This is a genomic window from Fodinibius saliphilus, from assembly GCF_005869845.1.
Classification (GTDB): Bacteria; Bacteroidota; Rhodothermia; order Balneolales; family Balneolaceae; genus Fodinibius; species Fodinibius saliphilus.
The window spans coordinates 1-57,671 of record NZ_VAWF01000005.1; the positions used below are offsets into that span (position 1 = coordinate 1).

Annotated in this window: 52 protein-coding genes and 1 tRNA gene (1 of these 53 running past the window's edge); 22 read left to right on the forward strand and 31 right to left on the reverse strand. The window is 39.9% G+C overall.

All coding sequences use genetic code 11. The features are described from left to right. From FCN14_RS14835 to rpsL, 4 genes are all read right to left on the reverse strand, one after another. A partial coding sequence (locus tag FCN14_RS14835; protein WP_246043186.1) for a GTP-binding protein occupies positions 1 to 151 on the reverse strand: 151 nt, incomplete at its 3' end. A 22-nt stretch (positions 152 to 173) separates the two neighbouring features. Next, on the reverse strand, positions 174 to 2,318 hold the full coding sequence (gene fusA, locus FCN14_RS14840; RefSeq protein WP_138432089.1) for an elongation factor G: 2,145 nt from the start codon (positions 2,316 to 2,318) through the stop codon (positions 174 to 176). Positions 2,319 to 2,342: 24 nt separating this feature from the next. After that, entirely contained in the window at positions 2,343 to 2,810 is a 468-nt protein-coding gene (rpsG, locus tag FCN14_RS14845) for a 30S ribosomal protein S7 (RefSeq protein WP_138432090.1), read from the reverse strand. Positions 2,811 to 2,843: 33 nt separating this feature from the next. Continuing rightward, positions 2,844 to 3,215, reverse strand: a complete 372-nt coding sequence (rpsL, locus tag FCN14_RS14850) for a 30S ribosomal protein S12 (RefSeq protein ID WP_138432091.1) — start codon at positions 3,213 to 3,215, stop codon at positions 2,844 to 2,846. 196 nt (positions 3,216 to 3,411) lie between these two features. On the opposite strand from rpsL, the gene recG reads away from it, so the two are divergent. After that, complete coding sequence (gene recG, locus FCN14_RS14855; protein ID WP_138432092.1) at positions 3,412 to 5,481, forward strand: ATP-dependent DNA helicase RecG; 2,070 nt, start codon at positions 3,412 to 3,414, stop codon at positions 5,479 to 5,481. A gap of 52 nt (positions 5,482 to 5,533) precedes the next feature. Next, complete coding sequence (locus tag FCN14_RS14860) at positions 5,534 to 6,013, forward strand: DUF2306 domain-containing protein (protein ID WP_138432093.1); 480 nt, start codon at positions 5,534 to 5,536, stop codon at positions 6,011 to 6,013. 54 nt (positions 6,014 to 6,067) lie between these two features. Here the strand turns inward: FCN14_RS14860 and FCN14_RS14865 are convergent, their stop codons facing one another. Then, complete coding sequence (locus tag FCN14_RS14865; RefSeq protein WP_138432094.1) at positions 6,068 to 6,541, reverse strand: DUF4112 domain-containing protein; 474 nt, start codon at positions 6,539 to 6,541, stop codon at positions 6,068 to 6,070. A gap of 122 nt (positions 6,542 to 6,663) precedes the next feature. On the opposite strand from FCN14_RS14865, the gene FCN14_RS14870 reads away from it, so the two are divergent. The 3 genes from FCN14_RS14870 to FCN14_RS14880 all read left to right on the forward strand — a co-directional run bounded on the left by FCN14_RS14870 (position 6,664) and on the right by FCN14_RS14880 (position 10,175). After that, a complete protein-coding gene (locus FCN14_RS14870) occupies positions 6,664 to 8,559 on the forward strand; it encodes a M61 family metallopeptidase (RefSeq protein ID WP_138432095.1) in 1,896 nt (631 codons plus the stop codon). Between the two features lie 272 nt (positions 8,560 to 8,831). Continuing rightward, a complete protein-coding gene (locus FCN14_RS14875) occupies positions 8,832 to 9,704 on the forward strand; it encodes a hypothetical protein (RefSeq protein WP_138432096.1) in 873 nt (290 codons plus the stop codon). Between the two features lie 54 nt (positions 9,705 to 9,758). Continuing rightward, positions 9,759 to 10,175, forward strand: a complete 417-nt coding sequence (locus FCN14_RS14880; protein WP_138432097.1) for a hypothetical protein — start codon at positions 9,759 to 9,761, stop codon at positions 10,173 to 10,175. A gap of 217 nt (positions 10,176 to 10,392) precedes the next feature. Here the strand turns inward: FCN14_RS14880 and typA are convergent, their stop codons facing one another. Next, complete coding sequence (typA, locus tag FCN14_RS14885) at positions 10,393 to 12,210, reverse strand: translational GTPase TypA (RefSeq protein ID WP_138432098.1); 1,818 nt, start codon at positions 12,208 to 12,210, stop codon at positions 10,393 to 10,395. Between the two features lie 373 nt (positions 12,211 to 12,583). On the opposite strand from typA, the gene FCN14_RS14890 reads away from it, so the two are divergent. From FCN14_RS14890 to FCN14_RS14915, 7 genes are all read left to right on the forward strand, one after another. Continuing rightward, the gene (locus FCN14_RS14890; RefSeq protein ID WP_138432099.1) at positions 12,584 to 13,360 is read left to right on the forward strand and encodes an SDR family oxidoreductase; all 777 of its coding nucleotides are present in this window, start codon (positions 12,584 to 12,586) and stop codon (positions 13,358 to 13,360) included. Between the two features lie 87 nt (positions 13,361 to 13,447). Then, entirely contained in the window at positions 13,448 to 13,621 is a 174-nt protein-coding gene (locus FCN14_RS15830; RefSeq protein WP_171032960.1) for a hypothetical protein, read from the forward strand. 51 nt (positions 13,622 to 13,672) lie between these two features. Next, positions 13,673 to 14,092, forward strand: coding sequence for a secondary thiamine-phosphate synthase enzyme YjbQ (locus FCN14_RS14895; RefSeq protein ID WP_138432100.1), 420 nt, complete (start codon positions 13,673 to 13,675; stop codon positions 14,090 to 14,092). Positions 14,093 to 14,106: 14 nt separating this feature from the next. Continuing rightward, positions 14,107 to 14,793, forward strand: a complete 687-nt coding sequence (locus tag FCN14_RS14900) for a class I SAM-dependent methyltransferase (RefSeq protein WP_138432101.1) — start codon at positions 14,107 to 14,109, stop codon at positions 14,791 to 14,793. A 222-nt stretch (positions 14,794 to 15,015) separates the two neighbouring features. After that, entirely contained in the window at positions 15,016 to 15,516 is a 501-nt protein-coding gene (locus FCN14_RS14905; RefSeq protein WP_138432102.1) for a GyrI-like domain-containing protein, read from the forward strand. A 242-nt stretch (positions 15,517 to 15,758) separates the two neighbouring features. After that, complete coding sequence (locus tag FCN14_RS14910; RefSeq protein ID WP_138432103.1) at positions 15,759 to 18,107, forward strand: FUSC family protein; 2,349 nt, start codon at positions 15,759 to 15,761, stop codon at positions 18,105 to 18,107. A gap of 187 nt (positions 18,108 to 18,294) precedes the next feature. Further along, positions 18,295 to 18,711, forward strand: a complete 417-nt coding sequence (locus FCN14_RS14915) for a hypothetical protein (RefSeq protein ID WP_138432104.1) — start codon at positions 18,295 to 18,297, stop codon at positions 18,709 to 18,711. Between the two features lie 225 nt (positions 18,712 to 18,936). Here FCN14_RS14915 and FCN14_RS14920 read toward each other — a convergent pair. The 7 genes from FCN14_RS14920 to FCN14_RS14950 all read right to left on the reverse strand — a co-directional run bounded on the left by FCN14_RS14920 (position 18,937) and on the right by FCN14_RS14950 (position 24,867). Beyond that, positions 18,937 to 19,025, reverse strand: a tRNA-Ser gene (locus tag FCN14_RS14920). Positions 19,026 to 19,094: 69 nt separating this feature from the next. Continuing rightward, positions 19,095 to 19,655 carry a hypoxanthine phosphoribosyltransferase gene (hpt, locus tag FCN14_RS14925; protein ID WP_138432105.1) on the reverse strand — a complete coding sequence of 187 codons (561 nt, stop codon included), beginning with the start codon at positions 19,653 to 19,655 and terminating at the stop codon, positions 19,095 to 19,097. Between the two features lie 5 nt (positions 19,656 to 19,660). Further along, positions 19,661 to 21,022, reverse strand: a complete 1,362-nt coding sequence (gene tilS, locus FCN14_RS14930; RefSeq protein WP_171032961.1) for a tRNA lysidine(34) synthetase TilS — start codon at positions 21,020 to 21,022, stop codon at positions 19,661 to 19,663. Continuing rightward, on the reverse strand, positions 20,994 to 21,785 hold the full coding sequence (locus tag FCN14_RS14935; protein WP_138432107.1) for a biotin--[acetyl-CoA-carboxylase] ligase: 792 nt from the start codon (positions 21,783 to 21,785) through the stop codon (positions 20,994 to 20,996). The genes tilS and FCN14_RS14935 overlap by 29 nt, the downstream gene beginning before the upstream one ends. A 29-nt stretch (positions 21,786 to 21,814) precedes the next feature. Beyond that, entirely contained in the window at positions 21,815 to 22,858 is a 1,044-nt protein-coding gene (locus FCN14_RS14940; protein WP_138432108.1) for a bifunctional phosphoglucose/phosphomannose isomerase, read from the reverse strand. 19 nt (positions 22,859 to 22,877) lie between these two features. Then, positions 22,878 to 24,602 (reverse strand): phosphoenolpyruvate--protein phosphotransferase, encoded by a 1,725-nt coding sequence (ptsP, locus tag FCN14_RS14945; protein ID WP_138432109.1) that lies wholly within the window; start codon positions 24,600 to 24,602, stop codon positions 22,878 to 22,880. Continuing rightward, positions 24,583 to 24,867, reverse strand: coding sequence for an HPr family phosphocarrier protein (locus FCN14_RS14950; protein WP_138432110.1), 285 nt, complete (start codon positions 24,865 to 24,867; stop codon positions 24,583 to 24,585). Before FCN14_RS14950 ends, ptsP begins: the two co-directional genes overlap by 20 nt. A 202-nt stretch (positions 24,868 to 25,069) precedes the next feature. Here FCN14_RS14950 and gatC point away from each other — a divergent pair, with 202 nt between their 5' ends. Continuing rightward, positions 25,070 to 25,357, forward strand: coding sequence for an Asp-tRNA(Asn)/Glu-tRNA(Gln) amidotransferase subunit GatC (gene gatC / locus FCN14_RS14955; protein WP_138432111.1), 288 nt, complete (start codon positions 25,070 to 25,072; stop codon positions 25,355 to 25,357). Between the two features lie 101 nt (positions 25,358 to 25,458). Then, positions 25,459 to 27,975, forward strand: coding sequence for a YfhO family protein (locus FCN14_RS14960; protein WP_138432112.1), 2,517 nt, complete (start codon positions 25,459 to 25,461; stop codon positions 27,973 to 27,975). Between the two features lie 4 nt (positions 27,976 to 27,979). Here the strand turns inward: FCN14_RS14960 and FCN14_RS14965 are convergent, their stop codons facing one another. Next, positions 27,980 to 28,756, reverse strand: coding sequence for a sulfotransferase family 2 domain-containing protein (locus FCN14_RS14965; RefSeq protein WP_138432113.1), 777 nt, complete (start codon positions 28,754 to 28,756; stop codon positions 27,980 to 27,982). Positions 28,757 to 29,003: 247 nt separating this feature from the next. Between FCN14_RS14965 and FCN14_RS14970 the strand changes: the two genes are divergently transcribed. Both FCN14_RS14970 and FCN14_RS14975 read left to right on the forward strand, forming a co-directional pair. Beyond that, positions 29,004 to 29,372 carry a hypothetical protein gene (locus tag FCN14_RS14970; RefSeq protein ID WP_138432114.1) on the forward strand — a complete coding sequence of 123 codons (369 nt, stop codon included), beginning with the start codon at positions 29,004 to 29,006 and terminating at the stop codon, positions 29,370 to 29,372. A gap of 1 nt (position 29,373) precedes the next feature. Next, positions 29,374 to 30,516 carry a hypothetical protein gene (locus tag FCN14_RS14975; RefSeq protein ID WP_138432115.1) on the forward strand — a complete coding sequence of 381 codons (1,143 nt, stop codon included), beginning with the start codon at positions 29,374 to 29,376 and terminating at the stop codon, positions 30,514 to 30,516. 61 nt (positions 30,517 to 30,577) lie between these two features. Here the strand turns inward: FCN14_RS14975 and FCN14_RS14980 are convergent, their stop codons facing one another. Further along, entirely contained in the window at positions 30,578 to 31,414 is an 837-nt protein-coding gene (locus FCN14_RS14980) for a glycosyltransferase (protein WP_138432116.1), read from the reverse strand. A gap of 94 nt (positions 31,415 to 31,508) precedes the next feature. Between FCN14_RS14980 and FCN14_RS14985 the strand changes: the two genes are divergently transcribed. After that, a complete protein-coding gene (locus tag FCN14_RS14985) occupies positions 31,509 to 32,432 on the forward strand; it encodes a glycosyltransferase (RefSeq protein WP_138432117.1) in 924 nt (307 codons plus the stop codon). A gap of 116 nt (positions 32,433 to 32,548) precedes the next feature. Here FCN14_RS14985 and FCN14_RS14990 read toward each other — a convergent pair whose 3' ends face one another. From FCN14_RS14990 to rffA, 6 genes are all read right to left on the reverse strand, one after another. Beyond that, positions 32,549 to 33,718 carry a glycosyltransferase gene (locus FCN14_RS14990; protein WP_138432118.1) on the reverse strand — a complete coding sequence of 390 codons (1,170 nt, stop codon included), beginning with the start codon at positions 33,716 to 33,718 and terminating at the stop codon, positions 32,549 to 32,551. Positions 33,719 to 33,726: 8 nt separating this feature from the next. Next, positions 33,727 to 35,190, reverse strand: coding sequence for an MOP flippase family protein (locus tag FCN14_RS14995; protein WP_138432119.1), 1,464 nt, complete (start codon positions 35,188 to 35,190; stop codon positions 33,727 to 33,729). 39 nt (positions 35,191 to 35,229) lie between these two features. Beyond that, positions 35,230 to 36,267: a sulfotransferase family protein gene (locus FCN14_RS15000; protein WP_138432120.1), complete on the reverse strand. Its 1,038-nt coding sequence runs from the start codon at positions 36,265 to 36,267 to the stop codon at positions 35,230 to 35,232. 1 nt (position 36,268) lies between these two features. Then, positions 36,269 to 37,162, reverse strand: coding sequence for a sulfotransferase family protein (locus FCN14_RS15005; RefSeq protein WP_138432121.1), 894 nt, complete (start codon positions 37,160 to 37,162; stop codon positions 36,269 to 36,271). Between the two features lie 22 nt (positions 37,163 to 37,184). Next, positions 37,185 to 38,168, reverse strand: coding sequence for a lipid II:glycine glycyltransferase FemX (locus FCN14_RS15010; protein ID WP_138432122.1), 984 nt, complete (start codon positions 38,166 to 38,168; stop codon positions 37,185 to 37,187). A gap of 88 nt (positions 38,169 to 38,256) precedes the next feature. Further along, positions 38,257 to 39,384 (reverse strand): dTDP-4-amino-4,6-dideoxygalactose transaminase, encoded by a 1,128-nt coding sequence (rffA, locus tag FCN14_RS15015; RefSeq protein ID WP_138432123.1) that lies wholly within the window; start codon positions 39,382 to 39,384, stop codon positions 38,257 to 38,259. Positions 39,385 to 39,610: 226 nt separating this feature from the next. Here rffA and FCN14_RS15020 point away from each other — a divergent pair, with 226 nt between their 5' ends. Then, the gene (locus tag FCN14_RS15020) at positions 39,611 to 40,597 is read left to right on the forward strand and encodes an NAD(P)H-quinone oxidoreductase (protein ID WP_138432124.1); all 987 of its coding nucleotides are present in this window, start codon (positions 39,611 to 39,613) and stop codon (positions 40,595 to 40,597) included. 52 nt (positions 40,598 to 40,649) lie between these two features. Here FCN14_RS15020 and FCN14_RS15920 read toward each other — a convergent pair whose 3' ends face one another. Further along, positions 40,650 to 40,880, reverse strand: a complete 231-nt coding sequence (locus FCN14_RS15920) for a hypothetical protein (RefSeq protein WP_138432125.1) — start codon at positions 40,878 to 40,880, stop codon at positions 40,650 to 40,652. Between the two features lie 145 nt (positions 40,881 to 41,025). On the opposite strand from FCN14_RS15920, the gene hisS reads away from it, so the two are divergent. Beyond that, positions 41,026 to 42,285 (forward strand): histidine--tRNA ligase, encoded by a 1,260-nt coding sequence (gene hisS / locus FCN14_RS15030; protein ID WP_138432126.1) that lies wholly within the window; start codon positions 41,026 to 41,028, stop codon positions 42,283 to 42,285. Between the two features lie 62 nt (positions 42,286 to 42,347). Beyond that, positions 42,348 to 43,355: a hypothetical protein gene (locus FCN14_RS15035; RefSeq protein ID WP_138432127.1), complete on the forward strand. Its 1,008-nt coding sequence runs from the start codon at positions 42,348 to 42,350 to the stop codon at positions 43,353 to 43,355. 106 nt (positions 43,356 to 43,461) lie between these two features. Here the strand turns inward: FCN14_RS15035 and nhaA are convergent, their stop codons facing one another. From nhaA to FCN14_RS15050, 3 genes are all read right to left on the reverse strand, one after another. After that, positions 43,462 to 44,823, reverse strand: a complete 1,362-nt coding sequence (gene nhaA / locus FCN14_RS15040; RefSeq protein ID WP_138432128.1) for a Na+/H+ antiporter NhaA — start codon at positions 44,821 to 44,823, stop codon at positions 43,462 to 43,464. 204 nt (positions 44,824 to 45,027) lie between these two features. Further along, positions 45,028 to 47,151: an amino acid permease gene (locus FCN14_RS15045; protein WP_138432129.1), complete on the reverse strand. Its 2,124-nt coding sequence runs from the start codon at positions 47,149 to 47,151 to the stop codon at positions 45,028 to 45,030. A 108-nt stretch (positions 47,152 to 47,259) separates the two neighbouring features. After that, positions 47,260 to 47,508, reverse strand: a complete 249-nt coding sequence (locus FCN14_RS15050; RefSeq protein WP_138432130.1) for a hypothetical protein — start codon at positions 47,506 to 47,508, stop codon at positions 47,260 to 47,262. A 233-nt stretch (positions 47,509 to 47,741) separates the two neighbouring features. Between FCN14_RS15050 and FCN14_RS15055 the strand changes: the two genes are divergently transcribed. Further along, positions 47,742 to 49,550, forward strand: coding sequence for a cation:proton antiporter (locus FCN14_RS15055; RefSeq protein WP_138432131.1), 1,809 nt, complete (start codon positions 47,742 to 47,744; stop codon positions 49,548 to 49,550). A gap of 148 nt (positions 49,551 to 49,698) precedes the next feature. After that, complete coding sequence (locus FCN14_RS15060) at positions 49,699 to 50,745, forward strand: S1 family peptidase (protein ID WP_138432132.1); 1,047 nt, start codon at positions 49,699 to 49,701, stop codon at positions 50,743 to 50,745. Positions 50,746 to 50,764: 19 nt separating this feature from the next. Here the strand turns inward: FCN14_RS15060 and FCN14_RS15065 are convergent, their stop codons facing one another. The 6 genes from FCN14_RS15065 to FCN14_RS15090 form a co-directional block, all read right to left on the reverse strand. Further along, a complete protein-coding gene (locus FCN14_RS15065; protein ID WP_138432133.1) occupies positions 50,765 to 52,144 on the reverse strand; it encodes a D-alanyl-D-alanine carboxypeptidase/D-alanyl-D-alanine-endopeptidase in 1,380 nt (459 codons plus the stop codon). Positions 52,145 to 52,320: 176 nt separating this feature from the next. Further along, complete coding sequence (locus FCN14_RS15070) at positions 52,321 to 53,310, reverse strand: NAD(P)H-dependent amine dehydrogenase family protein (protein WP_138432134.1); 990 nt, start codon at positions 53,308 to 53,310, stop codon at positions 52,321 to 52,323. 22 nt (positions 53,311 to 53,332) lie between these two features. After that, a complete protein-coding gene (locus FCN14_RS15075; protein ID WP_138432135.1) occupies positions 53,333 to 54,238 on the reverse strand; it encodes a serine hydrolase in 906 nt (301 codons plus the stop codon). Between the two features lie 103 nt (positions 54,239 to 54,341). Further along, positions 54,342 to 54,824: a hypothetical protein gene (locus FCN14_RS15080; protein WP_138432136.1), complete on the reverse strand. Its 483-nt coding sequence runs from the start codon at positions 54,822 to 54,824 to the stop codon at positions 54,342 to 54,344. A 20-nt stretch (positions 54,825 to 54,844) separates the two neighbouring features. Next, positions 54,845 to 56,332 (reverse strand): SusD/RagB family nutrient-binding outer membrane lipoprotein, encoded by a 1,488-nt coding sequence (locus tag FCN14_RS15085; protein ID WP_171032962.1) that lies wholly within the window; start codon positions 56,330 to 56,332, stop codon positions 54,845 to 54,847. 17 nt (positions 56,333 to 56,349) lie between these two features. Next, on the reverse strand, positions 56,350 to 57,671 hold the 3' portion of the coding sequence (locus FCN14_RS15090) for a SusC/RagA family TonB-linked outer membrane protein (RefSeq protein ID WP_138432138.1). Its footprint extends 2,149 nt past the window's final position; 1,322 of the gene's 3,471 nt are visible here — the last part of the coding sequence; its start codon lies beyond the right edge, outside the window; it ends in the stop codon at positions 56,350 to 56,352.

Below are 57,671 nucleotides of genomic sequence, written 5' to 3' on the forward strand. Positions count from 1 at the left end.
CAATATCGACAAACTGCTTGGCAACTCCGCCGTGATGCTTAGCCATTACCGTTGTAATAGCAGCTGTCAAGGTTGTTTTCCCGTGGTCAACGTGACCAATCGTTCCTATATTTACGTGCGGCTTATCCCGCTGAAATGTTTCTTTTGCCATAATACTATTAATTAATGATGTTTTAAGATCTTTCTTCTAAAATTTCTTTCTCAACATTATCAGGCACCTGCTCATAATCACTAAATTCCATAGAATATGAAGCACGTCCCTGTGTTACTGAACGAAGATCAGTAGAATAACCAAACATCTCTGATAATGGCACACGAGCGTGAACCACTGAACCCTGCTTGTCGTTATCCATTTTTCCAATTAAACCACGTCGTCCATTCAAGTCGCCAATTACATCTCCCATGTATTCTTCAGGAGTTATAATTTCGACATCCATGATGGGCTCCAATATTTTAGGATCAGCTTTTTTCGCAGAATTTCTAAATGCCATCTTAGCACAAAGCTCAAAGCTAAACTGATCGGAATCAACATCGTGGTAAGAACCATCATAAAGACGAACACCGACGTTTTGCACCGGATAATCCGCCTGAATTCCTGAAGTCATAGCTTCCTTAAATCCTTTTTCAACAGAAGGGATGAACTCAGTTGGAATATTACCACCCTTTATTTCATTGACGAACTTAAAGCCTTCATCAACAGAAACATTGTTGTCTTCCTCATCAAATTCTTCAAAATCGCTCAGAGGACCAATCTCAAACTCCATATCAGCAAACTTCCCGCGACCACCAGACTGCTTTTTATACACTTCGCGGTGCTCAATGCTTCTATTAATTGTTTCACGGTAGGAAACCTGTGGAGCTCCAACATTAGCCTCGACCTTAAACTCACGCTTTAGTCGATCAACAATAATTTCAAGGTGGAGCTCACCCATTCCTGCAATAGTAGTCTGACCTGTCTCCTCATCAGTTTCAACCTGGAATGTAGGATCCTCTTCAGCTAATTTAATAAGTCCCGTTGTAAGCTTTTCAGCATCTGCCTTAGATTTAGGTTCAACAGCAAGCTTAATAACCGGCTCAGGGAATGTAATTTCCTCAAGAATAATAGGATCTTCCATACTACAGAAAGAATCACCAGTACGAACCTCCTTAACACCTACAGCAGCTGCAATGTCACCAGCCCGTACAATGTCTAGATCCTTCTTCTCATTGGCATGCATCTCAAGGATACGACCAATTCGTTCTTTCTTACCCGTAGTTGCATTATATATATAAGAACCTTTTTCCAATTCACCGGAATACACGCGGAAAAACGTTAACTTACCAACATAAGGATCAGTCATGATTTTAAAAGCTAATGCGGAAAACGGCTCCTGAACACTAGGCTTACGCTTAATCTCTTCTCCATCATTCTCAGGATCCTTTCCTGTAATAGGAGGAATGTCATAAGGACTAGGCATATACTTAATAACCTTATCAAGCACAGTCTGCACACCCTTATTCTTCAAAGCAGAACCACACATTACTGTAGTTATATCACGGTTCAGGGTAGCCTCACGGATCGCATCTTCAATCTCTTCTTCGCTAATCTCCTCATCCATGAGATACTTCTCCATTAGAGCATCATCATGATCAGCAATAGCTTCGATCATAATCTTACGATACTCCTTAGCCTTCTCCTGGAGATTCTCGGGAATCTCAACCTCATCATACTCCATTCCCAAAGTCTCATCGTCCCAGATAATACCTGTCATCTTAATAAGATCAACAACACCACGGAAATCTTCCTCCGCACCGATGGGGATCTGAATTGGAATAGCGTTAGCTTTCAGCTTCTCCCGCATTTCTTCAACAACATTGAAGAAATCAGCACCAACACGATCCATCTTATTGACGAATGCCATTCGTGGCACTTCGTATTTATTAGCTTGTCGCCATACCGTCTCGGACTGTGGCTGAACAGCTCCTACAGAATCAAAAACCCCAATAACTCCGTCAAGTACACGCAATGAACGCTCTACCTCAACAGTAAAGTCAACGTGACCAGGAGTATCAATAATATTAATTCGATGGTCTTTCCAAATACAGTGTGTAGCGGCAGAAGTAATAGTAATACCCCGCTCCTTCTCCTGATCCATCCAATCCATCTGAGATGCACCGTCATGAGTCTCACCAATACGGTGAGTGATACCAGTATAATAAAGGATACGCTCGGTCATTGTTGTCTTACCCGCATCAACGTGGGCAGCAATACCGATATTCCGCGTACGCTTTATCTGGTCTACAATTTTAGGATCTGTTTTTGTCTTTGTCTCAGCCATTACTATAAATTGATCTTAAATCTTTTAGAATCTAAAGTGGGCAAACGCCTTGTTTGCTTCTGCCATACGGTGAACTTCGTCTTTCTTCCTCACCGCACCACCTTCGTTATTGGCAGCATCCAAAAGCTCTCGCGACAATCTGCGGGCCATGGACTTGTCATTTCTCGTTTGACATGCACTGATCAACCAACGCATTCCAAGCGCTGTGCCACGATCAGGCCGAACTTCAACCGGCACCTGGTAAGTCGAACCACCTACACGGCGAGAACGAACCTCAACTACAGGCGAAACATTACTAAGGGCTTCCTTAAATACTTCCATACCCTCATCACCGGTTTCCTCTTCAACAATTTCAAATGCTTGATAGAGAATCTTTCGAGCGACATTCTTTTTGCCGTCCCGCATCAGATTGTTTACGAAGCGCGTAACCAGCTTATCTCCAAATACCGGATCAGGTTGTATCTCGCGCTTATCTGCTGTCTTTCTTCTCATATTCTTCTCAGTTTAATTCCTACTCAACTATTACTAATTAGGCTTTTTTGTTCCGTATAAACTTCTACCCTGCTTGCGATCTTCCACGCCAGCAGTATCGAGCGTTCCACGCACGATATGATAACGAACACCAGGCAAGTCCTTAACACGACCGCCTCGAACAAGAACAATACTGTGCTCCTGTAGGTTGTGTCCCTCACCGGGAATATATGCAGTTACTTCATAACCATTAGTTAGACGCACACGAGCAACCTTACGCAGAGCCGAGTTCGGCTTTTTAGGCGTTGTGGTATAAACTCGTACGCAAACCCCGCGCTTCTGCGGGCAGCTTTCCAAAGCAGGAGCCGTTGTCTTACTAGACTTGCTTTTTCTACCTTTGCGAATAAGTTGTTGTATTGTAGGCACGATTAAATACGCTTAATTGATTTTTCGGTCGAACAAGAGTTGCCAATGATAAGGAATTATTAGGTACCAATGCAAGAAAAAAAGCAGTATTTCTTTACCTTTTTTTCTTTGGTGTCCATTTTACCCTATAATTGTAGGAAAAGCCGTCAGAAGGCCTCAAACAACTAGTATATAATTATATATCAGTATTACTATTTTGAAATTAATAGACTTACCCAAGCTTAGTACAAAACGCATAAAAGCGCTATCTGAGAGTGGAATAGATAGTATCCTAGACCTGCTAAACTTCTTCCCAAGAAGGTATCTCGACCGCACAACAGTGACAAAGATCCAACAATTGCACGGAAATGGTGAGCAAGTCACTGTCGTAGGTAGAATTGAGAAAATACAACAACAGGGCCGGGGGCGAAAAAAAAGACTGGAAATCATTATTCGTGACGATACCGCTTCTCTCAAAGGCGTTTGGTTCAAGGGAGGGCACTATATTAAGAAGCAATTCTCGGAGGGAGAGTTAGTCGCCTTCTTTGGCAAGGTAAAAAAGTATGGCAGACAATTTAGCATTGCCCATCCCGAGTACGACAAAATTAGTGACAACTCTGATATACAAGACCTGAAAAAGATTGTACCTATATACCCCAGTAATAAATTACTTTCTAAAACGCGTACAACGAGCAAGCTGATACATAAATGGCAAAAAGTAATTCTCAAACATGAATCTCCCCCTGAATTTATACCCAAAAATGTTCGGCAGAAACATAAGTTACCCAAGCGCCATGAGGCTTATCGTATGATTCATTTCCCGGAATCAACATCAGAATACAAGCAAGCTTTTAAACGCTTTAAATTTGAGGAACTATTCCTGTTTGAACTCAGTGTTGCGAAAACGAAACATGAAGTAATCGAAAAGCATCAGGGAAAAATTTTTGACAACTTAGAAAACTACACTTCCAAATTCTTTAATGAGCATCTCCCCTTTGAGCTAACAAAAGGTCAGAAATCAGCCCTTTCTGATATTAAGAACGATGTACGGTCGGGTATCCAGATGAACCGGCTAATACAAGGGGATGTAGGATCAGGCAAGACCGTTGTTGCTATTGGGGCTATCTTAATGGCAGTCGACAACAATTGTCAAGCAGCTTTTATGGCACCTACAGAAATCTTAGCCGAACAGCATTTCCGTACCCTCTCAAACTTTTTAAAGCCCCTTGGTATCAATATCAGATTGTTGGTTGGCAATCAAAAAATGAGCCTTCGCACTGACATTCTCACTGATATTGAGGGCGGGAACTGTGATATCGTGGTAGGAACCCATGCCGTTATACAGAAAGAAGTAAATTTCCATGATCTTGGCTTAGCTGTTATTGATGAACAACACCGCTTTGGAGTCAAGCAACGAGCAGAAATACTAAAAAAGGGATCCCACCCTCATGTTTTAGTGATGTCTGCTACTCCTATCCCCCGCTCGCTGGCTATGACCTTATACAGCGATCTTGACATCTCTATCATTAAAGGACTACCGGGAGGACGGAAACCGGTAAAAACAGCAGTTCGCCCTCAACAAAAACATAACGATATCTATAATTTTGTAGAAGATGAACTCAACAAAGGCGGCCAGGCCTATGTGGTATATCCACTTGTCGAGGAATCCGAAAAAATGGATTTAAAGGATGCAACGGCTGGCTATGAGAAACTACAAAAACGCTTTCCTAATTTCGAAGTTGGACTTTTACATGGACAAATGAAATCTGACAATAAAGATACTGTTATGCAGCAGTTCATCAATAATGAAATCCAGGTACTAGTTTCAACTACCGTAATAGAGGTTGGGGTTGATGTACCCAATGCCAGTATCATGCTGGTAGAACATGCCGAGCGGTTTGGCCTTTCTCAACTTCATCAGCTGAGGGGACGCATTGGCCGTGGAAACCGCCAGAGCTACTGTATACTCATCCATGGTCATAAAGTGAGCAAAGAGGGGCAATTCAGATTAGGCAAGATGGCTCAAACCAACGATGGTTTTGAAATTGCCGAAGCTGACCTTGAACTGCGGGGACCAGGAGATTTCTTAGGAACGAAACAAAGTGGACTGCCAGAATTTCGGGTAGCTGATATTGTGGAAGATCAATTTATTTTAGAACAAGCTAAAACAGCTGCATGGAAGATGATGGAAGATGATCCTTCATTGACTCAACCAGAATACCAAGAATTACGCAAAGTCTTCATCCCTTATTATAAAGAGCGCAGCAAATTTTACGGAACAGGCTAAGCCACCAGCTTAATTTTATCATTATTTATTAAACTTAAATTAGATATCAACTATGAATTATTTAGTCCAAGATTGGATAGGTAGCATTCATCTTATTACCGCAATACTATCATTGATTACCGGCACCGCAATTCTGGGTCTTAAAAAGGGGACATCACTACATATCAAGATAGGCTACCTGTATGTTGGGAGTATGCTTGGAGTAAATATCACAGCCTTTATGATTTACCGTCTGTTTGGGGGATTTGGAATTTTCCACTACGCCGCATTAATCAGCCTATTAACTGTTGTTTTAGGATTTATACCAGCTCTACTCAAAAAACCAAAAGAAGGATGGCTAGAACTTCATTTTAGTTTTATGTACTGGTCTGTGATTGGGTTGTATGCTGCTTTTGTTTCTGAAATGTTAACCCGTATTCCTGATACCCCCTTCTTTGGTATGCTGGGAATTGCAACCTTTACTATTATGGCTTTAGGCGGCGGTTACTTTTACTGGAAGAAAAATCAATGGTCAGAGACTTTTCTAAATTAGTTCTCTTACAATATCTACAGTTACTTGATGCACAGCAAGTATTCACGAGCCAATTCAGCCAAGCAGATCAGAAAGTATCACCCAAGAAGCAATTAATATCCAGCTAGTTATAAATAAAACAGCAATGATAATAAGTGTGAAGACAACTAGTAATATCCAGTTGAACCATCGGCTTCGTCTTGTGGTTCGGTTGGGATTATCTGCAAGTTCTTGTAAAAGCTCGGCATTACGAAGATTAGCTTTCCAATAAACATCAAAAAGCTCACCTATCCCTGGAATGGCTCCAATCATAATATCCAGCAGGATATTAATCAGCATATGCAATAACACCGACCATCGAGCCTGCTCTTTTAGCGCATTAAAAAGATAATAACATGAAATAATGCCTCCTATCCAGTCGCCCACTCCTGGCAGTAATCCCAAAAGTGGATCCAAGCCAAATTTAATCGGGATACCAGGAATCTGAAATTTATTATCCAGTAATTCAGCTAATTTTGTATTCTTTTGCTTGTCCTTTTCAGTATCCAAGTTTTATTAATATTTCTTAAGAATATATTTATAGTGTAACCCTAATATTCAAAATTCGTTATACGCAAAACTACCTAATAACTAGAACTATATCTCATAACATAAATCAATATTTCTTGCACATGCGAAGACTTCTTTATCTATTTACAATATTTGTCATTGTCGTTGGTTGCTCTCCCAAAATGGGCAACAATATAGAGACTAAAAATCAAGAACCCGCTGCTGATAAAAAACCTATTGCTTCTTCCATTGACCTTACCGAAGTAAACAATGATCGCGTTTGGGTACAAATCGATCCCGGTAAGTTTAATGCTGATACTGTCACCTTTCGCCTGCCACGCGTTGTACAGGGCACCTATTCGGTAAGTGATTTTGGAAGCTTTACCGACAGCCTGATAGCTTATGATTATGACGGTGAAACACTGAATGTAAAAAAGGACGGTCCTAATACTTGGATCATTCCAAATGCGGGTAGTTTTGACAAGTTGGGCTATTATGTAAATGATACCTTTGACATTGAAAATACCGATAAAAAAACGCCCTTCTCTCCCTCTGGGACCAATATTAAAGAAGATAATTTTGTGCTAAACCTCCACGGATTTGTGGGATATTTTGAAACCCTACAAGATCAAGAATATCGGTTGGATTTAACCGCACCCACTGATTTCAAACGCACTGCCGCTCTACCCGTTGTCAGTACCACCTACAACACAGACAGTACGGAAGTTACCAACACCTATGCCGCTGATCGATATTTCCAGATTACGGATAATCCCATGATGTATGGTGAACTGGATGTTGCAGAGTTCAAGGTTGATGATATGCAGATTGTACTTAGTGTATATTCTCCTAATGAAAAACATTCCGCATCTGCTATCAAAGAGACTATTAAGAGTATGATGGATGCTCAAAAAGATTACCTGGGGGAGCTTAACACAACAGACCGTTACGATATCTATCTTTACCTGGCTCCGCGCGCTAAAACAGCCCCAACCGGTTTTGGAGCTCTTGAACACCACACTTCTACGGTTGTTGTATTGCCTGAGGCAATGCCTACTCCGAATCTCAATCAAACAATGACGGACGTTGTTTCTCACGAGTTCTTTCATATTGTAACACCACTCAATGTACACTCCGAGGATGTACATTACTTCGACTACAATGCCCCTACCTTTTCCAAGCATCTTTGGATGTACGAAGGGGTAACGGAGTATTTTGCCAGTCACTTCCAGGTGTATGAAGGCTTGCAGTCAAAGCAGAAGTTTTATGACAAGATAAATGGTAAAATTGAGTCTTCACATACAATGAATGACTCCATGAGCTTCACTAAGATGAGTGAAAATGTTTTAGAAGAGCCCTATGCTTCTAACTATTACAATGTATACCAAAAGGGTGCTCTTATTGGTATGTGCATTGATATTTTAATGCGTGAAGAGAGTAATGGGCAGCGAAGCATGATCTCATTGATGACTGAACTTTCACAAAAGTATGGGACCGAGAAACCATTTACGGATGACAAACTGATTAGCGAGATCACCGAAATGACCTACCCCTCAGTTGGTGAATTCTTGACAACACACGTAGTCGGTAAAACTCCAATAGATTATAACGATTTCTTTAACAAGGTGGGGTTGAAACGAGTCAAAGATTCTACCAAAACTAGCCTATTCTTAAATGGCCGCACTCCCTTTGTAAAGGCAAATCAGGAAGCAGGAAGGGTGGAATTCCGTGATATAGAGCTCAACAGTTCACTAAAGGCACTTGGTGCTCAAGCCGGCGATATTATCAAGTCAGTAAACGGTACTGACTATACCCTACAAAATATAAGGCAACTTATTCCACAGTCTATGCAATGGGCGCCCGACACTGAAATTGAGATGGTGGTAATACGCGGAGAGGAAGAAGTAACCTTATCCGGGAAAGTAGGTACCCCGATGGTTGAAACGCTTAAACTCACAGAAACTGAAGATGCTACTGAACAACAACGCACCTTGCGAAAGCAGTGGCTTGGACAGTAAGACTTAAACCTCTTAATAACAAAAAAGCCCTTCCTTTTTACGGGAAGGGCTTTTTTTATATGGGAACTTTGGTAAAACTTAGTAAAGATGGGTTTGCAGATCCATTTAACTATATTAATAGCAAGTGACTCAACAATGATTTTTATCCACTCTCGAATGACTGACTAACAAAAAATCTCCACCGGACAAAAGAATTTACTATCCCGGATATTTTTTTTAGGTAACAACCGCATTAGCACAGAATATATAATTCTTTACCACATATTAGTACAATGACTAAATCATCAATAGAAGTTATTAAAACATTCATAGTCACAATAATAGCAATATCAACGCTAGTTTCCTGCGAAACGGTTGATCAAAAAAATGAAATCTCTTTAAAAGGCGAAAATATTACAAGCCGTTATATGCAGAATAATAATAACTCTTCTGAGAGTTGTTGTATGGGAGAAGAGAATAAAAATAAATCAAATTCTAAAGAACAATATCAAATATATAGGGTGAATACAAGATCTCCTCAAACTGAGGTAGTGAAAAAGAAGATTAAATCCACCTTAAATACTATTAAAAAGAACTCAACCGGAAGCAGTAAAAGTAAATTTGCAAATTTACGTAGTGAACCAAATCTAGAAAGAAGTACTATTGTTGAAAGAAGTAATAAGATAGCGAACAACCAAACACAAGAGAATATAATGGTAACACCAATTGACAATAATAATCAAAAATTGAGGCAAGTTACCTACGCAAAATATGATGAAGCTGCCAACTCAATCAATGACATGGTTATAGTTACCATGGAAACAAATCATACAAAAACTGAATTAGATGCTAATCCAAAACTCTACGATGAAACTTTCATACATTTAAAAGTTAAATCACAGACAGGCCGAACCCTTCACAGCTATACACTAGGTAACTCAAATCACTTTAAAGGTAGTACGAAAACTAATTATTCTTCAAATAAGGTTACTAGTAATATTAATCCTTTCGGTTGTTTTGGCAACTGTATTAAAGATAATTATAATGCGATTGATCAGTGGTATGAAATATTATGGTGTGAAGCACCAGTGGTCGGAGTTACATGTTATTATGGCATTGTTCAAGGCTGCTGGTCTGGTTGCTTCTGGGCTTGGGTTTTCGTATAAGTTTAAGATCACTCGTAATATTATATATAAATTAAAGTAACATTTAGTATGTCTTTGAATAAAGATACCAAAACGACCTTACATATATTAGTTCTTTTAACAATATTTGGGCCGGTCTTAAAAGCTATAGTTGCTATTATAGCCGGTGATTATTGGGGAATGGGTATTTCTTTAGCACTCTTTGTCTTATTTGGAGTATTGTACTGGTTTATTGGTATCGATTACTTTGAGGTAGATCAATGGGTTAATATAGAAACAAGAAGGAAAGGCAATCAGAAAAATATCTCCAAAATAATTTTACACCTATTAGTACTTTTAGGAATAATTGGTTCATTTCTGCTAGCTCTAATGATGTTCATAAATGAAGAATATTTAAAGATGGGTATACTATTAGGCCTTTTTATCATATTTGGGGCCCTATATTGGTTCTTTGGTATCAATTATTTAAAGGAAGCAAAGAACCAACATTGAAAAAGGAAAGATAATCAACCATAAGTTGATTAGTTTACATTACAGTTAATACTTTTTTCCGTAAACATTACTTCAATGTAGAGTTATAGCTTGCCGAATAGATAATGTAAATAAGCTAAAGTATTTTGAGACCAGCTTTCCCAACGAACTAAATACCAAACAAAAAAGCCCTTCCTTTTACGGGAAGGGCTTTTTTTATACCTAGTAAATATATGAACTAAGCTTCTGCTTTTTTCTGAGCTCTTTTACGCTCATTAAAATCAAGATATTTCTTCCGGATACGCAAGCTCTTGGGGGTTACTTCCAAAAGCTCATCGTCATCAATAAACTCGATACATTGTTCAAGACTCATCTTCTTGGCCGGTGCAATCTTCACCTCATCCGCACTTTGCGTAGCACGGTGGTTGGTAAGGTTTTTCTTTTTCACCACATTAACAACCAAGTCATCAGAACGGTTATTAATACCTACCACTTGGCCTTCGTACACCGAGTCGCCGGGTTCAACCAAGAAGGTTCCTCTATCTTGTAATCCTTCCAGTGCATAGCTGGTGACCTCTCCTTTTTCCAAAGAGATAAGTGTTCCGCTGTTGCGCCCGGGAATTTTACCGGCATATGGTTCATAAGCATCAAACTGCTGGTGCATAATACCTGTGCCCCGCGTTTCGGTCAGCATCTCTCCCCTGAAACCGATAAGTCCACGTGATGGAACTTTAAAGATTAGGCGATTATTATCGCCTTCTTGGGTCATAGAGGTCATAATACCTTTGCGCTGCTGCAAGTTATCAATCACCCTGTTACTGTAGTCTTTATGAACATCCACTACCACCTCTTCAAAAGGTTCATGGCGTTGCCCGTCAATTTCTTTAAAAAGAACTTCAGGACGTGATACGGCAAACTCATACCCTTCTCGGCGCATGGTTTCTGTCAGAATCGCCAACTGGAGCTCTCCACGTCCTGATACTTTATAGATATCGGGATTCTCAGTCTGTTCTACTTCAATAGAAACATTAGTACGAATTTCACGCATTAATCGATCTTTAATCTGATTAGACGTTACATACTCCCCTTCTAGACCAGCAAAAGGTGAATCATTGACGCGGAAAAACATGGCCATCGTCGGCTGATCAATATCAGGATAGTTAATGGCTGTCATATCTTCAGTAGCCGTTAACGTATCTCCGATATCAACTTTTTCGTAACCAGCCAAAGCAAAAATATCACCTGCTACTGCTTTTTCTACCGGTTCACGTTTGAGACCGTTAAAGGTAAACAGCTTTGTTGCCTTGGCTTTCTCTTTGAGATCCCCATTCCGATCGAGTAGGGCAATCTGCTGGTTCTGTTCAATAGTACCCTGCTCCACACGACCAATAGCGATTCGTCCTACATAGTCGTTCCAGTCGATGCTGCTTACCAACATTTTAAAAGGGGCATCAAGCTCTTGTTGGGGAGCGGGAATTGTTTCTACAATCTTATCAAATAGTGGGGTCAGATCATCATTATCATCTTCAAGCTCATGCTTGGCAATTCCATTGATACCTTCTGCATATATAATAGGAAAATCCAGCTGCTCATCACTGGCATCAAGCATTACAAATAAGTCAAAGATCTCATTTAATACATCATCGGGACGTGCATCTTTTCTGTCGATCTTGTTGATAACGACTATAGGTTCATATCCAAGATCCAATGATTTGCGAAGTACAAATTTTGTTTGTGGAAGAGGACCTTCGGCAGCATCCACCAAAATTATTACCCCATTTACCATCTTCAGGATACGCTCTACTTCTCCGCCAAAATCGGCGTGACCCGGGGTGTCAACAATATTAATTTTAGTTTCGCCCCATTTAACAGCCGTATTCTTGGAACTGATCGTAATTCCTTTCTCTTTTTCAAGGTCCCCGGAATCCATCACCCGTTCCGCGACCTCTTCATTTTCGCGAAAGGTACCGCTCTGTTTTAACATTTGGTCAACCAAGGTAGTTTTACCGTGGTCTACGTGAGCAATGATGGCTATATTTCTTAAGTCGTTGTACATAAAAATTTAGTATTAATTAGATAAGTCCCTACAGAAGCTCGTGTTTTCCTGATTTTCCGGATCTTTGTTCTAAAAAGAGCAGTGTAGATTCTGAAACAAGCTCAGAATGATATAAGGGCCTACATCCTATTTTCACGAGCGTGCAAAGATACGGTTTTATTTGCGCAATTCATTATTAGAAAGTTCAATTTTTTCTAATGTACTTCTCCCTTCTCTAAATTGCTCATAAGCACGTATTTTGGTATATATAGATTCTGCATTTTAGATATTTGACTCCTCTTAAAACATTCGGGTAAAACGCAGGCAAAATGAAGCCGGTTTTACCGGGGATAGAATGGACACAACTTTTTAAAAAAATAAATTAATATTCTAGATGGACTTAGAAATTAAAGGCCAGCGGTTTATTGTCTGTGGAGCCAGCAGTGGATTTGGTCGTGCGATAGCAGAATTACTTCTTGATGAAGGGGCTCATGTTATTGCCGTTGCTCGCCGTGAAGAAAAGCTTAACGAACTTCAGGAAACCTATCCCGATGCCACCGACATTGTAGTCGGAGACCTAACTGATGATGATACTCATAACAACATTGAAGCGGCAATTGGTAATGAGCAGCTTCACGGTGTGGTTATCAATGCTGGCGGCCCTCCCGCTTTAAGTCCTCTTGAAACAGCTCTATATGACTGGGACCAAGCGTACGAAAATGTCATGCGGTGGAAAGTAGCACTAGTTTTACGATTGGTCTCTTATTTTACTTCTAAAGAGTACGGACGCATTCTATTTGTCGAAAGTCAATCTGTAAAACAACCCATTGCCTCTCTCGTGCTTAGTAATTCATTCCGCGCCGGTATTGTGGGGTTTGCGAAATCTCTTTCACAAGAAATTGCCGGTAATGGAGTTACGGTTAATGTTCTTGCGCCCGGCTCTCATGATACCCCGGCCATTGAGCGAGTTATTCAGAAAAAAGTTGATAGCTCCGACAAATCGTATGAAGAAGTAAAAGAAGAGATGGAAGCTGCTATCCCTGTAGGACGTTTCGGCAAAGGTGAAGAGATCGCCTCTTTGGCTGGATGGGTTCTATCACCCCATGCATCTTATGTTACAGGACAAACAATAAGTCACGACGGTGGTAGTATTAAAGGTACCTTCGGATAATTTTTTTAGGTTTTCAGTACAATTAATATCCTCAAAAGAATCAGGGGATTAAGGGATCACGAATAGACTAACATAAATAACACTACTATGAATAGGGAACTATTCGATTATTCGATAATCATTTTTATGGGACTTATGTTATCGATAATCATATACTTGGATTGGGGCGATTTCTATACCACTTTTTCACTAATTCCACTAGTAGCCTTTTATTATTTGGGACAATACACTGAGCGGAAATTTGGTCCTGCTAAATTATAAATCCCGATATCTACACCTCATTAGGTCTAACTATTTCTAAGTTTAAAAGATATGTGGCATCAAACAAAGGTTACCTTAGACAAAAAACCTCGTGGATACCATATTATTACCGATGAGATTTTGCAGTATATCCCTGAAATAAAAGCAATACAGACTGGGCTTGCTCATATCTTTATCCAACATACCAGTGCCAGCCTTACAATCAATGAAAATGCCGATCCGTCGGTACGGAGAGACTTTCTCACACACTTTAAGCGGATGGTTCCTGAAGATACTTCCATGTATGAACATACTCTTGAAGGTCCCGATGATATGACATCACATATAAAAAGTTCTATGATGGGATCTTCGGTCAGTATTCCTATCACTGACGGGAAGTTAAACCTTGGAACCTGGCAAGGAATCTATTTATGCGAACATAGAAATAACGGTGGCCGACGAAAGCTAGTTGTCACCTTACACGGTGAATAAACTATTTTAAAACCATGGAGCATAATAAAAAAGAGATAGAAAAGGAGTTTAGCGATACCGACTTGAAAGAACTGGCTTCTCAATTACGCTTTCCGGAGGGCAAAAAAGGCGCTGATATTGGGCGAAAAATGGATGAAACCAATATAAGCATGACCATTGATACCATTGATGCCTTAAATATTTCTGCATATGATTCCATCTTGGAGATTGGTCATGGTAACTGCAACCATTTGGGAAAAGTGCTCTCCCAAGCTAATAATATTCGGTATTCTGGTCTCGAAATATCTGCAACAATGAAGAGAGAAGCACAAAGAGTCAATAAAAAACATATTGATTCAAACCGTGCCACATTTTACCTGTATGGTGGTTCAATCTTTCCTTTCGAAGACCACACTTTCAATCAGGTAATGACAGTTAATACCATTTACTTCTGGGAAAATCCCATTGATCTTTTACAAGAAGTATTCAGAGTACTAAAACCCGGAGGATTCTTTGGGATCGGCTTTGCTCAAAAAACTTTTATGAAAGAGCTTCCCTTTGTAGAACATGGGTTCAAGCTTTATGATACATCTGATGTAACCGACCTGATGAAAGAAACTGCATTCCGTGTCTTTGATATTGTAGACAAAACGGAAGAGGTTATTAGCAAAAGTGGTGAAACGGTTAAACGTCAATATACTGTAATCACTCTTGCTAAATAAGGATTTTTATTAAACTGCCGGAATTGTGGTATACCGTTTACAACCATATAGAATCACCATTCAAAAAATCACTGCATCCCTCCGATTCCTTTCTTACCCTCCCTTTTCAAGGATAAATCCTCTCCTATCAACTATAAAATTAATTACAATTAATTTTGAAATAGCCCCGGCAAGAAGTAGATTCGAGATATATACTTATATCATATCTTTTAAAAAACTGTTATGAAACAAACAGAACTTCAAGAGATTACATTAATAGGATTATCTCTGCCAGAGAAAACAACAAATGAAAACGGGCAGGCACAAAAGGATTGTGGTAAACTATGGGAAAGGTTCCAGGCAGAAGGTTGTATCACAAAAATCCCCAACAAACTAGACGATGAAATCTACGCTGTCTATCACGACTATGATGGAGATTTTACCCAGCCATATTCTTATTTCATAGGTTGTAAAGTCTCTCCGGGCACCAAGGTGCCGGAAGGGCTATACCAATTAACCATCCCCAAGGGTGAATACAGAAAAATCACCACCTCCGGAAAAATGCCAGAATGTATAGCTGATGCATGGCGTGAGATCTGGGAAAAAGAGGAAGAGTTAAACAGGGGATATATTGCTGATTTTGAGGTGTATGGAAAGAAAGATCAAAATGGGGAACAGGCTGAAATTGATATTTACCTATCAACTGACTCGGCAAAACCATTTCAAAGCCCCAACGAAGTATAATGTTTCCCGCTAATTCTAAGAAAAGACGAGAAGTAAAGTTAACCAATATAGTACAAGTGAGACGTTTGAGATATTGTTAAAAACATTACCTTAAAAAATTGTTCCAAACCTCTCAATTGTACTCTATTTATCCCCGCCCTGCGGGTATAAAAAAAGATTAAATCTTTTTTACCACCTTCTTTGCCAAATATAACTTCTTATATTGTGCTTCAGTAAATTGAATATCCGGGCAGCAAAATAGAATGAGGATCTCCGACCAACTCCAGCAGGCGATCGAATATCTACGGGACGTCTTTCAAGGCGAACAGTTCTACCTAAGCCTACGGCACGCCACAGGGGCTTTAATTCCCCTTGTAATTAGCGAAATGTTGGGCTATCCGAACATTGGGCTGGAGATGATGCTCGGGGCTTTCTTTGTCTCTGGCGTTGATATTGCCGGTACTTTTCAATCAAAGGCCAAGGCTCTGCTTATTACTACGGCCCTTTCAATCTCTATCACTTTTTTACTGCTTGTTGCCGGCGGACAGCAACTTTTGGTACTAGTACTGCTCTTTCTTTTTATTTTTGGCCTCGCATACATCTCCCCTTTTAGCCTCCGCTATTCCCTTATGGGCATTATGGGCTACCTTGCGATTATCCTGGCTATAAGTATGATTGGCCGATTTGACTCAGTTTCTCAAATATTACATCACTGTTTTTTATTACTCTGCGGATCACTTTGGTATATCACCTATGCTTTGGTCATCCATTTTTTTGCCGGCACTCGTGCAATAACACGACGATTAGCACGGTGCATGCGTCAGACGACCCATTATTTTCAACAACGTGTTACTTTGGTTGAACCTGATGTGGACCATACACAAGGGATATTTAAACTGGCAGAACTACAGCAAGAACTTAATGAAACCCAGGAAAGTGTGCGTGAGTTGCTGTTTAGTAATACCTCCCTGCTATCAGGCCGCAGCTCAGAGCGACGAAGATACTATCTCATATTTATTGAGCTCGTAGACATGCATGAATTGGCTATGGCTACTCCTATAGATTATCCCAAAGTGCGAGACCTGCTACATCAATATCCAGAGTACAATATTATTCGTGAAGTCATAGATAATATTCACGCTGAAATGAACCTATTGGCTGATGTATTACTCAACAATAGAGAGTATGAAAATCCACTTCATCTCCAAGATGAAATGGATACCCTGGAACAATATCTAGCTCGACTTAAACAAGAAGTATTCAGTGATGAAGACCATAATGAAGAAGCCTACCACACCTTAAAACGCCTTGAAATATACTTACATAAACAGCTGCAAAAAGTAGAAGTTATTCAAAATGCAGTTCTCGATTACAGAACCTACTACGAAGAGCCAGAAGAGAATGACCGAACACCTTATACCGACCTTTCCACAACAGACCTCCCGCAGTTTGTTACTCCCAACCCACTGAATTGGAATAGTACAGTTGATAACTTTAGCTTTGACTCAAGCTACTTTCGTTATGCCTTAAGAACGGCTACTACAGCTGTAGCCGGCTATTCTATGGCACATTTTTTGGGATTTGAAAATGCATATTGGGTTCTTTTAACAGTGTTGGTAGTTATGAAGCCCGGATATGGTGTAACCAGTCAACGGTTTTTCCACCGTATTATCGGTACATTGATTGGTGCTGCTATTGCCTATGGTTTATATCTCTTAGATCCTAGCCATGTTGCCTCACTTATTATCTTCGGGGTATCGCTAACACTCGCCTTTACTTTTGTTGTGCGTAACTACGTAATTGCCTCTTCATTTTTTACCATCTTTGTAATTTTTATGTACAGTTTCTTAAACAGAGAAATTCCCTCTATGGTGGTTTTCCGAGTGGTAGATACTATTGTGGGAGCAGTACTAGTTATAGGAGCAGTTCGTTTTCTATGGCCCTCGTGGGAGTATCAAAAATTTCCGGCACTGCTACGCAAATCGTTGTTTTCCAATAAACTATATCTACAAGAAGTCCTTAATCACCTTTTTGAAGGAAGTTTTGATGAAAAGAACTATCGCCTGACACGCAAAGAGGCTTATGTTGATATCGCAAATGTCATTTCTTCTTATCACCGTTTGGCAAATGATCCAGAGTCCAAACAAAAAGGGGCACAGTTCTCTTATGATCTGGCATTATTAAATTATATGATACTCTCAACAACAACCTCCCTTGGGATTTTCCTGCAACGTCACCCCAATGAATCTTTTCACTATCCAGAGTTTCAAACTATTGGCGAGGGCATACAAAAAAACCTAGAGCTCTCCATCCAATACCTTGCCTATTCTGACTCACCCACCACCGATGAAGGACTATCGAAATCAGAAAAAATAGAAGAAGCCAGCGAAGAGCTTTCCAAACAGATCTATACCCTTAAACGCCAGATAGACCGGCAAAATATTCCCACAGATTCCTCTAACAAAACCTACCTTCGATATGCTCATATCAACTATCTGAGCAGACAATTGCGGTGGATACTTGAGTTGAGTCGATCTATTCTAAACCGCGCGGCTTATCCGGAAAGATACCCAGATACCCCCCTCACGGCAAATACTACAAGTACGAATTGATATTATCGGATCAACCTATTCTTTTTTTGATACCCAGAATACGCGTATTTTACGTAGCTGTGACCAAAACTTTTGACCTGTGCTTTTTATCCTTGGATTACATATTAGGAGCAGATACATTTCTTTACTGCTCTAAATAATTAATGCCAATATATACTATTGGTCAATACATTCGCTGGAGGATCATATGCATGCAATCTTCAAAAACATCTTAGCATTTATCGTAGGAATTATAGTTGGAGGAGCTGTAAATATGGGCATCATCATGGTAGGCAGCTCCATTATCCCTCCCCCTGCAGGAGTTGATTTGATGGATGTAGAAGCGTTGAAAGCAAATATGCACCTGTTCGAACCTCAACATTTTATCATACCCTTCTTGGCTCATGCCATCGGCACATTGTTAGGAGCGTTATTAACTGCAACCATTGCAGCAACATACCAGACAAAACTTGCCCTGGGTATCGGGTTATTCTTTTTAGCCGGTGGCATTGCTAATCTTATTATGCTCCCCGCACCTATATGGTTTGCAATAGTTGATATAGTTGGCGCTTACTTACCTATGGGCTGGTTGGGCAGCAGAATAGCATCTAGCTGGATAGGATAAGCATCCAGCGCACTTTACCACCGACTACCCATGAACATTACAGGTAAAGTGTTCGCACTAGAAAGGTATTCTAAATCAACTTATAGGTTGTAACAGGAGTGCAATCCCCTCGGAGCTTATGTTTGACATCTGTTACCTGCCAGTTTTTATAAAAGCTTTTAAAATAACAAAGACTTCGCTTAACAAGCATAGATACTTGCTCAACGAAGCCTTGGCGTAGTTATGCGGAGAGAGAGGGATTCGAACCCTCGATACCCCATTGGGGGTATACTCCCTTAGCAGGGGAGCGCTTTCGACCACTCAGCCACCTCTCCGAGTGAAGTCGCAAATATAAGCTGCTTTATCTTCCTTATCAATAAAAAAGTGAATATTTATCTATTTTCTTATCCTTCCTCATCAAGGATATATATCTGGGCCAAGTTTCTGCCTTCCTGCGCATAATCTAACCCATAGCCCAATACAAAAAGAGTTGGTATTTTAAAACCAACATAATCTAGCTGAACATCGTGATGAGTGGCTTCGGTTTTATGGAGTAATGTAACCGTAGCAATGGATTCGGGATTTTTCTTTTCAAGTTTATCAACCAAATAGTTCATCGAAAGACCAGTATCCACAATATCTTCTACTAGAATCACATTACGTCCTTCAATATTTGCGTCAATATCCTTAAGGTCTGTCACCTCTCCCGATGATACTTTTTCGTCACCATAACTACTAAGCTTTAAAAAATCGACCTCACAGGGAATCTCTACTGATCGCATCAGATCAGATAAGAAAATATATGCACCATTTAGAACTCCAATAAAAATTGGATTTTGGCCTTTATACTTTTCGGCCAGCTCTTCCCCCAGTTCGGCAACGCGCGTTTCAAGTTCCTCCTGTGTAAGATAAATACTGAAAGTTTCGCCGTTGCATTGAACCGTTTCGGGCTTATATAGAGACATGAATACTACGTTCTATTTGTTATTAAGAGGCATTCCTTCGTATCAGCATCACATTTAAACTGTTCCGAAATAGTGCCTGTTACTGATTGCTTTTTAATTGGCGTAAAGATAATAGCACAGATGGTTTCTTCAAAAGATTCAATAACAACTGTCTTTTCCTTCTGTGAGGCCCTTACTTTTCGGTTCGTCAAATGATCTGCTACCTTTTGATGTCCTTCCATTCCCAGCGGTTGTATAACATCTCCCGCTTGCCAACTACGAATCGTTATTGGCCATTGTATTTTATCAGCATCCAAATACAAACCCTTTTTAAAACCAGGATCTATTTCTTCAATCAACTGAAGAGAAAAGTTTTTATTCCTGACTCTTCCGTCTGTTAGCGCATCCTTTTGTATAACAATAGGCTTGAAATCTTCCTTATCAGACCCAGTTAATACATAATAATCACGATCTCGGATAATAGAATAGCTAGGGGTGAACTCAACCCTTTTGCCTGTTTGCAAGGATACAAGGTTTTCTATCCTCTTTAAATTTTTCCGTGATACCTGTAAACTCGAATCTTTCTTCTTCAGGAGGAACAAAATTACTGCTTTCTGAAGTCCCAAAGCCAAGGAGTGGAAATCTTCTCGCTTAATTCCTTTGCTATTGGTGACTCTGTCAGCGATCCAGGCAATAGAATCTGAATAATTTTCTGCCTGCTCGCGTATTCGTAATACATTCTTCTTCCAGCCCGGGAAAAATTCTTCTAATTTTCTAAGCCATTCATTTCGAAGAAGGTTACGAGCAAAATCTGTATCTAAATTAGATGCATCAGTGCGAAAAGGTACACAGCGACTATTAGCATACTCCTCAATCTGCTTTCGGGAAAAATCCAATAATGGACGGAACAGCTTGCCATCCCACTTTCCCATACCAATCCAGCTGCCTAAACCGGCTCCGCGAAAAATCTTTTGTAAGATTGTTTCTACTTGGTCGTCTTCGTGATGAGCTACAGCAATGCCATCCGCATTATATTCGTGACACAACCCTTCAAATACCTGATATCGTAATTGACGTGCCCATTGTTGAAAATTCTCTCCCTCTGCATTTACCGGATCAACCTCGACAGTTTGGCAATCATATCCCCATTCAAAGGCCATCTGCTCAACCAGTTCAGCATCTTTATCAGATTCTTTGCCTCTCTTTTGATAATTGACATGAGCAACAAGCCCCTTAACCCCTAACCTTTTCAATATATAAAGCAAGCACATAGAGTCCACCCCACCGCTGACCGCTACGATAAAAAACGGAAGTTTGTCTTTATCAAAGTAACGTGCAATCTGGGTTTCAACCTTCTTTTCAATCAGTAATAAGTCGGATCTGTTCATAAGAAAATGATTCAATTCCACCGTCATGGTTTAGCATAAGAAGCTGGCCTTTTTCATTGATTCCCAGCATCTTGAAGGTATCCCCTAGTATCTCTCCATTAACCTGCAAGCCAACCCACTGACCATAACCTAAAATATTTCTGTTAATTCCTTTTATAAGAGCCCGGTGCTGACGCTGCCACAAGTTATATTTATACTCTATGCGACGAAGAAGCTGACTCAAAAACTGTTCTCGTTCAATCGTAGTATCAATTTCAAGTTTTACGGATGTAGCCTCATCAAGATCTGGCGGGAAAGAGGTCTGATTTACATTTATACCGATACCTATCACTAAACGATCCAGTTTATTACCGGCAAACATAGTTTCTGTAAGTAACCCGGCCACTTTTTTTTCATTTAGCAATACATCGTTAGGCCACTTAATACAAAGCTTGAAATCGTCGTCAAATTCTTCAAGCTGATCTACAATAGCTAATGCACAGGCTAATGTAAGCACATGAAAACGCTCTTTTGCCTGTGGTTTAAAAGCCAAAGAAAATGTTAAATTTTTCCTCGACTCTGATTCCCATTTACGTTCATACTGCCCACGCCCTTGGGTTTGATGATCTGTAAGACACAGCATGCCATGATCTACCTTGGAGTGTGGAAGTGACTTGAGGTAAGAATTTGTTGATTCCAGCTCTTCAACAAATAATGAACTTTGACCCATCCACTGTGTCGAAAGCTCTTTTTGAAAGTAAGAAATATCAAACTTAGTACTCAAAATTAGTTATGATAAGTACGTTATAGGTATTACGCTTCTGACAGTTTTCTTTTTAATAGATCAATTTTTGTCACAGGTGTAGGATCAATATTACCAAGCATAGCCAAATAGAAACTAGTCCAATCGGCCATCTGGACAAGTGAAACCATTCTACTGAGATGGTTAGGACCGCGCGAATTTATAATATGCAATGATGCAGTTTGATCTTCAATAAGTTCTTGCACTATATCCATTCTTCGCTGTACGCGGGGGCTATCACTTTTATCCTTTAGCATAATCACTGAAAGGCGTCCGGTCAGATGAACGACCTGTTCCCAACCCACAATTTCGTTGTGCGTCATTTCTGGTAATGTATTGCTATAAGCCAACGTTTTGGCATTCTGCTGAAACTGATTCTGCCACCAAAGGCTTACCGGCTGTAATGTTACGGCGTCAGAATAAAATATTGGTAAGGTATCCTTAATATCATGGGCCAGGTTTAGCGCTTCATTATCCTCGGGATTGGAATACAGCTCATTCTGATCCGACAAAAAATGCTGCGTCTCATTCAATATCTTCTCTCCTTCCTTTATCACATCTAAATACTGCATTATGCGATACAGGGGAATAAAAATATATCCTATGGCCGTACGTGATTCCATCCCCCCGGGCAGCTTAATATAATCGATATTTTCCTTGGCAGCTTTTAACATCAACTCACCGCCTGATGTAACTATTATTGATTGCGCCCCTTTATCACGTGCTGCTACCAAACCAGTCAGTGTTTCCTCTGTATTACCCGAAAAACTGCTGGCCACAACTAACGTATTTTCATCCACCCAACCTGGAATCTTGTAATGACGAGTTATTTCAATCGGATAAGGGCACTCCTCATAAAGGTATGCCTGAATCAACTCTCCCCCTGATGCTGATCCCCCCATCCCAACGAAACAGATTTTGTTAATACGCTCTTTATCAATAGTAAAATCAATGTCGGAAGTTAAATCTGTAGCTTCCTGCCATTGGTTGGGAAAGGTAACCAGCTTTTGCCACATATCTTGGCTATCTAGCGACTGGATATGCTTTTTATCCATATACTCTGAATATCTCTTTTTATATATTGTTCCAATTAGAAAATAAATCGTTTACTTGCTCAATCGTCTCGGTTTGTAAAACTTTATGGGTCAGTTCAGTCAGCTCTGATGATTTATGGGTACAAAGAGCCTTTTTTACAGCAGGCAATGCTGTTGCGTTCATACTCAGATCTTTAATTCCCATTCCCACCAAGCAACAAGCTGATACAGGGTCAGAAGCCAGCTCGCCACAAACGCTCAGAGGAACACCTTCTTTTTTTGCAGCCTGTGATACATTTTTAATAAGCTGCCAAATGGCCGGATGACGCTGATCATATAATGTAGAAATTCGTTCATTACCCCGATCTACTGCTAATAGATATTGAGTTAAATCATTGGTACCAATACTCATAAAATCAACATGTTGAGCAAACAGCGTTGCTTGCAATGCCACATTAGGCACTTCTACCATAATACCGAGCTGGATACTTTCGTCAACTTTTATACCGTCCTGGCGAAGTTTCTCCTGTGCAGAACCCAACAGAGTACGAACTTTATGAATATGCTCTAATGTTGAAACCATGGGTATTAAGATGCGAACCCGCCCTTTGAAATCAGCAGCTGCCTTGCAAATTGCTGTAAGTTGTTGCTCAAGTAAATCTTGTTGATCCAACAACATACGAATGCCACGCCATCCCAGAAAAGGATTTTGTTCTACACTGTTATTGTCAAGTATCTTATCGCCCCCGGCATCAAAAAGTCTAATAACTACAGGCTGAGGAGCAGTATCTGCTAATATTTTTGTATAAAATGATAATTGCTCTTCAACATCTTTGAAATTTTGTTTTCGCAAATAGATAGACTCTGTACGAAGTAACCCTACGCCCTCAGCGCAATATTTTTTTGCGGCTTCCAGTTCCTCAACAAATTCAATATTTGCTCGCAGTGAAAAAGAGACTCCATCTTTTGTTTTATTGGGACTTTGACATATATCTTTGGCTTCACTAATCACTTTACGGTACTTATCGATCTGTTCATGGTACTTTTTACGTGTCTTTTCGTCCGGTTTTACAATAACCTTTCCCAATCTCCCATCAACGATAAGTTGGGTATCGTCAGTAATGTGTGAGGTTCCTTCTTGGGTTCCCAACACTGTTGGTAACTCCATAGAACGAGCTATGATCGCAGCATGTGAGCTCACACCTCCTCTATCCATGACAATACCTTTCGCCCCTTGGTCGGCAAACCCAATAACCTCACGGGGGCTCAACTCGTTCGCAACAATTATAGCCCCATCAGCCACATCATGAAGATCATAGTTATGCAGAACCTGGATTAACCGATCCCTGATATCAGTAATATCTACTGAGCGGTCTTCAGCCTTATTTTGTTTGAGAATACGCAAGTAAGTTTCAAAAACGGAATCAACAGCGGCATCAGCTGTTAAATTTTTATCTATTATTTTTTGCTTGACCTGTTTATTCAGCTCAGGATCTTTAATAACCTCGATCTGCATACGAACAAGTTCAGCGGTACTCTCTTCATCCTGTTCATCTAAAATTTGGGTGAGTTCTTCTTCAACTTTTGTGCGCGCCTGCTGAAATTCATCCAGCTGGTGCTGGATCTGTCCATCAGACACAAATGCCTCTGATACTGACGGAAGACGACGCTTATAAATACTTGCATTACCAATAACAATGCCCGGTGCTCCCGGCACGCCAGACAAAATCATATCGCCGTCTTTTTTACTGTTCATCGTCTTCATACACTTCTCCAAAGCCACTGTCGATTAGTTCTATAATCGCTTCTAACGCTTCTTCCTCATCATCACCATCGACTTCGAGTTCGAGCTCAGCGCCTTTTTCTGCAGCCAGCGTCATAACGCCCAATATACTTTTCCCATTTACTTTATATCCATACATATGGATATAAAAGTCGGACTCATAATTTGAAGCCAATTTCACCATCGCCGCTGCAGGACGAGCATGCAGTCCGGCATCATTAACAATTGTAACTTTCTTTTTTATCATCCTGTAATATTGTGGTTTAGGGGCATAAGATGCCAATTATTGCCGTAACTATCCACAGTAGTTACTCTAAATATGCTACAGTATCGAGCCACTCCTACGCATTCAAAACATTTGTGAATGTTAGCTGCGACAATATTGTCAACTGTTCTGCTGATTTCTTAAATTGTTGCTCATTTTGAACCATGATATAAATATTTTTTACATGTCCGTAACGAAAGAAGATGTCAATTACGTTGCAGATCTAGCGCGTCTGGAACTAACAGAAGAGGAAACCGAATCATTAACGGGGGATATGAACCAGATTCTTGATCATATTGAAACCCTTGAAGAAGTTGACACCTCCGACGTTGAACCACTGGAGCATGTTATTGAACTTGAGTACCGACTTCGTGATGACAATGCGAAAGAGCCCCTATCACACGAAGATGCCCTTAAAAATGCGCCTGATGCCGACTCAGATTATTTCCGTGTGCCCCGCGTTATTGATTAACGGTCACTGTTCTCTATCCTAGAAGTTCTATTTGGCAACCGTTGAACTATCAATGGCAAAGTATAGTGTTCAAAAACACATTCATTTAATCATTTTCTACCTTGAGTAAACAAAAAGGGAAATACGATCTTAAAGAAGATTTTATCTCACGTCTATCCGAAAAAAAACAACATTGGATAGCCTTAGCCATCCTTTTTTTGTTGCCCCTCATCTTATACTCTGCCATCTTTTTAGGGGGCAAGCAATTTTTAGGGAATGATGTATTACAATGGCGCGCCGGCTCTGAATCTGTTGTTGAACATATTGAAGAACATAATGAACATCCCCTTTGGGCTACCAATATGTTTTCAGGCATGCCTTCCTATGTTGTTCATAACCCTTCATCACCATATAACGTTGATACTTTTATTAAAAAGATAGGAGGAGATACCCATCCCCTGCCCTATTTCTGGATATTGTTGGGTGGTGCCTACTGCTTTTTTGTGGTGATGGGCATGCGTCCTTTTTCATCAGCATTGGGGGCTACTCTTATTGGATTTACGACATATCTGCCCATCATTATTGAAGCTGGCCACTATAGCAAGTTTATCACCTTTGCATTTATACCCTGGATGTTTGTGGGGTACTATCTGATCTCCAGGTCTGATAAAAAATGGCTTGGATTCTTTACCTTTGCTCTTGCTGTAACACTGCTGTTGCGAGGAAACCATCCCCAGGTAACCTATTACTTTTTATACCTGTTAGGATTCTGGTGGATCTATGACAGCTGGCTCTTCTATCAAAAAGCGGAAATTAAAGACTGGCTCCAGCGAACAGGTATTGCCTTTGGCAGCGGGATATTAGCCATTCTCTGTAGTATCGACCTCTATTGGAGATTATTAGAGTATGCCCAATACAGTACCCGCGGCGGTTCAACACTCGATACCTCTCAGGCCGGGGGACTATCCCTTGAATATGCCTTTAGTTGGTCGCAGGGCGTGGGTGAACTTCTTACTTTAATAATTCCGGGTCTGTACGGTGGTTCTTCCGGTGAAGCCTACTGGGGACCAAAATCGTTCACCAGCGGCCCCCACTATTTTGGAGCTATAGCATTTGTTTTGGCCCTTATTGGACTCATCCATTATCGGAAAAAAATAAAGTATCTGTTTTTTGGGGTAGGATCGCTTACGATGCTTTTCTCACTGGGATACCATTTTCCGTTGCTCAATGAGTTTATGTTCAACTACATGCCATATTTCAATAAATTTCGAACTCCTGAAATGTGGCTTATTGTTACGGTATTTTGCTATTCAGTACTTGCTGTATTCGGCATTGAGGCATTAATTAGCCTTGCTAAAAATGCTAAAACATCTCTCAATGATCTATTGATTCCTTTGGGAGTTGCTATCGGCATCGGTGTTATATTTACCCTCGGGAGTAGTGCATTGCTTTCTTTTGAAAAGCCAGGAGAATTCAATCAGTATGCTCAGCAGTTAGCCCAACAGAATAATGTTTCACCCGACAATCAACGGGTTCAACAGGGCGTAAGCAACTATATTAATACCAAGCTCAAACCCAAACGTAAAGAAATTGCCAGTAATGATGCTACACGATATCTGATACTGGTACTTATTGCTGGTGGACTAATCGTGGCTTTTGTTCAACGAAAAATAAGCAAAGGCTATCTGTTGCTTGGCCTGCTGCTGCTTACTGCCTATGACATGCTTCGTATTGATGCTCGTTATGTGAACGAAAAACGAATGGTATCAGATACTTTTGATGCCGAGCGGATGATCCAACAGCGGCAACAGCCTGTGGATACCTTCATTTTGGAAAACATTAATAGCAATGAAGGTTATCCTTACCGCGTATTCCCCTTAATGCGAAACCCCTTCAATAATGCTATTCCCGCTTATTTTTACCCTACTATTGGTGGATATACCGGGGCGAAACTAGCTCACTACCAAGATATGGTTGATCAGTTACTCATGAAAGGACAATCGGGAATCAACCACCCCATACTGGATATGCTTAATGTAAAGTACGTAACGGCAAAACAACGCCTTCCTTTTAACGGTTATTCCGAAGTGTATAACGAAGAGGGACAGCGTGTTTATAGAAATGAGGACGTGCTTCCTAAAGCATTCTTTGTAGACTCAATAAAAACAGTCTCAACGCCACAGCAAGCTGTTGATCTGATGCAACCCACTACTGGTTTCAATCCTGCTTCAACAGCAATTGTAGAAACAAAAAACGCTGTTACAGCATCTGAGGATACTACATCATCTGTTGCTGTAACCTCTTACAAAGCCAATAGTATTGAGCTAAAGACTTCTACACAAGAGAAAGACTTCCTGGTTTTAAGTGAAGTCTTTTATCCAGCAGGATGGACAGCAACTATCGATGGCGAAGCTACTGAGATCTATAAAACGAATTTTATTCTTCGCGGGTTGGAGATTCCTGCTGGTAAACACACCATTAGGATGACATTTAAACCGGCCTCTAACGTTTGGGGAAGTCGTATTGCTTGGTTTGGACACATTATTCTGTGGATATCGGGGATTGGACTGCTTGTCTTCAACTTCGGTTGGATAGGAAGCAATAATGAACAGCAAGAAGACCAGAGTAGTAAAGAATAATAGTTTAACCTTTTTGGTATTTTTTCCTTACTTCATCAGCACTAAAGTAATCTTCTAACAGCTTGTAATCGCGACTGTAGTAATCTATAACTTTTTCCAGGGATTCTCTTGTTAAATCCTGGAGTGAATAGGAAGAACCACCCGATTTCTCTGATCTTAATTCAATGTTTGAATTATATTTCTGCAAACGCTCTTCAAGCTTTGATAACTCAGACAAGGTAAATATCTCATCGAGATAGGTCAGAGAATTTCCCAAAAACAGGTATTGTGGTCGCAGGTGATGTTCGAGACTGGTATTTATATTACTGTAGTCAATCAAATGATCTACGAAAAAATTAATATCGGGTATTACAGGCAACCCCCTCTTTTCTAATTCTTTTTGAGAACACTTCAGATCCTGTAAGTCAATAACTCTATTCCGATAGCAGGAAATAAATCGCTTTACAGGATCACGGACAACGGCAAAGATAATGTTTCTGCTATCAGCCTCCAGGCTCTTAACCCCTGTAAAGGCTTGTGGTCTTTTGTGGTAATAATCGTGAATATTTTGATATCCCCATTCACGATGCTCTTTGTAATTATACTCTTGGTCAAATTCCAGTTCATACAGCAAATGCTTAATTGAGGAACAGGCATTTTTCGGAATGGGAATATAAATCAGTTGATGCCCCGGCAGAACAATTTGATGGACTTGATAGCCAGGCATTCCTACCCGGCGTGCGCCATAATAGAAATACAGGCGTAGGTTATAAAAAAATGAATAAAAGGTCTTCTTTATCATAATTGAAAAAAAGCGTACTAAATTATCTCCTTATAAGGATAACCTATTCATATTAGGTGCCTTTGATAAAAAAGTTCTGTTTTTTACACTATTTTGTTTTAATTATTTCTAAGGTAATACAACTTTAAAAAACCATACTGTAGTAATTAAGAAAAAAATTGAAATATCGTTATTCTTGGTAATCTTCTTTTCTCTCCTTACCCAGCTTTTCACTATCAACAGATATAATGAACCTTATCCTGCCATTTTGTTACCAAGTGGGGAACAACTTTTTTTAAATAAAAAAAACTACAACTATACAAAGTATATTGTTGAAGTTATTAGTGATAATGGAGATAAAGAACTTATTAATACTGATAAATTATTAGAAACAGTACCTACCCATTACAGGGGGCGGATTATAAAAAATCGATTTGGATTCCCAAATATAAAAAAGGAAGAGAGATATAATATTAGAAAGGGACACTCATGGTTCAAAAAAAAACTTCAACCACTTACAACTTTTGACGAAGTTGATAAAATAATAATAAAGAAGCTTTTCTTATCACAGAACTTGAATAATCCCATCTCAGACACAACTGATATTCAAACTTACTTTATACTAAGTTTAAAGTAGAATGAATAAAAAAGTAAAAGATTGGTTTGATTATTTTTTACACAACGATTACGCAATTCCTCAAAAAGGATTGGCTTTATATAGAATAATATACTCAGCCTTCTTTCTTCTACTTGGTCTACCTGTTTTCTCATGGATTAACAAAAACCCAGATATTTTTTTTGATCCGCCTCAATACAGCATATCTGCATTATTTTCTTCCTTCCCTCCCGAATGGTTTTTTGTCTTTCTTGACCTTTCTATCTGTATTTTGTTTTTCGCCTTATTATTTGGCTATAAAACAAAGGTAGTTTCAATCTTACTAACTGTTCTTTTAATCATCGGTAATTCATTTCGGTACTCATTTGGTAAAATTGATCATAATATAATAGTTGTTCTAGTACCCTTCTTTATGAGTTTTTCGGGGTGGGGTAACACATTATCTTTGGACGCAAAATTAAATCCTCAGACCTCTCTTAATAACAAAGATGCCATCAGCTCAGGTTTGCCAATTACAATCCTTGCTCTGCTACTGGGGTTCGGTTTCTTCTCAGCGGGTTATCCTAAGCTATTCACTTGGATCGACTTCGATTTAACAACTCAAGGAGTTAAGAATTGGGTGTTAAGAGGATTTTATATCCTTGGGCGTGATGATTTCTTAATATCGTACTTTTCACAAATTAACTACCCATTATTTTGGGAAATTTTAGATATCATCGCTGTCCTCTTTGAACTAGGTTTTCTTATAGCTGTATTTAACAAAAAATATTTCAGGATTTTTGTTGGGATAGCTATTTTTTTCCATTTGAATAATCTTCTTATGCTTAATATTTCATTTACTTCTCATTTAATCATTTACCTTTTGTTTATAAACTGGAATTCACTTTTAAATAAGATTAATATTTCCTATATCTCAGAACAAATTACAATAAGGAAGCTATTATTGTCATCTGCTATTTATCTCAGTCTTTTGATAACCTTTTATCATTTCAACAGTAATATTACCCAGCTCCTAACCTTTTCTCCTGTAGCTATTTTACTTTCATCAATTGTTAATAACCCTTCAGTAATTATTAATTTTTCATTACTATTTTTCTCAGCAACTATAGTATTTATACTTGCTGCCAAAAAAGTTAAAATTACCTTTTTTAAAAATAATGTTTAAGAATTTAATGCACTTCCATACTAACATATGTTGAGGTAAATTCTCAGCTAATTACCTAATTTTACTCCCAGCCCAACCATTTGCCTGTAAAGATCTTTTTGAACTCTGCCCAATATCTAAACGCAGGTACCCAACTAATAAATTCTGAAATACTAAGTGACTTTCCCTGAGAGCGCCGAATATTATATAACTGGTACTTGCGCTGCGCCTTCGTCAAGTATTTTTTATGCTTCTTATAAAACTGGTAATACCCTTTTGACGAGGAATGACTTGTAATACGATCCTCTTGGTGATCCATGTGAATATTCTGTAACGGTTTTTGTACATTTTTAATTGGGCCATATACTCTACAAAGCCGCAACCAAAGGTCATAATCTTGTGCTGCTTCCAGTTCAGGGTCAAAGCCACCTACTTCAAGAATACGATCCCTGCGAGCCAATACTTGGTTTCCGACCTGATTTGTAAATTGCAATGTTTCCAGATCAATAATTTTGGCTTTATGCCAGACTGCCTCTCCCTTGGAATGGATCATCCTCGTATCTGAAGTAACGAACGCATATTTATCGCTATATGCATTCATCAAACATTGAATTCGATCTTGATGCCACTCGTCATCATCATCCAGACCGGCAACAAATTCTCCGGAAGCTTCTTCTATACCTTTATTTCTTGCACGACAAGCCCCAACAGAATCATCAAACTGTATATGCCTAATATTGCATTGACCTTTATACTCTTCAATAACATCTGCAGTATGATCTACAGACCCATCATTAACTACAATAATTTCCATATTTTCATAGGTCTGCACCAACACCGAGTCTATAGCTCGCGGCAACAGATCAGCCCTATTGTGGGTAGTAATAATAGCAGAAACCAACGGTAAAGAATCAGCCATTAACTTTATTAGGTTATAGAATCTAAAATTCGCATTCTTGCTCTAAAAAAATGTATTTTCATGTTTTCATTAATTAACTGGTACAATACAACCAATGAGCAGTAATCCAACAGTTTCTTTTATTATCTGTACGTACAACAGGCAAGAGTACCTTGATGACACCTTGGAATCATTAGTATCTGAGAAGTTCCCTCAAACGCAGATAGAACTGCTCATTGTTGACAACAACTCAAAAGATAATACCCCAGCTGTTGTTCAGAAATACCAGCAATTAACCGCTAAAGATGGTAAACCCATACGTTATATCAAAGAAAGGAATCAGGGGCTTTCGCACGCCCGAAATCGAGGTATTGCGGAATCAAAAGCACCGTATATCGTTTTTTTGGATGATGATATTCGGGCGACCTCTTCTTTAATACCTGCGTGGGTGTCATTTTTTGAATCCAATCCGGAGGCAGTAGCAGCAGGAGGTAAGATTCATGTGCAATTTGATGATCCCCGCCCCTCGTGGATGTCTCACTTTTTACTCCCCCTGTTAGGATATCACGATTTAGGAGACAGTCTAAAAACCTATCCAAAAACGAAATATCCTTTCGGTGGAAATATGGGCTTTAAAAAAAACATATTCGAACAGGTCGCTACATTCAATATCGAACTGGGTCGGAAAGGAGAATCGCTAAATGCCGGGGAAGAAAAAGAACTATTCCGCCGCATTCGAGAACAATCTAACGACATCTATTACCTGCCTGATGCCTTTTTGTATCACCGAGTTAATAAAAGCAGACTTACCGTTGACTACATTCGGAAACAGGCGTTGGGGCTTGGTAAAAGCATGCACCGCCGACTTAAACAAGCTTCGACAATCCAAAAAGCCCAAAATTGGTTCGCCGAGTTATTTAAACTAGCTGCATCATTCCCATTGGGCTTTGTTTACCTTATAAGCTTTCAACTCGACAAAGCAATCATGCTGTTCAAATTTCGCTGGTGGATCTGGAAAGGGTACAATCAATCTTCTTGAAGGGTATTATTGCAAATCTTTAACCCTCACTCTGAGATGGGTTTTGCCAACACAGCTTATTACTACGGGCGTATAAACTCCCTAAGAGGTAGTTACCCACAGCTTTTGCAAAAGTCTCAGTTAAGGCATTCCCCGTAGATCTGTGTAAGCTTTTGCCCTTGTTTTTTGGCATCAAATTGGGCCCTCATTCGTTTTGACGCTGCTTGCCCCATCTGCTTTCTTAAGCTTGGATCTTGATATAAAGACATAAGATGTGCTGCCAATCTCTTTGTATCTTTCTCTTCAGCCAACAAGCCCGTTTCTTTATCATCTACCACCTCCGGTATATCACCATGCTTACTGCCTATTATTGGAAGGCCTGTTGCTGCAGCTTCAATGGTCGTGACAGGAGCCCCTCCCTCGTTATCACCATTATCGGCTTCAATACTTGGTGCTAAAAAAAGATTATGTTTATAATATTCTTTTCGTAGCTGTTCCAATGGAATCATCCCAGCCAGATGAACGGTTTCTTCCAACCCATTTTTTGTGATAAAATTCAGAATCTCCTGTTTTACGCTTTCAGAATCAGAAGTATCACTACTATCACCAATAAGTGTTACTGTGCCCTTCCCTCCTTCTTTCCGAAATCTCAGAAACGCTTTTAATCCATAGATAAATCCTTTTTTCTCGACAAACCGTCCAGCCATGAGTATTTTCAACTCTTGTTCTTGAGAGTATTTTGTACGGACTTCATAGTTATCTAAATCAACTCCCAGATGTTGAACAGTAATTTTTTTCGAAGGACATCCAAGATGTTCTATCTTTTCTTTCATTGCCGGTCCTTCTACCAAGAAACGGTCTCCCTTGTCGAATAATCGGCGGTACTTCTTTTTCCATTTGGGTTTTTCGCGGGGTAAAGAGGAGGCATCATACCCATAAAAGGTCGTCACTAATGGAACCTTTAGCCGATCTGCCAAACCTACGCTATAGTACCCCATTGGACCAAAGTGAGCATGGATAAGATCAACCTCCCTTTTTTTAGCTTGCCGGTAAAAACTGGGATAATACCCTATAATTCTTTTGATAAGGCTGTCCATCTGCCGAATTCCAAATAGCAATTCCTCGTCCCGAGAATAGAGTTCAGGAATCCAATCAACCATATCCAGATTTTTACTGAAGTTTGTTAAAACCAAACTGTCTACATCCACCTGATTTTTTAACTGGGTATAGATCCAATTCTCACTTTGTTTAAAAAAGATATGCGAGGTATGACATACCAGAGTACTTGCCAGAGAGGACTCACTCATAACTTGAATTAACTTTTATCATCTTTGAGATTCTCAATGCTTTCAAATAATAATCGTTTTGCCTCTTTATAGGCTTTTAGTCTGCCGAAGTGAATTAACCCTAGATATGTAATAATCCCCGTCAGTACCTGTATTACTAGTACTGAAAAAAGAGTCCAGGTCGACGGTATCACCAATCCAACGCCATACACAATAACGGCCATAGTAATACTGTAGAAAAAAACACCGGCAACATTAGTTATAAATTCAGTAAATGTCATGTCAATGATATTTCCTACTATTGTAATTGCAGGGTACCAAACAATATAACTTCGGATAGCATAGGCAGCTGCAACTCCTATAACGCCCCATTTAAGGCCGATAACAAAAGCTAAAATGGTTACAATACTTACTACAATATTCCATTTAAACTGAACATCCGTTTTATTTTGGGACTGAAATATCCATCCGGAAGTAGAACCCATCGGTTGCTTTATCCCAACAAAGCATAGTATCTGCAATACCGGTACTACCTCTTCCCATTGAGAACCAAAAACAGAAATAACAAAAGGCTCGGCCACTACAAATAACCCACACATCATTGGCATACTAATGAGCGCAATAATTCTGTTGGCCTGCAGATATATTCGTTTAACCCGTTGGATATCATCCTGGATCTTTGACAAAGCCGGAAACATTACTTGTTGTAGTACATTTGTAACTTGGCTAATGGGAAGCAGCATGGTACTGTAGGCCCTGGTATAGATTCCCAGCCCTGCTGAACCCACGAAACGCCCGATAAGCAAATCATCGGCACTACGCGACCAGTAGTTGATTATTTTGAACCCCAACAGGTTAGAACTGAATTTAAGAAGGTCTTTAACCGCCTTCCCGTCATATATCCATTTCGGACGCCACGGGCTAAGTACCCAAAGCAACACAGAATTAGACCCTACTGTGATAAGACTTTGCCAAGCTAAACTCCAAACTCCAAAACCCGTTAACGCCATACCCACTGCAATACCGCCACTTATCACCTGTGTTGAAATTTGTACGATTGTCAATTTTTTAAAGTTCATCTTTCGCTGCAGCAATGACTGCTGTACTGTGTTCAATGAACCGATAAAAAACTGTAGTGCTATAAAACGGGTGAGATTAACCAGTGCAGGCTCTCCATAGAAATCGGCAACAAGCGATGCCGATGCTCCAACAATCAGGGTCAAGAACGTTCCAATCAGCACATTTATCCAAAAAATGGAGGACAAATGACGCTCTTCAATATTTTTTTTCTGGATGAGGGCCGCCCCAAAACCGGCATCACTAAATAACTCAACGAATCCGGTAATAACGATAATCATCCCTATCAAACCGAAAGCCTCGGGCGTCAATAACCTGGTGAGAAGGACTATAACACCAAAACGAATAAGCTGTTGCACCACGCGTGCCGTAGCAGTCCAACTAACTCCGGATAGTGTTTTTTCTTTAAGAGCCATTAATAATAGAACTCAAACTATGAATTGAATGAAATATTCTCATTTTTTATAACTAATTGTATCTGCAAAAGTAGTCTCAGATGTATGAGAGTTATGAATTTCAGATAACATTTCAGCCCGTTTTTTTCTCCCCTCTTCTTTGTAATACAATCTCAGATTGATCTTTTTATAGATTTCATTATAAATTTTGTACAGCAAATATCGGAGTTTCCCTACTTTGAAAGTATTGGACGTATATGTTATTGGATATCCCAGATTTGATAAAATATCAGCTGTTAATGACTCAAAAATCCTTGTCTCTTTTGGGGACAATTGTTTCAAAAATTTACCCTTGTTATCTGACATCACCGGTTTCGATAGGTTCTCCCAAAAGTTTGATTTTTCAGCCTCTTTAACAGCACTCCTGCTCTCATGAAAATAAAGCATTGCTTCCTCAAAAGAGATTCCTACAAATGTACAGATCTCCTCTAACACCGATTGGGGATTTTCTATAAGATCTTCGTACCGTACCAATTTAACCGACCCTTTATTGATAAGTTCTTGGTACACCTGCAAACACTTTTGTTGCTCTTGCTTCCACTCTTCAGCAATAAAATATACGTGCTGATCGTGTGTTGCTACTTTTTTTATTGAACAAGCCACATCTCGCCCATCACGACATAAATAAATAAACTTTGCATCCGGGACCACTTCTAAAATTTGGAATGCGTGATTAAATAGCTTGTTTTCCTTACATACCCACCCTTCTGCTCCTTCTCTTTGAGAGTAAAGGGTGTATAATGTGTTAATAATACCACTAACATTGGGGGTATGACATTGATCTAATACTTCTTGGACAGTAAATTGGTATTTCCATTCCAAATGTGAACCGGGCACTTGGGTCATACGAATTGCTTGCTCCACTAACTTCCTGAACTGCTCCTGATCGTTAAGAGGACCGTAATTAGCAGCGACCTTCATCAGATGTCTCCACATATGCGGGGGCGGCGGAGCAGCCAGAATAGAATGCATTCCCAACATTTTTCTCAGCAAATTACTACCGCTGCGTTCCGAAGACATAATAAATATCGGTTTCATATCAACTCTCTAGCTTTGCGATCATTTCAATGAGATCCTCCTCTTCAGCTGATTGTGCCTCATTGACAGATATTGGAAATGATTCCTTGCCCAAGGTATCTTTTTTCTCCAAAGAAAATTTGGCTGCTATTTTAGCAATTTCTGATTCTGGAGCTGAGCAGAACTGTTTGTATGATAGGCGATATTTTCTCTGGGTTTGAATACGACCTAAATCCTTATTGAGTTTTTCGCGAAGCCCTATAAGCTGTCGGGCAATCTGTTCTGCAGGTGCTAAACCTTCCAATTCTCGCCAATTAGGTGGTCTTACTGACCACCATTGAGCAATATCACCCATATTTTGTTTGCGGCTTCTAATCAATGAAACTCCTGCATCCTTTAACTCACGATCGATTACAATAAAGTTAGATTGCGGAAAAATCTTGGATATTGCATCTATTCGCAAAATGTTTTTTACATTTTTATTGATAAAGGGTACTCCCTTAAAAAGCTGTTCTATTTTGGCAATGGTGCCGCTGATAATATCCTCATCTTTTGCACTTACATCTTTATACGCTATGTAATCTCGGTATCCCCAAAATTGGGCCCAGAAATCGCCCCCCTCGTGCGGGGCATTTGGGCCCGGGATATTTCCATAGCTATTTGAAAAATCAGAATGATATATACCAAATAAAGCCAAACGTATGCTCGTGTTTAATGCTGTAGCATGAGGCAACCGGTCGGTACCATTCATAAAATAGGCCACTTTAAGACGATGTGCCATGTATTGGTATAGAAGTGTTGTTCCAGACCTGGGCAGTCCCAAAATAAAAATGGGAGGGTATTGGGGCTTCCCGACAGAGCTGACCATAAAGGTCTCTATCGGTGCCAGTAGTTTATTTGCAATTTTCTGTATCATTAATCTTTTTCATTCCTGGACGCTATATCGACTTTACTTTCTTTACTGCCTTTAAAAGCTTGCCGGAGATCACCCCACGCTTTACCGGCCATTTAGAACTCCCAAAGCGACTTTTAAAGTTAGCAACCCCTTCATGTCCTCCACTGGGATTGAAATCGTAAAAACGAAAGCCTTTTTCAATACCATCTTTCATTATTTCTGGGTGCAACACATTATTAGCTCGATAATCAAAATACTTCTTGTATGATGCTCCATGCCAGTAATCAATATGGTTATTCCAATAAAAAACAATAGCCCCCGATGCCAATTCACCTTCAACTTCTGCTAACCATAGTTTCACATTTGACGGGTATTGCTTGTTCAGCCGATAACATTCTTCAAAAAAGTCCCAAGAATAGGAACTACTGGCATCAGCCCCCCACCGTTCAAGTGAAGCTTGATACGCCTCAAAATAAGCTTTGTAATCCTTTTTGTTAGCACTAGTACGTACTGAAACCCCCATATCAAGACCTTTATTCATACTACTCCGATGGCCCCTGGAAAACCCTTCCAATACCTTTTCAAAACTTTGGTCAAGAGATATAATTTGAGTAAAATCGTCCTCGCCCCGATCAAAGGAATTAATCCAGGTATTTGCATTCCAGTGACTCCGCAAGGGGTTATCGGTAAGATATACCTCGCCAGTTCGCAACTCTTGAATCGTCTTATATAGGATTGTCACCTCTTCATCTTTAAGTTCCCCATCTGCAATAATACCTCCGTAGCATCCTGCAAAAGAAGATTCATAGTTTCTGAGAATTCCCATTGTTGACTGACTTGTTTGAACAAGCGGAAGTATTGCTTTTGTCCCTCGGTCAGTAATAAGAGCAATAGGACGATTAACCTTATCGCTATATACTTTTTCAATAAGGGTGTGCCAAAGTGGAGAATGAAAAAAGGTTGCATATGGACACGCTTCAGCAACTTTACGCCAAAGAGAATGATCTGCATTCTTTATAATCTTCATACACTATGTTATTCACTACTAATATTAAATCAAAAACTGTCTCAAATATCTACATGTTAACTACCAACCCAACATTTACTATCTATTGTTAAAGCAGTTGGTCAATTACATCTGATATTTTCTTAAAGTAAGCCTCCCCGACATTTAAATCTGGATAGAGTGGCAAACGAATCAACCGATTACTATACTGCTGCGTTAATGTTAAAGATTGTTCAGCCCCAATATTAGATTCATAAAATGGAGAACTATGCAAAGGAACATAATGAAATGTCGCGGGTATCCCCACATCTTTAAAAGCAGCAATCAACTCACTTTGTTGATCCTCATCTTCTGCTAAGAAATAAAAAATATGGTAATTTGAATCACAGCTGTTCGGTATTACAGGCAACTGTAAGTGATTCTTATACGGTCTCAACGTATCCATATATTGCTGCCATATACGCTTACGCTCAGCTTTTATTTGATCACGTTTTTCTAACTGGGCAGCGAGTAATGCCGCTAATATATCTGAAGGAATATAGCTGCTTCCCTCTTTTACCCACGTATATTTATCAACCTCTCCACGAATAAAAGCAGCTCTGTTGGTTCCTTTTTCACGTACTATCTCAGCCTTCTTAGCAATGTCATTGTTGTTGGTAATAAAAGCACCACCTTCTCCACAGGTAATGTTCTTGGTATCATGAAAGCTAAAACAACCAATATCCCCAATAGTACCTAAAGCATTATCTTTGTAGTAGGCATCTACCCCCTGGGCCGCATCTTCTATTACATACAGATCATATTGAGCTGCTATATTCATGATAGCATCCATATCACAACTTACCCCGGCATAATGTACCGGAACAATAGCTCTAGTATTATCGGTAATTTTCTGTTCAATATCAGCTGGATCGATATTCATTGTTTGAGGTAAGATATCCGCAAAAACAGGTTTTGCTCCTCTTAAAATCACGGCATTAGCAGATGATACAAAATTAAATGATGGCATAATTACTTCATCTCCCTCTTCTATCCCCAATACAATCATCGCCATCTCAAGGGCATGCGTACAAGAAGTTGTAAGCAGTACATGATTAACATTTAACCAGTCCTCCATCTCTTCCTGAACACCTTGTGTTTTTGGACCGTCTCCGCGCAAATGCTTTTGTCGCAAAGCATTTATAATAGCTTGTTCTTCCTCTTTTCCTATAAAAGGTTCATTAAAAGGGATATCCATAGTAGGTATTCAATAAACTTATAACAGATAAAAAACTAATTAAAAGCAAATTCAAAGCCTCATGCAATTCAATTCCATATAAATATTATTAACTTCTTTTTTTCTGATTACGGTATTTGTGTATTAAGAATCATTATTAGCCAGCATGTCTAAAAACGTATATTTTAAATATGTGGCTTAAAATATAGATTTCTTAATCACTCTTTTAAGATTATTCAGCGAACCTATGAAAGCAATTAATGTAATACAACAAGAAGACTACAATAGACTGGAGATTGCAGATACCCCTACTCCCCAACCGGCAGAGCATGAACTGCTCATAAAAATTGAAGCTACTGCTGTTAACCGTGCTGATTTACTGCAGCGCACCGGCAACTATCCACCTCCCAAAGGGGCCAGTAAAATATTAGGTCTGGAGATGGCAGGTATTGTTGAAAAAATAGGATCGGCAGTAAAGAATTGGGAAGTCGGAGATAAAATATTTTCGCTGCTCCCGGGCGGTGGATATGCCGAGTTTTGTACCATCCATGAAGATATGGCAATGCCTATTCCAGAGGATCTCTCCTTCGAGGAAGCTGCAGCAATACCAGAAACCTTTTTAACGGCTTTTCAGGCAATCGACTGGCTGGGGAAATTACAACAAGAAGAAACAATTCTTATCCATGCCGCCGGCAGTGGTGTGGGAACTTCTGCAATTCAGCTGGCTCAACATTTGTTTAATGCTCGAATCATCGCCACGGCAGGCAAAGCTCACAAGCTTGAAACAGCTAAAAAGTTGGGTGCCGACTTTGCCTATAATTATAAGAAGCAAAACTACGCCCAGGAAATTATCAGTGATATCGGAGCAGACACGGTTGATCTTGTTATTGACTTTATTGGCAAACCATACTGGCACAAAAATATGGAGATCATCGCCACCGACGGCCGTATTGTTTACCTCTCTTTCCTAGGCGGACATAAAGTTGAAGGAATGAGTCTCATTCCCATCTTAAGAAAGCGATTGTCTATTATGGGATCGACTCTTCGGTCGAGATCACTGGACTATAAAATTGATCTCACTCAGGATTTTAAAGAGCAAACCCTTTCTCTATTTAGTAACCAAACTTTATCTCCTGTTATCGATTCTATGTATGATTGGAGTGAAACAGAACAGGCCCACCAGCGCATGCAGAACAACAAAAATACAGGAAAAATTGTATTGACAGGAATGTAATTCTGTAGCAGTGGCGTATCACAATACGCCTATGCTGCTACGGTCTGTTATATTAATTATCCCATGCACATGATTGGGCATTATCACGCAATTGTTCGGTTCTTAGCCATTCTTGTTTCCCAATTTTGCCATATTTGTTTAAAATCATTATACCATTTTCGATGTGACCAAATAGATGATATCGGTCTGGAACACAAATAGTTGCAAAATAATAGCCGGGCTGCGAGTAGTCATAATTTTCAAGTCTGATAGACTGTCTGTTATGTATGTTTACGAGGATCATACATCATTAGATGTCTGTTTTTATCGGTAGTCATATTAGTATGACCGGTTATATTCTCAATCCTTTCAAAATTGGGTAAGGATTTCTGTAGGCAGAATATTATCTTTGGAGCGAATAATTTTCACAACAGAATTTTTATATATCCATGGCGCAACCGACGTTTAGTACCCATGTTGGAATGGTAGACATTCTACCTGATGAAGTGGGAAAATGGCAAAAGCTGGAACAGATTATCCACGAAGAAGCCAAAAAATTTAACTTCGAGGAGATCCGCACACCCATAATGGAACAAACCGAACTTATTGCACGGGGTGTGGGGCAGCTAACCGATATTGTCTCTAAAGAGATGTTTGCTTTCGAACGCGGTGATGATCAATACGTACTTCGCCCTGAATGTACCGCCCCGGTAGCTCGCTCTTTTGTAGAAAATCACCTTGACCAACGTGGGGGAACCCAAAACCTCTATTATATCGGACCTATGTTCCGCGCCGAGAAGCCCCAAAAGGGACGACAGCGGCAATTTCACCAATTCGGAGCAGAAATTATAGGTGCTGATGATCCCGCTGCTGATGTGGATATTATCGCTTTTATGATGGCAATTTACGATCGCGTAGGAATCAGTAATACTACCCTTAAAATAAATTCTGTTGGCGATCCGGAGAGTCGTAAAGCTTATACCGATGCCCTCAAAGATTATTTTCGTCCCAACCTGGATGAAATGAGTGAGATCTCACAACGTCGCTTTGAAAAAAATCCTCTTCGAATTTTGGATTCGAAGGAGGAAGAAGATCAGCCTTTCATTGAAAACGCTCCGGTAATTACGGACTTTTTAACCGAAGAAACGGCCGAACACTATAAGCAGGTAAAAGAGCTTTTGGATGCCTTGGATATCACCTATGAAGAAGACCCACACCTGGTACGTGGCCTCGACTACTATACCCGCACTGCCTTTGAACTTATTAGTCCTGATCTCGGTGCCCAAGATGCATTAGGTGGTGGTGGTCGTTATGATCTGCTTATTGAAGAAATTGGTGGACAACCAACACCTGCCGTTGGCTTTGCCGCCGGTATGGAGCGGCTGCTTATCGCTTGTGAAGAACTTGACATCAGCCTTCAAGAAGAAGAAATGCTGGATGTATACATTGTAACGCTCGGTGAGGATGCTCGCAAATGGGGACTCCAACATCTTCCCAAGCTTCGAAACGTCGGCCTTTCAGCTTCGATGGATTATATTGGCCGTTCAATGAAAGCCCAGATGAAAGATGCTGATCGTGAAAATGCGCGTCATACTATCATCGTAGGCAGCCATGAGCTCAAAGAAGGCAAGTTTACCCTTCGCGATATGAAAGCAAGTGAAGAAGATGCCTATTCCTTTGAGCAGATTCTCGAAAAATTAACATCCTAATATTATAGCAGTATTCCTGTTTGTAATTTATTTCAGAGTGCTGCATAAATTATTATAGTAGCATGAAAGTGAAATATTACCTCATTGGGATTGCTCTCTTATTAGTTGCCCTATTTGGGTATCATTTTATTGCCGCTTCCCAAGCCGAAGAGATGATCGATAAAACTGTACAGGTAGAAGCTCAAAAAAATGAGCGTATCTCGGTGCAGTATTCTGCAATCGACGTAAATCCTTTCGCAGCCGATGTCACTATTCGTGATCTTACCATCATCCTCGGTGATCATATTGAACGAGCCAATAAGCTGACCTTTGATATCGAATACCTAGACTTTGTGAACATTTACATAGCGGGATTAAGCTACGGCCTTGATCATCTTCAAGAAGCAAAGTTAACAGCCATACGACCCACCTATGTAAATAAAAAAGGACTGCAAGAGATAAAGGCAGATACCTTAGAGGTCACCTATTCTGGAAATGCTCTGGATGGACTACGAAGTGCCATAAATGGTACCCCATTCGCCAGCTCTCAAACGATTGATGCCTATAGCTCGGGAATCATATTTTCACTGCCCAATACCTCTTTTTCGACCATAAAAGCGCAGCAATTTCAATACAGTGGTTCCATTGCCAGGCAGCAGGGTAACTTTTGGACCAAGGGAAATCATCAATTCCGATTAGATTCCCTGGTCTGGACACCACCTGCAAACTTTCAAAAAAGCTATAGCTTCTTCATTAAAGGCTTTGGATACTCAACGGACGCCATCCCCTTTGAATATGCCCAGCTCCACTCCAAACCAACGCAAGAAGCTAATAAGCTACGTATAGAAGGAGCAATAAATTCTAAACTGGCCCTTTTTTCTACCTCTGGGTTTATCATACTTGAGGACCCCCTCTCTCAATCAAAACTTAAGGATATAAAAGTAACAGCCAGTGACTATTCTGACTCTTTTGGTAATGTGTTAGCAAACATCGAGCGATTATTCTCGTTATCTATCCCCAAAACAAACGGGAGTATGAGCCTGCAACTAAGAGGAGCAGTATCAAACCCTTCCGTTGTTAAGAGCAACTAATAACAGTACAATATCATTAGCTACTCTTTCAGACTGTCACCTAAGGGCAAATAAAAAAGGCGGCCCGGAGGCCGCCTTTTCTGATATAATTCTGTTTCAATTTAGATTACGAAACGGCCTCACTTCCTTCAGGCACATCATATGGCTGTTGCGTTTCAGCACCGTAATCAGGCTGTCTGCTTAGTACAAAATAGCCGAGCATACCACTAACGAACGAGCCCAGCAGGATACCAATCTTACTGAACTCCAGGAATTCAGATCCAGCATCAAAAGAGAGGTTCCCAATAAAGAGCGACATGGTAAATCCGATACCGGCCAATAGGGCAACACCATACACTGTTTTCCAGGTTTCTTTATTATCAGCGAGATCAGTAAATCCTAACTTTGTAAGCAGCCATGTAAACCCAAGTATCCCCACCTGTTTACCTACAAAAAGTCCAATTGCTATACCCCATGTAATGGTAGAGGCAAAAGCATGACCAACTACTTCGGGGTCAAAAACGACTCCGGCATTAGCAAATGCAAAAATTGGCATAATCAAAAAGTAAACTGAAAAATGCAGCTTGTGTTCGAGTCGGTGCAAGGGTGATTCTGCATGCGTTACGGTCTCCTCCATATGGTGCAAGGCCTGTTCTTTGGTAACAGGCATGTCATCATCTTCTGCCTGTTTAAATAAGTCGAACCCTTCCTGTGCATATTCTTTAAGTCTTTCAACACTCCATCCCCGGGCTGCAGGAATTGCCAAACCAATTAACACACCTGCAATTGTGGCATGGACACCAGATTTGAGCACGGCCCACCATATTACAAATCCTACTATCATATATGGGGAAATTTTATTCACCCCTCGGTAGTTAAAGAACAGTAAAACGAGAAGTCCAATTGCGGCAATCCCAAGGGCTACCATACTGATAGACTCTGTATAAAATATTGCGATAACCAGTACTGCAATTAGATCATCAACTACAGCGATAGCCGTAACAAATACTTTGGCCCAGACCGGAACTCGAGTCCCCAGTAAAGCAACAACACCAATTACAAATGCAATATCCGTTGCCATGGGAATAGCCCAACCATTCATCATGGAGGCAGAACCAGCATTAAATCCCCAGTAGATTAACGCCGGTAAGGCTGCGCCACCGACAGCTGCAACAGCAGGTAGTAGTGCTGATTGTACTGATGACAACTCACCATACTTCATTTCCCGTTTTATCTCCAGGCCAACGAGCAAGAAGAAGATGGCCATCAAACCATCATTAATCCAGTGGTGTACTGATTTGTCAATATCAAGGTCCCCCACCCCCAATTGAATATGCATCTCAAGAAAGTGGTGGTAGATGTCATAGAGTGGACTGTTTGCTACAATGAGTGCAAGAATGGTTGTAAAAAGAAGCATCATTCCTGCCGCTGAATCTTTTTTAAAAAACTCTGCGATTTTGCCTTTAATACCGTTACTGTCTTCTGTCACTTTCCTAGCTTTTTAGATTAATAACTTTCTGTCAATACTTATTGTCGGTGAAATTCCTAAAATATTAAACCTATATTTACAATAGCTAAATGTCTGTAATCTGACCTATAATTAAAAGTTTATCTTGGCTATATAACATCTTTTATGATTTCCTTACTCCTTGTTTTAAAACAAGCCAGATATAAGTCAAAAAATGCATTCTGCCTATTTTTTTAGGGCCGTTATTTCTGTTATATCTTCGGCCTCACCAATTATAGACAGCTGGTCACCTTCTCTAATAACAGTATTGCCATGAGGTATTTTGATATCACCGTCTCTTCGTATAAGCGTTATCAAACTTTCTCCCGGCAATTGAATTTCCTTTATTTCTTTGCCTATCATATCTTCGGTTTTAGTGCCGGAACGGATAATGATATTAACAAAACGTTCGTTTCTGAGTAATACTTCTCGTAGCTCGGCCTCATCTCTTGCACTAACCCAGCGCTCCAAGAAATCATCATTATCAAGAATTTCAGCAGTATGAGCTAAAAAACGAAGATGTTGGGTAGATCGTTTCTTTGGGCTAACTAAAAAGAAGATGGCATACAACTTCTTACTTTCCTGGGCATTATCTTTGACAAGAGAATCATAGTTCTGATTGTCAACAGTAAGTCCGTCTTTAACCCGTACAATAACCAGTTCAGGATCAGTATCAACTTCTAGTTGGGTATGGTTTAAGGCAGCTCCTTCGCCAAGAGGGATGGCTCCAAAATTACTGACGGAATCAAACGTTTCATGCAGCTTTTTTTCACTAATCCCGGCTTTATCTGCCAAAATGGAACAGGCTCTATCTACAATATCCTGGTAATTGGTATCGCGATCTTTCACATCACATACAGCTGCCCGACTTACCACAAATTCATAAGGGTCCTCATCTCGAAGTCCCTTTTCTTGCATAATATGGCGCATTTCACGTTCAAGCCCAGTATCTTTATACTCAGCCAAGCGCTCAGTAACGTGATAAATTGCCCCTTGTCGCTCAATTTTACCATAGGCATAGTAGTAGTACCAAGCAATTGATAAGATAATTATACCTGTTGTAAACAGGATGGACAGAATACCCATTTCCATAATTAGCAACCCGGAAGTCAGCATTCCTATCATTTGTAACCACGGATAAAAAGGCGATTTAAAGCCAGGGTCATACTCCTCAATTTTGCTTTCGCGCATCACAATTATAGCAAAGTTAAGCAGACCAAATAATAAGAGTTTAAATGCACTTGCCAGCTTGGCTACCTCTTTGACATTAAAAACGAGAAGCAGAAATATCATCATCGCTGTAGTGACCAAAATGGACGTAACAGGCGTGTCGAACTTGCCTATTTCTGCGAATTTGGAATGCACAAGCTTATCTCGAGCCATTGCCAATGGGAATCTGGAGGCCGACATGATACCAGCGTTTCCAGTAGAAGCAAAGGCTGCAATTGCTGCAATAACCACCAAAATCAAACCTGTATCACCCGGCAGCCAATGCATAAAAACATCACCTGCGGTAGCCACAGGAGTTAGGTCGTTAATAAACTCATTCGGATCAAGTACGGACGTCATTAAATATACACCCGCTACATACACCACAATAGCAGTGGTAATAGAGAAAAACATTCCGCGGGGTATATCTCGATCAGGATCTTCAACCTCCTCAGCTACACTTACAACTTTCGTAAGACCCGCATAAGAGACAAAAACCATCCCCACGGTAGCAAAAAACCCTTGCGCGCCCCCCTTAAAGAAAGGAGTAAACTGTTCCCGATGAACATCCAAAATATCCATAGAAAACAGGTGTGCAAACCCCTGCACCAAATAAAACGCCATTACCGATAATAGGGTGATAACCAATATATTTTGCAATCTGCTGGTTTCTTTTGCTCCAAAAATATTCAGTGCTCCAAAAGCCAGAGTCAAAGTTATTGCAACCGGTGTAATAGGTACATCAAAAAACAGAGATATATAAGCTCCCATCCCAATGAGGGCAAAAGCGCTTTTAAAAACGAGAGAGAGCCAAGACCCAAATCCACCAATACTACCCATCAGGGGGCCCAATGTTCTATCTATGATATAATAGGTACCTCCAGCCCGGGGAAAAGCTGTCCCAAGCTCAGCCTTACTGAGCATAGTTGGAATAATTAACACTCCCGAAACTAGATAAGCTAAAAATACGGATGGGCCTGTTTCACTTGCCGCAATCCCGGGTAAAAGGAAGAGCCCAGAACTAAACATAGCTCCTGTAGCAATTGCAAAGACATCAAAGGCTCCAAGTTGCTTTTTTAATTTATTTGAATCCTTAAGCATTAAGAAAAATTTCAGGGTTTAAGTTAAATCGAACTGTTTAGAGTGGCGAAACAGCCTTATAAGATTTAATTAATTAGAATATGGATATTTGTTTTTGTCATCCGGCTCTTACTCATCTTCATCCTCAAAGGTAATAAGGCCTTCATCTCCCATCCGAGTAATCATACGAATAACATAAGCAATAACAACCAACCCTATAAAGCCTTGAACCTTCACGCTTAGCACAGGATGCAGATCAAAAAAAGCAATTATCAAATATTCAACCGCGCCGGAAATAATTACAATTCCGATAAGCCAGATAAACTCTGAAATGAACCTACTTTTAAATTGACTGTCCATATAACTCAGGTCTTTCATATTGGCTCCATTTGGAAACTAAGAAATAAAGCCATTTTATTATTCACTATTTATGCTAGAATATATAAGTCGCAAATAACTATTAGAATCCTAGTTTCCTCTATAAGTCGCTGGTTTGTAATCGCATATATAATCTACCAAAAAATTTTGTTAATCATAAGACAATTATTGATTTTCACTCTCTGAAAAGAATAAATGATATTTATAACATATTGTAATTTCAACATTATTCTATGGGTGAACACTTACTAATAGGCATTACAAGTATTCTTATTTTTGGAATTGGGGCCCAATGGATAGCATGGCGATTTAAGCTGCCAGCTATCTTACTGCTATTAATTTCCGGTATTGCCGCCGGTCCTGTCTTTGGACTACTCGACCCTGACCTTCTAATGGGCGACCTGCTAACCCCTTTTATTTCTGTAGCTGTTGCTATTATTCTTTTTGAAGGGGGATTAAGTCTGCGATTCTCTGAATTAAAGAATATCGGAGGAGTAATCGGTAATCTCGTAAGCATTGGAGTTCTGGTTACCTGGGCCATTACAGGTATTTCGGCCTTCTACTTGTTCCCGTTCGATTGGGGGCTGTCTATTCTTCTGGGAGCTATCCTGGTAGTTACCGGTCCAACGGTTATTATTCCACTTCTCAGGCAGGTACGTCCGTCGGGGCAAGTGGGATCAATACTGAAGTGGGAAGGTATCGTTATTGACCCGATAGGTGCAATGTTGGCCGTCCTTGTTTTTGAAGTTATCCTTAGTACAAGTTTCTCTGCTGCTACCAGTCTTGCGGTAATGAGTATTGTCAAAACGATCTTTTTCGGCACTATTGTGGGCCTCGCCGGCGCTGCTTTGATCTACTTCCTATTGAAAAGACATCTGCTGCCCGACTTTCTGCAGAATCCTATTAGCCTTATGGTTGTGGTTACTGTTTTCACAATCTCCAACATGCTGCAGCACGAATCGGGCTTATGGGCAACCACCTTAATGGGAATAGCACTGGCTAATCAAAAATCAGCACATATACATCATATCACCGAGTTTAAGGAAAATCTTCGGGTTTTATTACTCTCTGCCCTATTTATTTTATTGGCTGCACGAGTAGAGCTCCAAAGTCTTATAAATAATCTCAACTGGGATTTACTAGTATTTCTCGTTATTCTAATATTTATTGCACGTCCTGTTGGTGTTTATGTATCTACCATGTTTTCTGATCTCAAATGGAGAGAAAAACTTTTTCTCTGCTGGATGGCCCCGAGAGGAGTAGTTGCTGCCTCAATTTCCTCTATTTTTGCCATCCAACTCGCAAATAATGGATTTGCTCAGGCAGATCAACTCATGCCTATTGTATTTCTTGTGATCATAAGTACAGTTACCATTTACGGTCTTCCTGCCTCGTGGGTAGCTCGTAAACTTGGCGTTGCCAAGCCCGTTCCCAATGGAGTACTTATTCTTGGAGCCCACGACTGGGCGCTTAAAATAGCTGAAGCCATCCAAAATGAAGGGTTCAAAGTACTTGTTGCAGATGCAAACTGGAAAAACATTGCAGTTGCAAAAAAGAAAGGCCTAGAAACCTATCACGGGAATATACTATCAGAGTATGCCATAGATGACATCAACTTAGACGGTGTTGGCCGGATGCTTTCTCTGACACCTAACGATGAGGTAAACTCTCTTGCTGCTCTACGCTTTGGTGAGATATTCGGTCGCTCACATGTATTCCAACTCCCCCCCAACACCAAAAAAGATGAAGGTAAAGAAGTAAGTAGTCATCTAAGCGGTCGTATCCTGTTTCATCCAAAACTCAATTTCGAGAAAATATCAAAAATAGTAACAGAGGAAGACGACCTGTTGGTTGAAAAGATTACCAAAGAAAATCTACCAAGTGAAAAAAATACGCTGGAGAACAAGAAGATTCCGCTCTTCCAGATCACAAATAATAATGAAATACGTCCCTTCACGGTAGATAACCCCCCAAGCCTGACGGTAGGAAGTAAATTGTTTTATATTCCAAATGTGAATGAACAAGTAGAGAGTGAGACTTAATAATTAAGTATTAATAGCCGGAACAAAAATCTAGACATGACCTTATCCCAAATGTAGAATAAGATTTATCAAAACTGGGATTTGAGGTATCCTAAATTCTTATATATTGCAATAGGTAATAGCTCAATTTTAGCTAAACATACTAGTCATGTTTAGGTTTGTAATAGGTATATTGATAACACTGGTAATAGCCATTCAATTTGGATGTAGTGGTACAACCACACTATTTTCCTCTTCAACTGGTCAAGATAGTACTGCGACTAAACATTATACCACTAGCTTTCCTACTCATGATGTATCAAAACAGATAGAAGATGCACGTAGTGCTGTACTAAGAATTATATCTACAAGCTTTTACAATTCTTATACCTTTGACAAAGCATATCTTACATTAAATGATATAAAAACAAACAACCCACAAGATATAGCTGCAGGCTATTACTCTACAGAACAGAGTTCTGCCGGTACGGGTATTATCCTAGACAATACTTACAATAGCTCTCTAATCATTACCTGTAAACATGTAGTCACATCGCCTGATACAGTTATCACTTATTTTGAAGGGGATAATATTCCAGATAACACATTTATAAAATCTATAAGTATTAAGCGCAAACAAAATGATTTGCTCTTTACAAAAAGCAGGATCTATGATTTCGATATCATTGCCTCTGATGAAAGTTATGACCTTGCTCTAATCGCTGCTGATACCCGCAAAAAGGATAGACTATCATACAATCCTATTCAATTTAAAGCCGGGAACTCTGATGATGTAAAAATGGGCTCATTTCTATATATTTTTGGTTTTCCCAGAGGATACCCCATGCTAACAAGGGGATTAGCAAGTACTGATGCTTATAAAAACAAACACTTTTTCCTTACTGATGCTCTATTTAACCCTGGTATAAGTGGTGGATTGGTAATAGCCAGTAAGAATAACTTTCGCAATTTTGAATGGGTTGGGATGGCCCGTTCTGCAACAGCTTCGGAAGAAAGTATACTGGTCCCACGCACATTTGAAAAGGACTATAGCAAACTTTCCAAACCCTATTTAGACCAACCTTTTGTACAAAAGAAAACCAGGATATCATATGGTGTTACTCAAGCTATCCCAATTGATACTATCAAAGAATTTATCAATTCCCATCAACAAAGTATTACTGCAAACGGCTTCCGGTATTCTGTGAGAGATTAGTAAAACCAGGTTTCCCTTCTTAGAAATGATTGTATATATATCGTAGTACCTTATTCATCTCTTCCTCGACCACAGATGTGGATGTTACATAATGATTATTCATAAAGCTAAAAATAAACTTCTTTCCACTCTCGGTAATAAGGTAACCACTTAGGCAATGGTTATTACTAAGAGTCCCTGTCTTAGCAAACACATATGGCGAATCTTGCTGTGGGGGTATATACGAATCTTTAATAGTTCCCCTTTCTCCCCCTGCCGGTAACAGGTGAAAAAGCTGCTCATTTTTAGTAAACTCATCATCAATTTTCCACAACAGACGAATCATAGATCGAGGGGTAAACATATTGTAGCGGGAGAGGCCAGACCCATCAACCCATTGTGGTTCGTGTGGCAATACATTCAAGTATTCTTCTTTCATCTTTTTGATAACTGCCCGCGATTCCAAAGGGATCCCCAATTCGGCCGCAGCCACCAGTAAAAGCTGTTCCGCAATAAAATTATCGCTAGGCTGTAGCATTCGCTTATAAGCGGTATCGGCTTTAATACTGTAAATAATACTAGTTGAATCAGGCTTCTCCATATTGGGCAAATAGGTTACCGTTTTACCTAATGTATCAGCTAACATATCGGTAATCAGCTGAGGAGTATAGTGATAGGGTTTGTCAATGGTATACCTATTGGTATCGGCCTCCGGTTTATACGCAAAGTTATTATTAGAAAAATCACGGAAAAGAATGGGGGCATCATGTTCACGCTTTACTTCGTTGATATAGGAGCGAAATATAGGAGGAAAAACTGCCAATCCACTATCCGTAGTTACTATTTGCCGTTGTTTTATTTCTTCTATCTTAAAAGAAACTGTATTACCATACATCGGGAGTGGCGACTTTTCAGTTTGATAATAATAATTGGAATCGTCCCAAGCCCACCCGGGTCCAAACCGTTTGCTGGCAAAATTTGCATCCGAATAGTACAGCTTCTCTTCTCTGTTTTTTAGGAATTTATACACTTTCCCATTTCCCATTTTAGAATGCAAAAATGATGGATCCCCTGTGCCCCAAAAAATAAGTGAGTCACCCCGCACTGTATATTCCAGCGCGCGAATAGAATCGGGTAATAGCTTTAATCCTGCATAGAAAGTAAACAGCTTTGTATTCGATGCTGGTGTAAAGTAACGATCCTCATTATGACCATAGATTAAAGAATCATTCGCTGGATCATATAAAGCAAAGCCTGTAAGATTTGATGAAAACACCTTGGAGGTATCAAAGGTCACTGATAAAGGAGAAATCGATTCATTCGGTTGATTATCAACTACCGAGTCAGTCGTTTGGCATCCCGCGGCTAAGATTAATGCTCCAACAGCTAAAAGCAACAGAAATGAACGAAATTTAGTCATTAAGAAATGATATTAGTTTTAAATTAATTCAGTCGACAATCCTAAGCAGATAAATTCAACCCCATCTCGTTTATAATATATTTCTAAGAATATGCTTTGCAAATCTTTGATCTTCTAGTTGAGGTAGTTCTTGCATTTCCTTTTAACTAATAACAGGAATGAAACTCCCTTGCAGCTTAGGTATGGCTAAAATAGGCCGGCCCCCGTATATCCAACATTGTTTTAAGTCCCGGAGAGGCCTCTAATACAGAACGAATTGTATTAACCGTAATAGCAGAAGTTGCAATATCCCCGTTAATACCTCCATCTATGGTTGAAGTAAAAGAGGGTGTGCCGGAAATTGTAATCGTATCATGAGAGTCAGTGACACCTATGGCTGCTTTAAAAACAAGCGTAATAACCTCATTATTATTCATATATCCCCGGCTAATTTGCTCAACCCCCACCACCTCTCCTTTATTAACGTCGATTCGCCCATTTTTCAGGTCTTTAGTCGCTATTACCGGCTCTAATGTCTCAGTCACCTCATTCAGGTTCCATTTCATCGCATCAGCAATCATACAAACTGACTCTTCTAAGCCGACATGTCGAATACCATCGCGGTTTTCGTTAAACTTTTGTTTTGAAAGCCCCACCCCAATCTTATCCCGAAAGGGCAATCGGCGAGGCTCAGCATTCTGTATACGCTCAACCCTAATTTGCTCTACATTCCGGCAGACCGATGTCAATACACTAGGCAGATAATCCATTAGAAAACCGGGGTTCACCCCTGTTCCTAAGCAGCTAACTCCCTTACCGCAGCAATAATCATCTATCCTGGTGGCAGTTGAGGGTTGTGTTTTCCAGGGATGGGATAGCTCTTCACAAGTTGATATGATATCCAGACCACAATCAGCCGTGGCCATAATTTGCTGTTCAATTTTTTTGAGGTCAGAAAGAGTTGTTATAACTGCAACGTCAGCTTCCTTAATGTTCTGCACTGACTCTACATTAGCAACAATCTCTGTTCCAAACCGATCTAATCCGGCATGTATTCCTATATCGTTTCCAATTTTTTGGGGATCCAGATCTACCCCTCCCACTATTGAAATACCTTCACGCTCATTAAGGTAACGAGTTAGCTGTTGTCCTATAGGCCCTAACCCCATTTGTACAATATTAATCATAACCAGGATTCATCTTCGGTAGTTAATTAGTAACAAATTCATAAATATTAGCCGAAATATTGGCAAAAGTCGTCAACACTTCCTCGCGGTTGGGAGCATTTTTGGATAGCAATACCAAAACATACTTCTCTCCATTGGATAAGGTAATAAGGCCCACATCATGATTTACTCCCGTAATCCACCCTGTTTTATGTGCTACCTCTACCTCATTGGGCAGTTGTGCCGGAATCATCTTATTAAAATGTTGTTTCTTGAGAATTTCTATCATCTCATTGGAAGCTTCTTTATTCACCGCCTTTCCCCTACCTAGCTGCTCATAAATAATTGCTTCATCAATAGCAGTAGTCCTATTACTGAGCCCCCGCTCGTATGCTTTAATATCTTCCACCCCTCGTAACACTTTAATGCTGTCTGCCCCATAACTTCGCATTGTCTGGGTCACGTTATGGGCTCCAACCTTCTCTATAAGGATATTAGTTGCCAAATTGCTACTCATCGTAATCATGTCAGTAATTAACTGTCGTATAGTTCGTTTACTGCCAATCAAATCATAAAGCTCTCCCTCACTATCTTCACTTATATCCATTTTATAACGACTGCTATCTACGATACTTCGAAACTCATTTTTCACGAGAATAGAATCACCCAGTGAAAACCTCCCAATCTCTGCCTGTTTAAAAAGCTCGATCATCACGGGCGTTTTCATAGTACTGGCCGCATGAAATTTTTCGCGTTCATTGATATATAGTACCTGAGTGGTATCAGAAAGGTTTTTAAAAGCTATGGCAAAGTCACCTTTAACCTCTTGCAGCTGTTTCTTAATACTACTTTTAAGTGTATCAGTATTTTCAAAAGATTTTGAAGTGCAGGCCGGCAAAGAGATAACAAAAATAAAAATGTATAAAACAAGTAAATATCGTCTTATCATATTGTCCTCAGCCAATTCTAATTCATATTAAACTAAGCCCTTAATAAAATACCAGAACCCTTCAAATGAAGAGCTCTGGTATCTTTACTATTTAAGAGTTTCTCTATTTTATAACTCTAATATTAATAGGACCAGCGGCAAAGTTATCAGTGTCAATGTTATTCATTGATAAACCATTTTCATTAACCACTTGAACTTCCAAATTAATATCTGAAGGATCATTGGGTACGGTAGGTATGGTATATTCAATTCGTAAAGAATCTGTCTGACTAGCTTCCGAAAAACTGGCTTCCTCATATCCCCACTTACTGTATACTTGCTGAGAGGATTGGTTCACCACAGAATCTTTCAGTACGATCTCCTTAACAGGATCTTCCGACCAGAAAAGGAGATCTAACTCTACTGTTTCTCCCTCCTGGTATTCATCTTTTTCGTTTACTATTTCAAAATCGGAAATATTGGGATAAGATCGGCCGGTTTCCTCCATGTTATCTTTCAGCCAATTATCCTCTTCCATACATGATATCATCAGAAAAGCTGTAACTAGAAGTAATATGAGATTTTTCATAACAATTATCTTTTTCATAATTCTGAATATCTTTTGGGTTAGTTATAAAACCACATTGGCGTGCTAATACTCTTTTGGGCCTTTTTAACTTCTGCTTGATTACGGCTCAACTCAGAACTCGGATACACCGCACGTTGGATCCAATTCCCATTTAAGTCGTCATTGTGGTCTGCAGGTAACGCCAAATCTTTAAATATTTGCGGATCAAAATCATAGCGCCGATAATCGTTGTAGACTTCCGGATTTAAGAAGAGGGCTTTAAATTTCTCTTTCATTATAAGCTCCATCGTCAAATTACCGGGGCCTACATCAACACTGGCGGCACTCATATAGTCATTCTTCTCAGTAGCTGATACCCCGAGCTTATCCATATTTGCGCTAATCCCAGCCATATATGCATCATAAGCCTGCTGTGAAGCACCAGTAGCTGATGCATTGCCACTATTAAATTTTAGAAAAGCAGCCTCTGCTTCAATAAACTTCATTTCCGCATAGGTCATCATTAGAATTGGGGCCGCTGCCTGGGAATGAAAAGTTTCGTCCGTAAATACAGTGTTAGAACTGTTATCAGGTGCATCTCCATTAACACCGAAATTGCCGTTTTCACTGCCATAATATTCTGCATCCCCTCCATTTCCAGCAATAATAGGCAAACGTGGGTCCTCCTCAGGATAGGTTTTTCCATTCATCATATCAATAAGCTGATCGGAATGTACTGGAGCAGGATTACCTGTCTGAGCTGCCAAGTAAGCACTAGTATGCCAAGGGTTCAGGTTCTTTTCATTATTGTAGTTTACCTGGAAATCATCTGCATTGCTGGTATATGCATCTCCTAACGCTGAGAGTGCATTATCAGCTGCATTCACAGCTCCCTGTGCGGTAAGGTGGATAGCAATACGAGCTTTTAAAGCATAGGCTGTTTTTTTCCATTTAGCGATATCTCCCCCATATATGAGATCATCACTACCCGGCTCATTAAATTCGGAAGGTGCTTTTTCTAATTCTGTTATACCTTCATTGATGAGCTGATTTATAGTGTTATATATCTCTTGTTGGTTATCATAGCTTGGCGAAAACTCTCCCTCTTTAAAAGCATCATTCCAGGGTATATTTTCCCACGTAGTAGTAGCAAGACTCAGGTTATAAGCTTGCATAACTTTAACAATACCAAGATAGTGGGCAGCATCGGCCTCTTTCGCCTTTTGTTCCATCTCATCAAGGTTATTCAAACTCGATAGATAGATTTCTACCCATGCACCGGCTATTTGAGATTCTTCATGAGAGTCAGTTTCGCCCACAAATGAAATATGTTGAGCATATTGAGAGAACGTAAATGCAATATCGTAATGCGCCTTACTCGTAGAAACCAACACCGGCGGAAGTAATGCATTTAGTCCTATCTCATCTTTGAAAACCCTATTGGGATCTTCGTTGGTATCTCCTCCTAAGTAATTCTCACAAGCGCCAAATGTAAAAACTACTAGGATACATACTAAAGTCGTAATATATTTCTGTAATTGTTTCATGGACATTTCCACTTAATTTAAAACTTAAGATTCATACTGAATGACAAGCTACGCGTCGGCGGTATATTCAAGCCGGTAAATCCATAAGTGTTTGAACCTGCTGCGTACTGTTGTCCTTCTGGATCAAAGCCCCTGAAAGGAGTATTTAGAAACAGGTTTCTGCCAGTAATACTAAATGAAGCTGACTTTAGCGGAATTTTCTGAATAATTTTAGCAGGCAAGTCGTATGATAGCCGCACATTCCGCAGACGAATCCAGGAAGCATCCTGTACTAATATTTCTGATGCCCTATTAAAACGGGTTGAACTGCGATACACCCCCTGGTTTAACCTTACAGGTGTAGTATTGGGTGATCCATCAGAGGTTACTCCCTGGAAAATGACTTCATCATTTCTCCATTTCGTTATCTCCAGAATACCATTTCTGATACTATTACGCTGCCCTGAATCATATGCATCAGCACCCATCCTAACTTCTAGTAAGAATGACAAGGATATATTTTTATAATTAAAGGTATTGGTAATCCCACCTTGCCAATCAGGAAGGGCATTTCCTACTTTTACTAATGTATCAGTTTTAACAGTTGGCAAACCATCATCGGCAATCAGCAACTCTCCATCAGCAGTATATTCAAACTTGTATCCATATAAGTCTCCCATTTCGCCTCCTTCCTGGATACGGTTGACAACACCGGCAAAACCGCTATTAGCAAATTCAATAACATCTAAACCTTCCGGCATTTCGGTTACTTCACTTGCTACCGAAGACCAGTTAACTGCAAGATCCCAACTAAAGTCATTATTCTGTATGGGAGTACCATTTACGAGCAGTTCCAGTCCCTCGCTCTCAATTTCTCCGGCATTAGTTGTATACCGCGACAAGCCCGAGGGATTACTAACAGGAAATGCAACAATCTGGTTCTTACTGGTTTGATTAAAGTAAGTAATATCAAAACGCAATCGGTTGTTGAGAAAGCGTAGATCTGTTCCTACCTCAAAAGAAGTAGTAATCTCCGGTTTTAGATTAGGGTCTCCGGCCCGAGTATCTTTACTAAAGCCCCCTACACTACCAAAGGGGAAATCTGAATCTCCTTCAAAATACTGCCCCACACTATAAGCAGGAGCATCTTTCCCAACTTTTGCCCAAGAAAAGCGAACCTTTCCAAAAGGGAACCAATCACTGTTGGCTAACCCCAGATCTTCGGTAAATACATATCCCAAACTAGCTGAGGGATAGAAGAATGACCTATTATCTTCAGGTAAAGTCGAAGACCAGTCGTTACGTCCGGTAAGAGTCAAAAAGTAAGTACCATCATACTCGAGCTTTGCATCAGCAAATA

Excerpts from the sequence above, each read along its gene's own strand:
- fusA (WP_138432089.1), bottom strand. The coding sequence starts at position 2,318 with ATGGCTGAGACAAAGACAAAAACAGATCCTAAAATTGTAGACCAGATA.
- rpsG (WP_138432090.1), bottom strand. The coding sequence starts at position 2,810 with ATGAGAAGAAAGACAGCAGATAAGCGCGAGATACAACCTGATCCGGTA.
- FCN14_RS14860 (WP_138432093.1), top strand. The coding sequence starts at position 5,534 with ATGAATTATTTAGTCCAAGATTGGATAGGTAGCATTCATCTTATTACC.
- FCN14_RS14870 (WP_138432095.1), top strand. The coding sequence starts at position 6,664 with ATGCGAAGACTTCTTTATCTATTTACAATATTTGTCATTGTCGTTGGT.
- FCN14_RS14875 (WP_138432096.1), top strand. The coding sequence starts at position 8,832 with ATGACTAAATCATCAATAGAAGTTATTAAAACATTCATAGTCACAATA.
- typA (WP_138432098.1), bottom strand. The coding sequence starts at position 12,210 with ATGTACAACGACTTAAGAAATATAGCCATCATTGCTCACGTAGACCAC.
- FCN14_RS14890 (WP_138432099.1), top strand. The coding sequence starts at position 12,584 with ATGGACTTAGAAATTAAAGGCCAGCGGTTTATTGTCTGTGGAGCCAGC.
- FCN14_RS15830 (WP_171032960.1), top strand. The coding sequence starts at position 13,448 with ATGAATAGGGAACTATTCGATTATTCGATAATCATTTTTATGGGACTT.
- FCN14_RS14895 (WP_138432100.1), top strand. The coding sequence starts at position 13,673 with ATGTGGCATCAAACAAAGGTTACCTTAGACAAAAAACCTCGTGGATAC.
- FCN14_RS14900 (WP_138432101.1), top strand. The coding sequence starts at position 14,107 with ATGGAGCATAATAAAAAAGAGATAGAAAAGGAGTTTAGCGATACCGAC.
- FCN14_RS14905 (WP_138432102.1), top strand. The coding sequence starts at position 15,016 with ATGAAACAAACAGAACTTCAAGAGATTACATTAATAGGATTATCTCTG.
- FCN14_RS14910 (WP_138432103.1), top strand. The coding sequence starts at position 15,759 with ATGAGGATCTCCGACCAACTCCAGCAGGCGATCGAATATCTACGGGAC.
- FCN14_RS14915 (WP_138432104.1), top strand. The coding sequence starts at position 18,295 with ATGCATGCAATCTTCAAAAACATCTTAGCATTTATCGTAGGAATTATA.
- hpt (WP_138432105.1), bottom strand. The coding sequence starts at position 19,655 with ATGTCTCTATATAAGCCCGAAACGGTTCAATGCAACGGCGAAACTTTC.
- tilS (WP_171032961.1), bottom strand. The coding sequence starts at position 21,022 with ATGAACAGATCCGACTTATTACTGATTGAAAAGAAGGTTGAAACCCAG.
- FCN14_RS14940 (WP_138432108.1), bottom strand. The coding sequence starts at position 22,858 with ATGGATAAAAAGCATATCCAGTCGCTAGATAGCCAAGATATGTGGCAA.
- ptsP (WP_138432109.1), bottom strand. The coding sequence starts at position 24,602 with ATGAAGACGATGAACAGTAAAAAAGACGGCGATATGATTTTGTCTGGC.
- FCN14_RS14950 (WP_138432110.1), bottom strand. The coding sequence starts at position 24,867 with ATGATAAAAAAGAAAGTTACAATTGTTAATGATGCCGGACTGCATGCT.
- gatC (WP_138432111.1), top strand. The coding sequence starts at position 25,070 with ATGTCCGTAACGAAAGAAGATGTCAATTACGTTGCAGATCTAGCGCGT.
- FCN14_RS14965 (WP_138432113.1), bottom strand. The coding sequence starts at position 28,756 with ATGATAAAGAAGACCTTTTATTCATTTTTTTATAACCTACGCCTGTAT.
- FCN14_RS14975 (WP_138432115.1), top strand. The coding sequence starts at position 29,374 with ATGAATAAAAAAGTAAAAGATTGGTTTGATTATTTTTTACACAACGAT.
- FCN14_RS14980 (WP_138432116.1), bottom strand. The coding sequence starts at position 31,414 with ATGGCTGATTCTTTACCGTTGGTTTCTGCTATTATTACTACCCACAAT.
- FCN14_RS14985 (WP_138432117.1), top strand. The coding sequence starts at position 31,509 with ATGAGCAGTAATCCAACAGTTTCTTTTATTATCTGTACGTACAACAGG.
- FCN14_RS14990 (WP_138432118.1), bottom strand. The coding sequence starts at position 33,718 with ATGAGTGAGTCCTCTCTGGCAAGTACTCTGGTATGTCATACCTCGCAT.
- FCN14_RS14995 (WP_138432119.1), bottom strand. The coding sequence starts at position 35,190 with ATGGCTCTTAAAGAAAAAACACTATCCGGAGTTAGTTGGACTGCTACG.
- FCN14_RS15000 (WP_138432120.1), bottom strand. The coding sequence starts at position 36,267 with ATGAAACCGATATTTATTATGTCTTCGGAACGCAGCGGTAGTAATTTG.
- FCN14_RS15005 (WP_138432121.1), bottom strand. The coding sequence starts at position 37,162 with ATGATACAGAAAATTGCAAATAAACTACTGGCACCGATAGAGACCTTT.
- FCN14_RS15010 (WP_138432122.1), bottom strand. The coding sequence starts at position 38,168 with ATGAAGATTATAAAGAATGCAGATCATTCTCTTTGGCGTAAAGTTGCT.
- rffA (WP_138432123.1), bottom strand. The coding sequence starts at position 39,384 with ATGGATATCCCTTTTAATGAACCTTTTATAGGAAAAGAGGAAGAACAA.
- FCN14_RS15020 (WP_138432124.1), top strand. The coding sequence starts at position 39,611 with ATGAAAGCAATTAATGTAATACAACAAGAAGACTACAATAGACTGGAG.
- FCN14_RS15920 (WP_138432125.1), bottom strand. The coding sequence starts at position 40,880 with ATGATCCTCGTAAACATACATAACAGACAGTCTATCAGACTTGAAAAT.
- hisS (WP_138432126.1), top strand. The coding sequence starts at position 41,026 with ATGGCGCAACCGACGTTTAGTACCCATGTTGGAATGGTAGACATTCTA.
- FCN14_RS15035 (WP_138432127.1), top strand. The coding sequence starts at position 42,348 with ATGAAAGTGAAATATTACCTCATTGGGATTGCTCTCTTATTAGTTGCC.
- FCN14_RS15045 (WP_138432129.1), bottom strand. The coding sequence starts at position 47,151 with ATGCTTAAGGATTCAAATAAATTAAAAAAGCAACTTGGAGCCTTTGAT.
- FCN14_RS15050 (WP_138432130.1), bottom strand. The coding sequence starts at position 47,508 with ATGAAAGACCTGAGTTATATGGACAGTCAATTTAAAAGTAGGTTCATT.
- FCN14_RS15055 (WP_138432131.1), top strand. The coding sequence starts at position 47,742 with ATGGGTGAACACTTACTAATAGGCATTACAAGTATTCTTATTTTTGGA.
- FCN14_RS15060 (WP_138432132.1), top strand. The coding sequence starts at position 49,699 with ATGTTTAGGTTTGTAATAGGTATATTGATAACACTGGTAATAGCCATT.
- FCN14_RS15065 (WP_138432133.1), bottom strand. The coding sequence starts at position 52,144 with ATGACTAAATTTCGTTCATTTCTGTTGCTTTTAGCTGTTGGAGCATTA.
- FCN14_RS15070 (WP_138432134.1), bottom strand. The coding sequence starts at position 53,310 with ATGATTAATATTGTACAAATGGGGTTAGGGCCTATAGGACAACAGCTA.
- FCN14_RS15075 (WP_138432135.1), bottom strand. The coding sequence starts at position 54,238 with ATGATAAGACGATATTTACTTGTTTTATACATTTTTATTTTTGTTATC.
- FCN14_RS15080 (WP_138432136.1), bottom strand. The coding sequence starts at position 54,824 with ATGAAAAAGATAATTGTTATGAAAAATCTCATATTACTTCTAGTTACA.
- FCN14_RS15085 (WP_171032962.1), bottom strand. The coding sequence starts at position 56,332 with ATGAAACAATTACAGAAATATATTACGACTTTAGTATGTATCCTAGTA.